Consider the following 57,671-nt stretch of genomic DNA (forward strand, 5'->3'; position numbering starts at 1 on the left):
ACCACCAAACCCACGGGTGAAGGCACGGGTTTGGGGTTGAGTTTGGCGTACGATATTGTGACGAAGGGGCATGGGGGAATGATTGAGGTAGAGAGTATGGAGGGGGAGGGGACGACTTTTATAATGCGATTGCCTAATCTATAAACGATTGATATTCAAAGAAAATCTACCCATATCTCGTATGAAAAACACTACATCTCTGCTTGTTATCAGTATCCTGAAGGTGTCTTGTATTAGCTTATTAATCTTATCTCAGTACGCGTGTCGTCAATCCGAAAACAAAGGCAATGAGTCTCATCAATTGTTAGTCGTGGAGGCGAAGGGTTATAAAACCCCAGCTGACAGTCTAGCGCCACCCAAAGTAATCCCCGTGACGGCAGCTGACTTTAAAATTACAACTGTGGGGGCTCTAAAATCAATTCCAGCTAATACCAATATTTATGCAGCAATTGCGAAAAAGCCCTTCAACCTGACCGCCCCCACCATTTGTACACCTGGAAAAGATTCATTCTCGTTACCTATTATTTCTGAGGCGATTGATACCCAAATTACAGTAGGGCCGAGAGAAGTGGTAGTAGCCAAAGATATGGCCATCAAAGACCCAAATCCTGCTAATTTTAGCTACTACACCAAACTGCAAGGGTTGCGGCACCCCTCCGTATATACTTTGATTCAAGACAAGGCTGGTAATATTTGGATAGGTATGAGGGGAGGCGGTTTGAGCAGGTTTGACGGACAAAACTTTACCCATTTTTCCAATATTCCCGCCACCAACGGCCACCGAGTCATGACTTTGATTGAAGATAGCTCGGGCAATATGTGGTTTGGGTCAGAAAAAGAGGGCTTGTTTAAGTACGATGGTCAAAATTTTAGGTACATCGTAGATAAGAAAAATACGCCAATGGGGCACGTCCGAACCATGTTGCAAGACCGAAAAGGAACGATTTGGTTTGGTACCACCAAAGGGGGGATAGGTCGGTACGACGGCAAAAATTTTGCGATGTACTCTACCAAACAGGGGCTTTCAGGCAACACGGTCAGGCATCTTATTGAAGACCGCCACGGAAACCTCTGGATAGCTACTGAAAAGGGTGTTGATAAATTTGACGGACAAAGTTTCTCCCATTATGCTTATCAAAACGGTCTACCTGCCCAAGGTATTCGGTGTTTGTTGGAAGATAAAGCTGGTAACATCTGGATGGGAACCGATAGCACGGGCCTGATAAAATACGATGGAAAACAGTTTTTCAATTTTACCCAAAAAGAAGGATTAAGTCATAATACGATTAGCACCTTGCTAGAAGACCGGACTGGCAACGTCTGGTTAGGTACCGAAGGCGCGGGAGTCGTCAAGTACGACGGGAAACAGTTTACGCACTATGGCCCGAAAGAAGGATTTCCTGATAGAGAAGTATTATGTATGCTGGAAGACCGTTCGGGCAACATCTGGTTTGGGAATTATGGTAGTTTGACCAAACTTAGCGGGATTCCTTTTAATCACTTTACGGACAAGGAGGGCTTGTTATTCAACCGAAACTGGAGCATTTTGGAGGATAAAAAAGGGAATATGTGGTTTGGCTCGCAAGCGGGTCTGTGCAAATATGATGGTAAACATTTTACACATTATACTTCCATAAAAGGCTTACCCTCACCACAAACGGTGCGCTCCATTGCCGAAGACCGCCAGGGAAATATATGGCTAGGTTTGGGCGATGGAGGCGGGGGCTTCGCAAAATTTGACGGCAAGAAGTTTTACTACTATAAAGACCCAAACAGCGAAAGAGGAAACGCCATACAGGATATAATGGAAGATAGGCACGGCAATCTGTGGATGGCTAATTATGGGTCGGGTGTTTATAAATATGATGGTAAGAGCATTACTGTTTTTACCACCAAACAGGGACTTCCTTCCAACATTACTAATAGCCTCACCGAAGACCGACACGGCAACATCTGGATTGGGACAAGTGACGCTGGAATCGCTAAATACGACGGCAAACAATTTACCTGTTATACCACCAAAGACGGATTGCCGCACAACAGTGTTTGGGCAAGCCACGAAGACAAAGCGGGCAATATATGGTTTGGTACTTCAGAAGGCGCTGCCCGATACGATGGGAAATATTTTACGGCTTTTACCCACAAAGAAGGACTTTCGGAAATATACCCGCTCACACTTACCGAAGACCACGAAGGCAATATGTGGTTTGTGACTCGTAACGGTCTTAATAAATTACCCAAAGAAAAAGCCCTAAAATCGTACTTAAAAACAACACCCAATGCATTGGGCATTGATGAAAACCTAAACTTATTTAAAAGCTTTGGGTATGGTGATGGTTTTTTGGGGATGGGAGGTCAAAGTGGAAATACCATTATTGCCGACCGAGCAGGCAACATTTGGGCTTGCTCAAATGACAGAGTTACGGTGTATTATACAAGCAGAGAGGTGAAAAAAAATGCCCCTCCCAAAACTCGGCTCACTGGTATTTCGCTGTATAATGAGCCCGTAGATTGGAACACACTTATCAACAATCCAGATACTAGCATAGTGCTGGGAAATGGTGTACAAGTGGGTGATATTCGGGTAGATAGTACCATTAAATGGCAAGCATTGCCAGGAGGTCTAAGCCTGCCTTATGATAACAACTACCTGACTTTTCATTTTATCGGTATCACGATGCATCAGTCAGATAAAGTAAAATACCGATACTTCTTGGAAGGTAACGACCGGAGCTGGAGTAGTCTTTCCAGTAGCAACCGAGCTTCGTACAGTAACCTTTCGCCGGGTAGGTACACCTTCAAAGCAAAAGCACTCAGCAGCGTTGGCGAGTGGAGCAACGAGTATCAGTACACTTTCTCGATTCGGCCTCCGTGGTGGGCTACTTGGTGGGCTTATTTGATTTACGCTTTACTGTTTTTAAGTGGATTGAGAGCTTATATTGTGTTCCGTTCACGGCAGTTAGTGAAAAAAAACCAAATGTTGGAACACAAGGTAAATATTCGTACCCGTGAATTAGAAGACTCTCTCAATAAACTCAAATCTACCCAAGCTCAACTGATTCAATCGGAAAAAATGGCCAGCCTCGGCGAGCTTACGGCAGGTATTGCCCACGAGATTCAGAATCCATTGAACTTTGTCAATAACTTCTCGGAAATGAGCGTTGAGCTTGCCCAAGAATTGAAAGAAGAAGTAGAAAAGCCAGAAATAGATAAAGACGCTATCTTGGATTTAGTGACAGATTTAAGCCAAAACCAGCAAAAAATCAGCCACCACGGCAAACGTGCAAGCAGTATTGTGAAAGGAATGCTAGAACACTCAAGAGCAGGTATGAGCATAAAAGAGCTTACCGATATCAATAAACTGGCAGATGAGTCTTTGCGGCTTTCTTATCATGGATTAAGAGCTAAAGATAGTAGATTTAATGCTGATTATGAGTTGATTATAGATGAAAGTTTGCCAAAAATCGAGGTTGTTCCACAGGAAATCGGGCGGGTGTTGTTGAATTTGATAAACAACGCTTTTTATGCCGTCAAAGTTGGTAACGCAGACGCGTCTGTGGTTCAAAACCGCCGATTGGTCAGCAATGGCGGCGCAGTCGCTGCCGACGTTAATTACTCGCCCAAAGTTGTTGTCAGCACCCAAGCTGTTGACAATCAAGTTGTCATCCAAGTAAAAGACAATGGCATAGGAATGCCTGAAGCCACCAAAGCCAAAATCTTCCAGCCTTTCTTCACCACCAAACCCACGGGTGAAGGCACGGGTTTGGGGTTGAGTTTGGCGTACGATATTGTGACGAAGGGGCATGGGGGAACGATTGAGGTAGAGAGTGTAGAGGGGGAGGGGACGACGTTTATCGTGAAGTTACCAATAGTTTAAAATAATACATTTCTGTTATATTTGGTTGATTTTTTAACCTTTTAACCTCTCTTACCTAATGAAAAGCGCTCTTGCCTTCACCCTTCTTTTGTTATTTGTCGGTGTTTTTGCAACGGCCCAAGTGCCTATCGATACCGCTCCCAAGACAAGCTCTGGTATTGATATTCTGTCGGTTGGTATTGGCTTAGTGATTGGTGTTATCATTGGTTACTTACTTGGCTCGCGCAAGAAAAAATAATAAATTAGATGTGATTCATGCTCACCAACAGCGGTACAATACGCCCTCGTTGCTGATTTTTCAAGAAAAAGCCCATTTTCTTTTCTTTGTAATTGACTTGCTGGTAAGGCAATAGCGCATCACCAAAAGCTTCAATGACACGGTCGGGAAATGGGCCTTTTGCTTCGTTGATTTTCTTTACGTAGCCATCAATGTCAATGGCTTTGTCCGAAAACAAAAATAACCAATACTCAGTCCCTTTGGGGTCGATGAGGGTCAGAAGTTCGTCGCTGGGTAAGTCCAACTTGGTATTGGTTCCGATGAGGGGGCTAAAATTATTGTTGGGAAATAGTTTGGTGGTGATGTTTTCGGTGGCATTGGCGGCTATCATATAGACGTAAGTCTGCTTTGATACGTTGGCACTAAATTTATAAGGTGTACCCGTCCGCTGCGGTTTTTTGAAGGTGTAGGCTGTGAGTTTGGCGTTGGCATTAGCGCGCACTACTTCTTCTTGGGTGCCCGTTACAAAGGTCCCCACCGAAATTGTCAAATCGACTGAAAGTGCATTTTGTGCGACATTGAGTGGTTCTATGTAAGCCTGATAGCCATACTTTACATACTTTTTGTAGTCGGCGTAGGTCATCCAGAAGTAGCCGCTCTCGCCCCAAGAGTCGCCCCAACTATTGACCAATCTGAATGCACCACCGAATTTTTTGTCGTCGTAGCCTATCACACACAGGGCGTGGCCGTAGCTCAGGGTGGTAGAAGCATTAGTGGCAGGTTTCCACTGACTGATTTGGGCCTGGGCTGTTGAAGACCCAAAAAATGCCATCCCGCGCGAGAAAAAGGTATTTCTGAGCGATAAGTCGTTGAAGGAAGAGGTAGTTTGGATGCCTACTACAACAGGGGAAAGCTCCGAAAGGGCTTTCTTAGTGGTAACCACTACGTTTTCTTCGCGGTCGGTGATGCCAAATAGTTTGACATAATCCAAAATTTTAGAATCGTTTTTGAGCGCTATCGGCTTGTTGGGGGCACAATAAGGATAGGGTTGTTCAGAAAGTTTGGGTAAACCGTTTTGTTTGAGATATTCCAACGCCTCGGCAATGTCGGCTCCCAGCATACAGGTATTGTCAGTAAGCGATTTGATGCTGTTGTAGAGAAAAGACGGCGAAAACCGTAGTTTATCAATCTCAATTTTTTTAGTCAATCTTCTACGTTGGGCCTCCAGCATAGTGCGCATGTAATATCCTACCGACACCCCCACGCAGGTGCCCAATTCGCCCTGGTCCATCACCGATGGGGCATAAACAGATAGGTCTATTCTGGTAGGTAAGCTACGTACCGCCTGTGCAGAGCGTTTTTGAGGCATTCCCTGATAGGTATTGTCGTTGAACATCATACCCTGCGCAAACACCCCAACAGGCCACCTGAAGAGGAAAAAAATGAGCAATACTTTTTTCATAAATTTAGCTTATCTAGGCCGGTTAATTTCTCCCCAAAACTCGACAATAGCCACCTGTTCGACGAGTGGCCACTTCGCCCTTGGATTGGAGGCATTGACTTCCATTTTTTCAATAAACAAATATTCTTTGTCAAGAATCATCATCTCGTACTTGGGATTTCTTTTGGCTAAGTGTATGTCGTCTAAGTATTGTTTCAGTGGATAGGTCTTTTCTTCGGGGATTGCGGTGTTTAGATAATAGCTACTCAAAGATACGGTAGCAGTTGGGGCAAAATAGGACATAATTTTCCGTCTGATTTGGGCGCGTTGTACTGAGTCTCTGTTTTGGCTCAATCCATTGAGTAATCCATTTAGCACGGTGGTTTGGGACACCAAAGAGTCGGGTATGGGGCCGATGATTACGTTGGCGGCGGCACCTTTGCACGATTTAATCTCCAAAACGGGCGTTTGGCTTATTCCCATATCGTAGAAATACTGACCCATAAACATTGAAGTAAGACTCTGCAGTTGTTGGAAAGATGTTCTTTTTAGCGCGGACGAGTCGGAGGGAGTGAGCATTGCTTCAAAAGCGCGATGAAATGAACTTGTAAACAGCGACGGTCCATCTGAAGTAATCCATGAAGATTCGTAAGGGAGCGAACTACCCATCTTGATAATGCCGCAGTTTTCTAAAAATAGTTTTCTGATAACAGGTCTCCTCAAATCAATCCTCAGCCCCATCGAGGCCCTTATTTTTTCTTTTTGTTTGATACTTTGCTCGCTACATTCTGCCAAAATCAAGCCCAGACGTAGCTTTTTTGCCCTTTGTTTGGCAATGAGCCAACGTTCCACTTCCCCTACTGAAAGCCCTATTTTGGGAGTATCGCGCAGTTTCCAGTTGGCAAAAAGGCTTTTGTCTTCAGGCTGTCCTATGCCAAAACCGGCAAAATACACTACTACAATGTCTTTTGAGTTGGTTTTGAGGTTGACAATGGCTTTTTTGACCGCCGTCGCCGTAAATTTCGCCCCCGACAAGTAGGTGGTTTGCATGGGGTAATTCAAGCCCCATTTTACCGTTTCCATTATCTGCATCATTAGTTCTTCGTTGCGTAGATTGAGCAGGCCGAAGTTGATATCCTCTTTTTCGATGACAAATACCACGTGGAGTTTTTGGCCATACACCCAGGCGTTCATCAGTAATCCCGTAAGAATCAAGCAAAGGTTTTTCATGTTGGGTTTTTGGGAAAGTTAGTGGTTTTCAGCAAATCAGGCAAGTTTTTTGAGCAAAATACGGACGCATTTATACCTTTGTTGAACAACTCTATTATATGAAAAACTTAACTTACATCATCTCTCTGTGGTTGTCTTACTTTGGTGCCGTTGGTCAGAATAATAGCCTTACCGATAGTCTCAAAAATATGCTCACTCAGCCCATGGCAGATACCAGTAAAGTGCTAATCCTCGACCAACTGGGGCGCAGCCTGATGTACTCGCAGCCCGTAGAGGCCATGAAATACGCACAAGAAGGACTAAAACTGGCCAGTCAGAGTAATTATAACAAGGGTAAAGCACGAGTTTTGAATCGAATCGGCTCAATTTTACGCATTTCGGGCAACTACACCAAGTCACTGGAATCGCACTTGGCTTCTATCAAAGTGGCGCAAGAAAGTCAAGACAGAGATGCGTTAGCCCGAACCTACAATAACATCGGTATTTTGTATTCAGAACAGAAAAATCATGTTCAAGCCATTGAATACTACCAAAAAACCAGAAAACTTGCCGAAGAACTGAAAGACGATAATCTCAAAAATATCGCTTTGGCCAATATTGGCATGGACTACTCTTTCTTGAATCAATTGGATTCCGCGCTATTTTACACCCAAATAGCCTACCAAATGTCTAAAGAAGGCAAGGGCGGCGATCTCAACGTAAACTTGGTCAACCTGGGTAATATCTACAAGCGCATGGGCAAAGACGAAATAGCGCTGCGCTATTACAAAAACAGCATTCCGAAGTCTATCACCGCTGAAAATCACCGGGCGTTGAGCCAAACTTACTTAGACATTGCCGAAATTTTTAGAAAACTCAACCGTAGCGATTCGACCATTTTTTATGCCCAAAATGCCTTACAATTAGCTCAAGATGCCAATATTATTCCAACGGTGGTGAACGCCAGTTACTTGTTATCGTCAGTCTATGAGTCTATCAACAAAGCCCGCGCTTTCGACTACCTCAAAATGGCGTGGGTGGCTAAAGATAGTATTCTGAGCATCGACAAAGTGAAAAACTTTCAGAAGGTAGAATTTAACGAACAGCTCAGACAACAGGAAATCAAACAAGCCGAACAAGCCTATCAAAACCGCGTCAAAGTATATGTAATGGCGAGCGTATTAGTAGTGTTTTTTGTAGTGTTGCTGCTTTTGTATCGCAACATCCGACTCAAACAAAAAGCGAATGCCTTGCTCCAACACCAGCGCGACGAAATAAACCTCCAACGCAACAAAGCCGAAGAAGCTCTTACCCAACTCCGCTCCACTCAATCCCAACTCATCCAAAAAGAAAAGCTCGCTAGCCTTGGAGAGCTCACGGCAGGCATCGCCCACGAGATTCAAAACCCATTGAATTTCGTTAATAACTTCTCGGAATTGAGCGTTGATTTGGTTTCAGAGTTATTGGAAGAACGGAAAAAGGTATACGGAGAACGGGATGAAGAGCTGGAAAAAGATTTATTGAATGACCTCGCTCAAAATCAAGAGAAAATCAACCACCACGGCAAACGGGCATCAAGTATTGTGAAAGGGATGTTGGAGCATTCCCGCCAATCAACGGGAGCGCGCGAATTGACCGACATTAATCAACTCGCCGATGAATATTTAAGATTGAGTTACCATGGTTTGCGGGCAAAAGATAAAGACGGTTTGGAGAGCCGATTTAATGCTGATTATGAGTTGATTGTAGATGAAAAATTGCCAAAAGTTGAAGTTGTTCCGCAAGAAATTGGGCGGGTGCTGTTGAATCTTATCAATAATGCCTTTTATGCCGTAAACCAACGAGTCAAACATGGAGAGCTCAATTACCAACCGAAAGTAACAATTTTGACTCAAGTTACTGATAATCAGATTGTTATCAAAGTTAAAGACAACGGTATAGGGATGCCAGAAGCTACCAAGTCCAAAATCTTTCAACCCTTTTTTACGACCAAACCCACGGGCGAAGGCACGGGCTTGGGGCTGAGTTTGGCGTATGATATTGTGACGAAAGGCCACGGCGGAACGATTGAATGTGAGAGTGTAGAGGGCGAGGGGACGACGTTTAGGGTGGAATTGCCTATCAAGCAACAATAATCACGAGCGATAACATGATAAAACGCATTCTTCGGGCCATACTTTTCAACCTTGTTTGTTTTTCGGGGTTTGGGCAGGATACTACGGTAGTTTTGTCCAAAAAAATGTTTGCACCAGACGAGCGACTGGTTATTTCTTCCATGCACGGCTGGGTATTTAATTCAGGAAATAATGCCGATTGGTCAAAAAAGGACCTCAATACTTCCGATTGGCAACATTTTCGCCCAGCAGATATACCTGCCCGCTACGCCGATTCATCAGGGTTGATGGAGGGTTGGTTTCGGCTCAGAGTGAAGTTGGATTCAACTTTCTATCATTTTCCCCTCAGCTTGTCTAAAGAAACATGGGCGGCAATGGATGTGTATTTGGATGGACAATTGATTCATTCTTACGGTAATACAGGGCGCGATGGGAAGCCGTTTGAAGAGCATAATCCGTATTATGTACTGCCGGTGCCAGTACAATTACAACCTCAGCAAGCGCATTTAATTGCGATTCATATCGTGGACGAAACTTCGCAATTACAACCCCTGATGTTGCCCTCATTGCCTCGCTCGGGACAGATGCTCTCGCTTACGGGTGCTGAATACACAACCCTGATGCATCAACGGGCCGAGAATAATGCCGTCTACACCGCCACTTGGTTGTTTGTCTCTTTATTGATTGCATTGCTGCTTTGGCTGTTGTCTTTTCTGAATCTGTACGAGAAGAAAATCATTCACTTGATTGCCATTGTTCAATCCCTGATTTCTGTTGAAATGCTGGCGCGTTTTTTACTTAATTTTAGCCTTTCTCACCAAGAATTATTGGTTAATGCGCTGGTATTGAGCCTGACGGCCTGGACAAGCAACGGTTTTGCGATTGTTGCCCTGTCGATGGCTTTACGCATTAAAATCTCCCGAGGATGGTCTGTCGTCATCATTGGAATACACGCTCTGGGAGGTTTCCTAAATGTATATGTGTTTGACGGAACGTTGATTGATTATTATTTGCCGATACAGTTTTGTATTTTCATAGCGCTCATTATACTCGGGCGAGACAACATCAAAGGCGCTTCTCGGGCTCTTATTATTGGGGTAATAGTGGCAAGTTGTTTTGCGATATTAATGGCATTTTTTGATTATAACGACACCCCGTACAACTATAATCTGTTGCTGACGGGCGTTCGTATTTCTTTCCCGATTTCTTTGGTGGTGTATGTGTCGCTGTTGATGAAGGAATTGTTGATTGACATACAACAGCAGGCCAACAAACTCGTCAAAGTCAGTGAAGAGAAAAAACAACTGCTCGCCAACCAAAATATACTGCTCGAACAACAGGTACAACAACGCACGGCCGAGCTGAGAGCCTCGCAGGAAGACCTCGAAAAAACCTTAAATCACCTTAAAAATACCCAAGAAGAACTCATCAGGCAGGAAAAGTTGGCTTCGGTTGGACAACTCACGAAGGGTATCGTTGACCGTATTCTGAATCCGCTCAACTATATCAACAATTTCTCAGAATCCTCAAGCCTTTTGGTGGATGAACTCAACGAAATGCTTGAAAAGCACAAAGACGCCGTACCAGAAAGTATAAAAGAAGAGTTTTTGAGTGTCGTAGACCTTATTAAAAGCAGTGTGATAAAAATTTACGAGCATGGCACTACCACAACGAGAATTGTAAAAGACATGCAAAAGCTATTGAAAGAAAAATCAAAAGACTTTTTGCAAACTGACCTCAATGTGTTTGTCGAAAATGAAGCCAAATGTGTTTATGATGAAATAAAAGTAAATTATCCCGATTTTAGGGTGGAACTAATCCTGGACTTGGCAAAACAACCCCTCGAAACCAAGATTCTGCCGCCCGAATTTGGGGAAGTGATTGTGGCACTGATTGATAATTCATTTTATGCCCTTGCCGACAGAAGCGTGACTGATAAAGCCTTTAGTCCCCAGATCAAAATATCGACGGAATTGGTGAATGATGACATTATTTTAAAAGTTAAAGACAATGGAACGGGTGTTTCACCGCGTGATTTGGAAAGGCTTTGTAATCCTTTTTTTACCACCAAACCTACCTCAAAAGGCACAGGTTTGGGCCTGTTTATGAGCAAAGACATCATAGAAATACACAAGGGCGAAATTAAAATTGATTCAGAAGAGGGAAAATTCACGGAAGTAATAATGGTCTTGCCAACGCTGAATAAGATTTCATCGAGTATCTAAAATGCCCCAGAAAAAAGTAAGTAAAATGAGATAAAGTTTGCCAGTGAAAAGAACGAAATTAGGCCTGTGGTTAGGTAACCAATCGACTCTTAAACCCTAAACAAAATATCAAAATGAACCGAATTTATCCTCTTTTCTTTTCGGCTTTTCTCCTTTTGAATGGCCTGACTATCAACGCCCAAGATGCACGTAATAAAATGATTGCGCGGGGCGCTCAACTCGAATTGAAGACCGCCACTTACAAAGCGCCCCCTGGCGATGCGCTTTCACATCATACGTCGGGCTACGCTAAAATCATGTGTTCTGCGGTGTTTATTACGGGGCTGAAACCCGAATTTGCCGCCGAAAATGTGGGGTATTTTACAAGTCCCTACGCTGAACGGGCCAAAGTAGGCAAGCCCGTCGTTGATTATGATAAAAAATCAGTTTCGATTACTTTGCCCAACGGGGTTACCCGAACCGCTATTTACACGGGCGACCAGGGTTGCATAACCTTGCCCGAAGGGAGTAATTCTCTGAAATACAGCCCTGTAAAAGTAGTACGTAATCTACCAAATGCCACTACGACTCCGTGGCCCATGGGGGATGTGTTGCCCACTGACCCAATGCCTTCGGAAATTGATAGGGCCAAAGTGGAACAAGCCGTCAAGGTGGCTTTTGAACCCGCCGTGGCCCAAACGGCGGCTTTCGTCGTCACTTACAAGGGACGCATCATCGCTGAACGTTATGGCGAAGGCATTACCAAAGATACCCCGTTGGAAAGCTGGTCGATGGGTAAAAGCCTTTCCGCAACAATTATGGGCATTTTAGTTGGTAAAGGGGTTTATAAATTAGACCAACCCGCGCCTATTCCGCAATGGCAGGGCAAAGGCGACGAAAGAGCTAAAATCCGAATCATGGACATTATGCACATGTCCAGTGGATTGTACTGCCGTGCGCCACAAGATCCCGACTACAATCCAGCATTGGGTTATCCCGACCATTTGTACTTGTACACTGGAGCCGTCAATTCGTTTGAATACGCGGCCAATTTGCCTCAACAATGGCTACCCAATACCGTAGGCCGCTACCGTAACTCTGACCCCGTCCTGACCAACTACTTGAATCGATTGGGAATAGAAAAAATGGGCGAAGTGTATCATACCTTTCCGCAACGGGCTTTGTTTGACAAAATCGGAGTACGGACGATGGTCATGGAAACTGACCCTTACGGTAACTTCTTAACCCAAGGTTATGAGTTTGCATCCGGACGAGATTGGGCGAGGCTAGGAAATTTGTATTTGCAGGACGGTGTTTGGAACGGTGAACGCATCTTGCCCGAAGGTTTTACAAAGTTTGTCAGTACCCTCGCCGAACCTTGGGTAGCCGACGGGCGGCCGATTTATGGTGGCCTGTTTTGGATAAATGGTGATGGCGGTTTTCCAATTCCCAAAGATGCCTATATGATGTTGGGGGCTGGTGGTCAATCGGTTACGATTGTTCCCTCGCACGACTTGGTGGTTGTTCGGCTGGGGCATTACAAAGGCTCGCAGGCAGGAGGCGTAGCCTTGAACAAGGCATATTCATTACTGATGGAAGCTGTACCTGAGAAAAAGAAATGAACCAAGAAAACGAACTGGAAATGGATAAAATTGATATTTCACAAATCGTTAATCTGTTTGATTTCGAAAAATTGGCAGTGAGTAAAATGGCCAATATGGCCTATGAATACGTAGCAAGCGGCGCCGCCGACGAGTTTACGGTCAGATGGAACAGACAGGCATTGGATGCGATAAAACTCAATCCAACGGTACTTGTTGATGTCAGTCAAATAGATACCAGTACTTCACTTTTAGGGCTTGATTTGCCACATCCAATACTGATTGCCCCTACTGCTTATCACAAAATCATGCATCCCGAAGGGGAGCTGGCGACCGCCCGGGGTGCTGGGGCAGCGGAGGCCATTTACGTGGTCAGTTCATTTACCACTACTCCTTTGGAAGAAATAGCAAAAGTGGCGACTCAACCGCTGTGGCTTCAGTTGTACGTCAGAGACGACCGACACTTTACCAAAGACCTTGTTCAAGAAGCTGAATATCAAGGGTGTAGAGCGCTTTGTATTACGGTAGACACGCCCGTGGCGGGTGCTCGTAATCGTCAGCAAAGAGTCAATTTTGCCCTGCCTCATGGTATACATACGCCCCACATGCAAGATGCTTTTGCCCTCACAAAATCCCTTACGTGGAAAGACATTGAATGGCTGAAATCCTTCGCCAAAATCCCCGTGTTGCTCAAAGGGATTTTAAATCCCGAAGACGCCAAAAAAGCGGTTCAGTCGGGAGTATCGGGTATTATCGTCTCTAACCACAGCGGACGAAATCTGGACACCGTGCCCGCCACCATCGAAGCGCTTCCGCGCATTGCCGAAAAAGTAAACAAAAGAATTCCGATATTGATGGATGGCGGCATACGGCGCGGAACCGATGTACTGAAAGCCATTGCTTTGGGCGCAAATGCGGTATTGGTGGGCAAACCTATCTGTTTCGGGCTGGCCTGCGGCGGGGCCGAAGGCGTAACGAAGGTATTGGAAATACTCCGAAATGAATTTGAACTTGCGATGGCACTCACGGGTAAAACCACGATTGCCGAGATTGATTCTTCGGTGATATGGAAATAGCTGATGAGGTAAGTCGCTGTTTATTTATGACTTTTCGTGACTAGTTAAACCCATCTATTGTAAAATTGACAAGATAATAACCACTAAAAACCAACTATGAAAAATCGAAAATCTACTTTGCGTCTCCTGGGGCTTTTTATCTGCTTCACGATCATTTTTAGTGCTGTTTATGCCCAAGAGGAAGACGCGGGCAGGAGTGGAAAAGTAGAGGCCGCTTATCTAAAAGAAGCAGAGCAACTGACCAAAAACAAGCAAATTCAAAAAGCTTTTCAGTCCATTTTGACACAAAACAAACGCAATCGGGACGAGCTCATTATGTTGACGGAGATTCCCGCCCCGCCGTTTTTAGAAACCAAACGCGGCCTTCGTTTCGCTTCAATGCTCAAAGAAGCGGGCGCAGACTCGGTTTGGACGGATAAAGTGGGCAACGTAATTGCGCTGCGCAAAGGCAAAAAACGCAATCGTACCGTCGCTCTTGACGCCCACTTAGACACGGTATTCCCGCTTGAAACCGACGTAAAAGTAAAAATCAAAGGTGATACCCTCTTTGCCCCTGGCATAGGCGACAATACCCAAGGGTTGGTCTTGGTGGTGTCGGTTTTGAGAGCACTGGAAGAAGCTAAAATAGAGACCGAAGCGGATGTATTGTTCATAGGCTCTGTGGGCGAAGAAGGATTGGGTGATTTGAGAGGTGTAAAATACCTATTCACCGACCAAAGCCTGCGCATTGATTCGTGGATTGCCGTGGACGGCGGAGAGCTTGGGCGGATGAGCAACATGGGATTAGGTTCCTACCGTTATCGGGTTACGTTCAAAGGCCCCGGTGGCCACTCGTGGGGGGCATTTGGTTTGGCCAATCCCCAACATGCCTTGGGTTCAGCCATCCATTATTTTTCAAAAGTCGCCGACAAATTTACCCGAACGGGCGCCCGTACCAGCTATAATGTAGGCAGAATCGGCGGCGGTACGTCGGTCAATTCCATTGCTTTTGAGTCTTGGATGGAAGTGGATATGCGCTCCGAAATTCCCGAAAACCTCAATTTAGTGGACTCGCTTTTAAAAGCATCGGTACAGCAGGCCCTTCAAGAACACAATGCCATGAAACGCATGGGGCCAGCGCTCACGGTCGAAATCAAAAAAATCGGCGACCGTCCTTCGGGCGAGCTTCCCGAGAATTTACCCCTCGTTCAGCGCGCTATGGCCGCCATCACTACTTTCGGAGTGATCCCAAAAATAGGTCGTGGTTCGACCAATTCAAATACGCCTATTTCAAAGGGAATCCCTGCTGTTACCCTAGGACGAGGGGGTAAATCAAGCAATGCGCATGCCCTCAACGAATGGTGGTACGATGACGAAGCCTACAAATCCATTCAGGCGGCATTGCTGACGTTGGTTTCTGAAGCAGGAATGGTCAATCCTTAATTAAAAACTGTATGAAAAACTACCTCCTTATCAGTTTAATACTCTTTTTCAGTCAAACAAAGGCCCAATTTTTCAAGAAAGACAATGGCTTGGCGCATACGTTTTCGATTGTAGCTCGTGACGAAAAAACGGGAGAAATCGCGGTCGGTGTTCAAAGCCATTGGTTCAGCGTGGGTACCTCTGTTTCGTGGGCCGAAGCGGGAGTTGGGGCCGTGGCGACCCAATCATTTACCAACAAATCGTTCGGAATCAGGGGTTTGACATTGCTAAAAGAAGGCAAAACAGCCCAACAGGCGTTGGATATTCTGCTGTCTGATGACCCAGGCAAGGAAGTGCGGCAAGTCGGGATTGTGGACGCAAAAGGAAACGTTGCCAATTTTACGGGCAAAAATTGCGTGGATTTTGCGGGCGATTTAAAAGGCAAAAACTACGCCATACAATCCAACATGATGCTGACCAAAGAGGTGCCTGAGGCTATGGCAAAATCGTTTGAAGCCAATGCCCAACTGCCTTTGGCCGAGCGGGTGCTGGAAGCCTTGAAGGCGGCCCAAAAAGTCGGAGGTGATATTCGAGGAAAGCAATCGGCGGCTATTTTGGTGGTGAAAGGCGAAGCAACGGGCAAACCCTGGGATGATAACCATCTGGTGGATTTGCGAGTCGACGACCACGCTGACCCGTTGGCCGAAATGGAACGATTATTAAAAACCCATCGAGCCTACGAGCACATGAACAACGGCGATTTGGCCATTGAAAACAACAACATGACCTTGGCCATGCAGGAATACGGAGCGGCCATGAAAATGTTCCCCAAAAATCTGGAAATGCAGTATTGGACGGCCATCACCTTGGCCAACGGCGGCAATGTACAAAAAGCCGCTTTGATGTTGCAAGCCATCTACGCCAAAGAACCTAACTGGCGAAAAATGACCCGAAGGTTGCCCAAGGTAGGATTGCTGACGGTCGGGGAAAAAGAGTTAATGCTGTTGCTGAAATAGCAGTGCCTGTCTCACTGAAATAACATAAAAGTAAACAGACCCCAATATGAAAAATAAACTGCTACTGACTATTACGGCATTTCTATGGTTGAAATTGGCTTATTCGCAATCCTCTCAACTCCCCGACTTCTTAAAAAAAGACAGTATTCAGTCCTCATTGGACGGAAACGTGCAGGTATTTTATTACGGCAAATCTACCTCATCAGAGCTTCAACCTTTGATTGTAGCTTTACACTCGTGGAGTGGTACGGCAGATTCTCAAAAAGAGATATTGGTGGAACAAACCCAAGCCAAAGGCTGGAATTACATTTTCCCGGATTTCAGAGGAGTCAACAACCATCCCAAAGCCTGTTGCAGTGAATTTGTGATTGCCGACATTGACGAAGCCATTGATTGGGCCCTGAAAAATATGAACGTAGATAAAAAGAAGATTTACGTAGTAGGCAATAGTGGTGGTGGATATGCTACAATGGCTATGTACATGAAATCGCGGCATACTATCGCTTCATTTTCAGCTTGGTCGTCTATTTCAGACTTAGCAACTTGGTATGGCGAGTCGGTAGAACGAAAAAACAGGTATGGCCCCGAAATCATCAAATGCACGGGCGCAGGGGAGGTATTCGATGCCGAAAAAGCCAAAGAACGTTCACCTTTATTTTGGAAAACACCCCTTAAAAAACGCAAAAATAGTCGACTGCAAATCTATGCTGGCATTCACGATGGCTACACGGGCTCAGTACCCATTTCTCATTCCATCAATTTCTACAACAAACTCCTTGCTGACGCTCATGAAAAAGACAAAGCTCGCTATGTGTCGGAAGAAGATGCCGCTACGATGCTTAAAACGCAGACATTCCCAACGCAAAACTCGCCAAGAACGATAGAGAATCGAGCTATTTTGTACCAAAAAACATCCAAAAAAATCACACTGACCATTTTCGAAGGAACGCACGAGATTTTGAAGAGTGCGGCTTTGGATGCGATTGATGCGCGCTAATGTCCGTTGTTTTCTTAAGAAGGATTATTCCTTGCTTACTGCCGTTGTTTTTGGCGGAGAGCTAAGTTTGGCATAAAATAGCAGGTCTAAATACCCTGCATGATCTTGCAAGAAAAAATTGGTTGATGTACAAAAAAATGGCCTTAGCCATAATTTTGACTGAATCTAAAAAAAGAATGTAGGTTAAGTTTCATCACTTCAAGTAATCTGCAAATCAGCCCTTGCGTTTGCTTAAAGCTTAAGCCCAGTACTGCTTTGATTGACAAGGTACATTGCAAGTATCAGAATAGCAAGACACTCTTCAGGGAGCCGTGGGTCATCGTAATCCCACTTAGCGAAAGTTTATTCGATGTTCTCAGGGCTTAATTAAGCATCATAATCAGATTCGTTGCCACAACATAATCCAAGATATACTCGGTCTGGCAGCAGATTTGGCGGCTATTAAGGCTGATTTACAATAGTTAATTTTCAATCGGCTCTCTACAGCGCTTCATTGTTCCAAAGCTACTCTACTTTGCTTTTTATCATTCATTTAGGACCCCTTACCTAAGTTTTGGGGAAAATAATTAGGTGAAACATTAAGAATGGAGTAGAATTATTTTCAAAAACACGTATTTCTACGTAGTGACTCGTTTTTATATTTTGAGTCCTAATAATTGGAGCAATAAAATAATCAGGTATGTCAAGTAAGGCGTTAGGTAGACGCCTATTCTTTGAGCGTAGCTTCGCATTAATCTAGGAGAAAGTATGAACTATACGCCAAAGCCGCATGAACTACTAAAACCATAGCCTTTTTCTATTTTTATTCAAGAAAATAGATGTCAGTTTTGGTCTATTTATGTGTTTTTTTTAGTATATATTTTGAGGTTAATATCGCTTTGTTTGTGTTGTACAACGAAGTTTTAGAATGATAGCGTGTTCATAATAGCACTTTTTAAGGACTATTTGTGGAATTTACTCGCCTGATTTGTGCGATAAATTACAAAATCAGAGTATTTACCTATATTGTATATTTATTCTATTTTGATTTGAGGGTATGATTGGTAGGGATATAAATATGTTTCTTATCTGCTTGGTATATTTGTTTAAATGGCAATCAATGCCTGAGCTGAAAAATAAAATCTGCATACCGTTGGATAAGTTTTTTTGTTTTTTTTTATTAAAATGCTCAATTTTAACCCATAAGCTGTCAATAGTGATGATTAATTGACATACTGTTTTTGCAAGTTCACCTAATTGTGAGTGAGTTACCAAATTGTTTCCTACAAGGAATACCGTAATTGCCAGCATTGTGAATTTGTGTATTTTGGTATACTAGTTATAGACGGCATGGCCGTACCCTACTTAATGAGAAAAAATATAATTTTACCTTTTAGGTTAATATTCGATGTGATTTCGGATATTTTAGCCGCATTTTTAGAAAAAAAAATGAGTTGGGCTAAACCGCGAGGAATTTCCTCTCCTGCGGTTTTCCAGCCCTCGGCTTCTCCCTTCGTTTTTGTAGGTGTAATCAGTAAAAAGATATCCTGTTTTTAGTAATCACCAACCAACGTATACATACCTATGCCGTGGTTTGTACTTTATACTAAGTCAAGAAGTGAGAAATTGGTAGCCATTGCCCTGCAAAAAAAGGGTATTGAAGTCTACTGCCCACTCATGAAGAGACAAAAGAAATGGTCTGATCGGGTAAAGATTGTGGAGGAGCCGTTGTTTAAATCCTACTGTTTTGTGAACCTGAGAGAAGAAGAAAGAAGCTTAGTTTTTGGGGTTTCGGGAGTGGTGAGGTATTTGTTTTGGTTGAAAAAACCCGCCATTGTCAAGCAAGCCGAGATTGACATAATTAAAGATATGCTTAATGATTTTGACCACGGTAGTATCGAGGTTGTGAGCTTAGCCGTGGCAGACCGCATAAGGATAGATTCTGGGGCATTCATTGATCATGAAGCCGAGGTAGTTTCAACCCAAGGTCGAAAAATTATTGCCAAAATAGACTCTCTGGGTATCTGTATCGCCATCGACAAGAGCAAGAATAAAATTAAGAAAATTCAGGCAATTGCCTAGCTACGTTTCCTCTCATATGGAAGGGGAAAAGAGTAGTTAATGACATACATTGTACATACACGATTTTTATCCCTAACGGTGCGTGTATTGCATTTCAATAAAACCTAGATCCTATACCAAAAATGGGATTGAAAGGGCGAAGCCGTAAAAAAACCTTTAGTTTAAAATTAGCATTTTGTTTTTACTATATATTTGATAATCTTCCTGATATGCAGTAAAAAACCCTTAATAGTACATTTATGATACGTTATATTCAGACTCAACCTCTTCTTCTACTTTTGGGCATCGCCGTGATTTTCCAGCTGTCGTCTTGCACAACGGTTCAGAAAATTACCCCTCCCAATTTGGAATATTTTCAAACAGAAAATGCCTCCTTCCCAGCTTATTTGGAGACGAACCTGCCGCAGGTTGCCAAGATTCAAAAAGATGATATTTTAGCCGTTATTGTCAGTAGTCTCAATAAAGAGTCGAATGAAATACTCAATTTTACTAATATCAACACCCTGCCCGTATCGGTATTCTCAGGAAACGTGGGGGGCGGTTCGCAGCCCTTGGGCTATCCCGTAGATTCATCAGGGACAGTCGTGATTCCTTTGATTGGTAAAATAATGCTCGGTGGTTTGACGCTGCAAAAAGCAGAAGACAAAATTCGGCAAGAGCTAGAAAAAAGCATTAAAGATCCAGTGGTCAATGTGCGTTTTATGAACCATAAATTCTCCATTTTAGGAGAGGTAGGTGCGGTAGGTACGTACAATTTGTTGGATGAAAGAACGACCATTCTGGAGGCTATTGCTTTGGCAGGCGATTTGACTATTTATGGTAAGCGCGACAGCGTGACGGTGATTCGCTACGTGAACGGAAAACGCGAAATCGGTAAAGTGAATCTTCGCAACCGAACGGTGTTTACGTCGCCTTATTTCTATGTTCAAAATGGGGATTTGATTTACGTCGAACCCACCAAAGACAAGTTTATTCCGTTGCCTCCACAGCCCCAGGCGCCACCGCCAAGCGTGTTTCTCCAACGAGCGCCCATTTACCTGAGTTTGGTCTCTACGGTAGTCATTTTGTTCAGCCTTTTTGCCCGTTAAGCCCAAACTGATTTCAGCTTTATATTAGAACAAAAAACTAGCATCTGAAACGATTTTTCCTCTTTAAAAGCCGCCTATCATGAACAATGACAATACAATTAACGAAGAGCAAGATGAAGACTTGGACATTCTTGGTGTCATATTCAAATACTTACGCTATTGGTACTGGTTTGTACTTACTGGAGCCATTGGAATGGGATGGGCTTATCAATACCTCCGACAATATACGCCAGTCTATGAGGTAAAAGCGTCGTTGTTGATTAAAGACGACCGCTCAAAACGATTTAGTAATGATATTAAAGACGAGTTTTCTCTCAATGACCCCAAGGTAATTGATAACGAAATCGAAGTGCTGAAATCAAGACCGTTGATGGGAAAGGTAATTGATGCCCTCAACCTAACGGTTTCGTACTGGAAAGAAGGCTCGGCCCGTGATGAGGAGCTACATACCAAAAGCCCCATCAAAGTAAATGCCAAGGATTTGACGGACTACGCCTACGGAAACCCGCTGTACATCAAGCCGTTTGATGATAATAAGTATCAGGTAGTAAGTGCCGACCAAAATATTTTGGGAACGTTTGATTATAGTCAGTTGGTAAAAACCCAACACGGCACTTTTAGGGTATTTAAGAGAGATAGTGTTAGTATAGTAGACAGTACGCCCATCAAAGTGCTTTTTCAATCCAGAGAGGGTCTAATTGGCGGCTTGGCTGGGAGCCTTCAGATAGCCCCCCTCAAAGAATATTATTCGACCATCATTTCTATTGGATTGCAAACGACGGTACCCGACAAAGGAAAAGATATTCTTAACAAACTCTTGGAAGAATACGCTTTTGGGACCCTAGAAGACAAAAACCGGGAGGCAACCAACACCCTACGTTTCATTGAGGAACGCCTAAAATTGGTAACCTCCGAACTCGGAGATGTGGAGCAAAATGTAGAACAGTACCGTCGTAGCCAGGGTATTACAGACCTCAGCTCGGAAGCAAGCCTCTTTTTGGGAAAAGTAGAGGAAAACGACGCCAAAATCAATGAATTGGATATTCGAGAGAACGTACTCAACGAGGTAGAACGATACCTCAATAGCACCCAGGTAGGAAACATCGCCCCCGCCACCATGATGGTAAATGACCCCGTGCTGAATTCTTATATCGACCAATTTGTGCAGTTGGAAGCTGAGAGAAGCAAGCTCGCCCAAACCGTTCAGCCTGGAAACCCTTATTTGGAAACAATAAACAACCAAATGAAAAATGTTAAACAGGCTATCCGTGAAAACCTCAACAACCAAAAGGCAAACATACAGGTGAGCCGGAGAAGTTTGGAGGCACTCAATAACCGTCTTTCGGGCTCCATTTCTACCATTCCGCGCAAAGAAAGAGAGTATGTGGGTATCAAACGACAGGCGGGAATAAAAGAGAATCTGTACCTATTGTTGTTACAAAAAAGAGAAGAAACGGCGCTTTCTTATGCCTCGACCGTGACCGACAGCCGGGTGATTGAAGCGCCCTTCCTCACGGGGCAGATTCGGCCAAACAATAAAAATATTTACATGATGGCTATTTTATTGGCGTTGGTTATTCCTGCTACCATCATAGCCACCAAAGAGCTACTTACGAATACCGTTCAGACGAAGAAGGAAATAGAAAGAAAAACGGGCTTGAAAGTGTTTGGTGAAATTGCAATCAAACCAAAGGAGGATAAAGGCGAAATCATTGATACAGGTAGCCGCAGTTTCATCAGTGAACAGATCAGGATGATTCGCTCCAACATGAAATACATCCTCTCTAACGATATACACGAGGGCATTGCCAATGTGATTCTTTTTACGTCATCGACGGGTGGAGAGGGTAAAACCTTCGTGGCGACCAATATCGCGGCGTCGTTGGCGCTGCTTGACAAAAGAGTGGTTATTCTTGGATTAGACTTGCGCAAGCCCACCATTCATTCGTATTTAGGCGTTGCCAATAAAAAAGGGATTTCTAATTATTTGATTGGAAAAGCAAAGGCCGAAGATATCGTTGTAAGTACTTCTATCAACAATGTTTATTTGGCACCCAGTGGGCCTATGCCTCCCAATCCCTCTGAGTTGATTGCGAACGGACGCATCAAGGACTTAATTGAAGAACTTAAATACTCCTTTGATTACATCATTATGGATACTCCGCCCCTTGGTTTGGTGACTGATGCTACCCTTTTGGCTTCTTATGCAGAAGCGACGTTTTACCTGATACGTCACAACAAGACTCCTAAAATGTTTTTATCAACCATAAAGGAGTTGGACCGAAAGAAAACTTTCAGATCATTCAATCTGATTTTTAACGCTGTCAACATCAAAAAATCGGCAGATTATGGCTATGGCTACGGCTACGGTACCCAATATGGCGGCTATTACGGAGAAGAAAAAAGTTCGAAAGGCTGGTTTGACAAATTAATGGCTAAAAAATAATATCCTGTCACTCAATATTTATTTTTTGTTTTGGAGGCAAGAGTAGACTTCTGATTCCGTTGCTAAGTGCGCTTAATAAGTTTTAGTATATCAACACTTTACCCTATTTTAACACTTTACCTAACACCGGTTTTTACCGCTGATACCGATGACCCATCGGCAACTTAACTTCATTGGAACAAACGTTCCAATCTCAGGAATATCAAAAGATATTTTGGAGATGCCCGTGCCCAGTTCGGTGTGTAAAAACGCCGTAAATCAGGCCATACCCGCTTATTTGTTGAAGTTTGGCTCCCCTAGTTCTTGGAGTCAAGTTGAGGCAGACGTTGTTTTGATGCGTAATTTTTCGCTTAAGAGCCCCAATTTATATCTGGATGAGTTGATGCTCCAAAGATATAATCCAAATGTTGTGTTGGAAAAAATCAGAGGGGCACTTGGCGTTAATGGGTGTTTTGCCCTTAAAATTGTTACGGCAGAAAATATTAAATGTGAAATTCAGAAGGACATTTCCCCTTTCTTTCTTCGTCTTTATTATCCAGTGCACTTTTTGTTTAGGAGGGTTTTGCCCAAACTAGCTGGATTTCATACGTTTTACCGGAAGCTCCAAATCCCCGTTGATATGTCGAAGGCAGAAATAATGGGGCGCCTAATCTATAATGGCTTTCAAATAGTAGATGTAGTAGACGATTGTAAGGAGACACTAATCATTGCTAAGATTAATCGTAAGAGTAACCCAAGTTTGACCAATCCAGAGGCGAGTGAAGGCGTGGTATTTAAGATGAATAGAATAGGTAAAGGGGGGAAAATGATGACCGTTTATAAATTTCGCTCCATGCACCCTTACGCTGAATACGTGCAGGAATACTTGCACAGTACGCAAGGATTGGATGCTGGTGGGAAATTTAAAAATGATTTTCGGGTAAGTACGGGAGGTCGGCTCATTCGGAAATACTGGATTGATGAATTGCCGATGCTATACAACCTACTTCGGGGTGATCTTAAATTGATTGGCGTCCGGCCCATCAGTGAGCATTACTTTGGGCTATACCCCGAGAAATTACAAGCTCTTCGTAAAAAACATACTCCGGGATTGCTGCCACCTTATTATGCAGATTTACCCGAAACGTTTGAAGAAATTGTACAGTCTGAACTAACTTATTTGGAGGCTTACGAAAAGGCACCTTTCAAAACGGATGTAAACTATCTGTGGAAAATTTTGAAAAACATTGTGATTAATAAAGCCCGTAGTAAATAACGGATGCGAAAAAGATGACAGGAGTAGAAGCCCCAAATAAAAAAGTCGCGGAGGTGATTCAGATGGTTGATTTGAAGGGGCAGTACGCCAAAATCAAACCTTCAATTGATGCAGCCATTCAGAACTGTTTGGATAATGCCACTTTTATCAAAGGCCCACAGGTTGCACAGTTTGAGGCTCAATTGGCCGATTACCTTGGCGCAAATCATGTAGTTTCGTGTGGCAACGGCACCGATGCCCTCCAAATAGCGATGATGGCATTTGGACTCAAACCGGGTGATGAAGTGATTGTGCCAGCGTTTACTTACGTAGCCACAGCCGAGGCCATTGGATTGCTAGGGCTTACCCCCGTGATGGTAGACGTAGACCCCTTGACATTCAACCTCAATCGAGAGCTTGTAGAGGCCGCCATTACGCCCAAAACTAAGCTGGTGGTGCCCGTACATTTATTTGGTCAATGCGCCGACATGGAAGGAATACTGGACGTATGTGCGGCCCATCAAATAGCCGTTATTGAAGATGCCGCACAAGCCATTGGAGCCACGTATCGGTTTGTCGACGGTACCACAAAGAAGGCAGGAACGCTCGGAGATATTGGGACAACCTCATTTTTTCCCTCCAAAAACCTTGGTTGTTACGGCGATGGCGGTGCTGTATATACGCAAAGTCCGGAGTTGGCAAGGAAGGCAAGAATGATTGCTAATCACGGACAGGAGAAAAAATATATCCATGAAATGATTGGTATCAATTCAAGATTGGACTCTCTACAAGCGGCGATTTTGACCGAAAAGCTGCGGTATTTAGATGAATATACCCACGCGCGCCAAAAAGCCGCCAGCATGTACGATGCAGCATTGGCGGAGGTAGCGGCGGTTGAAATCCCGTTTCGAGCCGATTTTTCCACCCACGTCTTTCATCAATATACTTTGAAAGTGCCCGCACAAGACCGGGAGGGGTTGCAGGAATACCTGCGGCAAAGAAAAATTCCGAGTATGATTTATTACCCAGTACCGCTCAATCAACAGAAAGCATACCAACACTTAGGAAGAGTGATGGGCAATCTGGCCGTAACTCAAGAGTTGTGTAAGCAGGTCATTTCTTTACCGATGCACACCGAAATGACCGAGGCGCACATTGCTTATATTTCGGAAGCCATTGCCACTTATTTTTCCTGAGATTTTACGTATGGAGCCCGTTTTTATACACCCTACCGCCGTCGTAGACGAAGGTTGCGAAATAAGCGAAGGAACCAAAATATGGCATTTTTGCCACATTATGCCCGATTGTAAAATAGGACAAAACTGTAACATTGGTCAAAACGTCGTGATTTCGCCTGGGGTTATCTTGGGAAATAATGTGAAAGTCCAAAACAACGTCTCGATTTATACGGGCGTCACCTGCGAGGATGATGTTTTTCTAGGGCCTTCGATGGTATTTACCAACGTATCCAATCCCCGAAGTGCCATCAACCGTCGTGGACAGTATGAAAAAACGCACGTAGGCAAGGGGGCCAGTATCGGAGCCAATGCCACCATAGTATGCGGACACGACATCGGAGAATATGCGTTTATCGGAGCTGGTGCCGTAGTGACCAAAAATGTTCCTCCGTACGCGCTCGTGCTCGGAAATCCCGCCCGGCAAGTGGGCTGGATAAGTGAATATGGCCACCGTTTGAGTTTTGATAATCATGGCTTTGCGACTTGTCCAGAGAGCGGGACGGTGTACAACCTCCACCAAAATATTGTATCCGCTATTCGTTAATTTCAATACCCTACTTCATGAACACATTTGCAATTATTGGTGCGGCAGGCTTTATAGCACCCCGTCACATGAAAGCCATCAGAGATACCGAAAACGTGCTGTTGACGGCATTTGATAAGTCAGATTCGGTAGGTGTAATGGACAGTTATTTTCCCGAAGCTAATTTTTTTACTGAATTTGAACGCTTTGACCGGCACGTTGATAAGCTGCGCCGCGAGGGAAACCCCGTCGATTACGTGAGTATTTGTAGTCCTAATTACCTTCACGATGCCCACATCCGTTTTGGGTTGCGGAGTCATGCCCACGTGATTTGCGAAAAGCCGCTCGTGCTCAATCCTTGGAACATTGACGCATTGAGCGAAATTGAGAGCGAAACGGGGAAAAGGGTTTATAACATCCTGCAACTCAGACTACACCCAAGCCTCATGGCCCTCAAAAAAAAGGTAGAAGAAGGCCCAGCCGATAAAATTTATGATATCGATTTGTCTTACATCACGTCAAGAGGCAAGTGGTACAATATCAGTTGGAAGGGTGATGTAAGTAAATCAGGCGGAATAGCCACCAATATCGGCATTCATTTTTTTGACGCGCTTACGTGGATTTTTGGCGCGGTAAAGCGGAATATCGTGCATTTGCACGAAGCAAATTCGGCGGCGGGCTATTTAGACTTGAAACGCGCGCGCGTACGCTGGTTTTTAAGTACCGACTTCAACACCTTGCCCGAAGAAGCAAAATTGCGCAACAAAAGAACCTACCGCTCTCTGCAAATGGAAGGCGAAGAAATTGAATTCAGCGACGGATTTACTGACCTCCATACCCAAAGTTATCAACATATTTTGGACGGAAACGGGTTTGGTTTGTCCGAAGCTTACCCTTCAATTGAAATGGCGCATAATATCAGAATAGCTCCTATTGTTGGCTTAACGGGTGATTATCACCCTTTTGCCAAACGGACCTTAGAGAAGGTTTAATAGAGGAGGTGATTGAAAAGTAGCAATTAAATAAGAAAAATGCAGGTTGCCGACACAAAAAAATACGCGAACGCCATTGTCCCGAAAGATGCATTGTTTGACCTTCGTTTGAAGGAAATATGGCAGTACCGTGATTTATTGTTGCTGTTTGTAAAGCGAGATTTCGTGGCCAAATACAAACAGACAATTTTAGGGCCCATCTGGTTTTTTATTCAGCCCATATTTCAAACCGCCATTTTAGCCCTTGTTTTTGCAGGCATGGCCAGTCTCTCCACCGACGGCGTTCCGCCTATCCTGTTTTATCTAGCAGGCATTACCTGCTGGAATTACTTTGCCAACTGCCTGCGTACTACTTCTAACACCTTCACGGCCAATGCGTCCCTGTTTGGTAAGGTGTATTTTCCGCGGGCGGTCACGCCGTTGTCTATTATCATCAGCAACCTGATTCAGTTCGGGATCGGACTGGTGTTGTTTTTGTTGTTGTATCTCTATTTTGTAGTAACGGGTGCGACTTTATCACTCAATGCGACAATGCTGTTCTTGCCCGTGCTCATTGTGTTGATGGGGCTGATGGGGCTGGGGTTGGGAATGTTGGTATCGGCCATGACCACCAAGTACCGAGATTTGCAGTACTTAGTGGATTTTGGGGTGCAATTGTTGATGTACGCCACGCCCGTGATATTGCCGCTTTCGGCCGTACCCGACAAGTACCGCCCTTTGATGCTGGCCAATCCCATGACGGGCATTATTGAAACTTTCAAGTACAGTTTTTTTTCAACAGGAACGTTTTCTTGGGAGCTTTTGGGTTACTCGGCTGGATTTACTTTTGTGGTATTTCTGTTGGGACTGGTGGTATTTAATTATACCGAGAAAAACTTTATGGATACGGTCTGATAAGTAGCTGAAGAAAAGAAAAAGTATTGAACTATAACATAACGACAGGAATAGCAGTCTGAATGAAACCCATTATTAAAGTAGAAAATCTCTCTAAACAATACCGCCTTGGCACCATCGGGACGGGCACGCTCAGCAACGACCTAAAACGCTGGTGGCATAAAGTGAGAGGGAAAGAAGACCCTTTTTTGACCGTAGGCGAAAGCAATGACCGAACTTCAAAAGGCAGCAGTGACTACGTATGGGCGTTGAAAGATATTAACTTTGAAGTAATGCCTGGAGAGATTTTGGGCATTATTGGCAAAAACGGTGCGGGGAAATCAACGCTCTTAAAAATACTCTCAAAAGTAACTGGACCCACCACGGGCCGTATTCTGTACGACGGGCACATTGGCAGTTTGTTGGAAGTGGGTACGGGCTTTCACCCTGAACTGACTGGGCGCGAAAATATCTACCTTAATGGGGCTATTTTGGGAATGACAAGACACGAAATACGGGCCAAACTCGACGAAATAATCGACTTCTCGGGCTGTGAGCGTTACATTGATACACCCGTAAAGCGCTATTCAAGCGGGATGACCGTACGTTTGGGCTTTGCGGTAGCCGCGCACCTAGAACCAGAAATTCTGGTGGTAGATGAAGTATTGGCCGTGGGAGATGCCGAATTCCAGAAAAAAGCCATTGGCAAAATGCAAGATGTTAGCCGCAATCACGGCCGGACGGTGCTGTTTGTGAGTCATAATATGGGAGCGGTGAAGAATTTGTGTGATAGATTGGCCGTATTGGAAATAGGAAGGGTTGATTTTGTAGGTCCTGTACAAGAAGGAATTGACAGATATTTAGTGAACGAACAGCGCAATAGGGGATATTTTTGGGAAAGGGATACTAAAGAAACGATTGATGAGAAAACTAAATTACAAATTCTTGAAATAAAGCAGACTTATCAGAGTAATATACTAAGCTTAGTGATAACTTATCGGAGTCTACAAAACCACAGAAATGCTTTTATTGCCATTGATATTTTAAACCAGCAGGGAATTGCAATTATGCAGGCATTGCCTACGGTTGAAAAATTTATTCCTTACTCAAAGGATGAGAAAGAAATTACGATACAAATATCACTTCCAAAATTAATTCCAGGGGAGTATTACACCACAGTTTGGATTGGAAATCACAATACTGAGACATTAGAACAAGTAAATTTTTCAACTTCTTTTGTTATATCGGATTCTCCAACTCAAGGAAGAGTATTTCCTCATAGCACAGATCATGGCTTTATTGTTCCAGACTCCGTTTTTCAAATTTAAGGAAATTTCTATACAATTATAAATTGAGGACAACAGGATAATATGAGTGTTATAGAAAAAGTACGTCGATTAAGTATAAAATTAATTAAGCAAATTTTGTTCAAAATAGAATCGAGGCCAATTTTTTCGGAAGAGTTGGAAATTAAAAATTATGGATTTGAGGTTGAAAATTCTGATAATCATAAACAAGTAAACTTGTATGGATTTCCTGTAAAATTAAGAAATCAATCTAGTGATTTTTTAGTATTTCAACAAGTTTTTATTAAAGGTGAATATAGAAAAGTTATTGAAATTATTAATGAAAATAAAATTTCAATCAATACTGTCATGGATTTAGGTGCAAATATTGGATTAACAACATTGTTTTTATTTCAATATTTCCCAAAAGCAAATTTTATTTGTGTAGAGCCAGATGAAGAAAATTACAAGCTTTTGAGATTTAATTTATTACCTCTTAAAAATACCCAAGTTTATAAAAATGCAGTTTGGTCCGAATATAAAGAAATTCATTTAAATCGTAATTTTAGAGATCAAAAAGATTGGTCTATTTCTGTTTCTGAAAACAATCAAGAGTCATATTCCAAAGTACAGACAGTTACAATTAATGATTTAGTGAAAGGAAATAACATTGATATAATAGATTTGCTGAAAATTGATATTGAAGGCTCAGAAAAGGAGTTGTTTAAAGACGTAGTAAGTGCCTCTTTTCTTGACTTTACAAGGGTTCTGGCTATTGAAATCCATGATGAATTTGATGTCAGATATAAAATTATATCTGAATTGTTGAATCGAAAATTCATTTTGATAAATGAAACGGAAACATTAATTGCAATAAATACAGCTCTTATTTGATTTTAAATAAGTAATTTTTAGGTTAGTATATGTTTTTTTCCATTATTACCTGTGCTCATAATCCCGATTTGTCAATTTTTGAACGATTAGTGAAAGCAGTGGATTCGCTAAAACTTACAAATGAGCTTGATTTTGAATGGATTATAGTAGATAATAACAGTAGTGTTGCTATTGAAAATATTACATTTATTCAGAAATTTCTTTCAGATAATGGTAGATTAAAAGTCATAAAAGAATTTAAACCAGGTCTGACAAATGCAAGGATAACGGGAGTTAACAATTCAAAAGGTGACTGGATTATATTCTTTGATGATGATAATGAACCTAAAGCAGATTATTTGCTAAATTCATTTCTACTATGCAAAAGCTTTCCTAATGTTAGATGCTGGGGGCCGGGAATTGTTTCTGTGGAGTTTACAGAAGGAGAAACCGAAGGTTGGTTATTAGATAAAAAATTTATCTTTCAGGAAAAATTTGTAGCAGGTAATTTGTATTCCAATGCTAATCATTGGGTGGATGTTTATCCCGCTGGGACAGGGTTAGTTATTAAAAGAGAAATGTTGGAAAATTATATTCTAAAAATAAACAGCGGAGATTATACATTAACAGATAGGTTAGGAGATGAGCTATCTAGTGGTGGAGATACGCAAATTGTTTTTAATGTTGTAAAGAATGGTTTTTGTGCTGGTGTGTCAGAAAGTCTAGTTATAAATCATTTAATTAATAAAAAAAAGCGTTCCTTTCACTACTTGAAAAGGCTTTTTTATTTAACAAATTCTAGTTACTTAAAGGCACATAATGAAGTATTTGTAGATTCACCTTTTCCATTAGTTTATAAAAATAATCTGCAAATTATTAAGAAAATTATCAAATGGGTATTGCTAAATAGAAAGAACTTGTTTGATAGATATTGTTTGCTTATTTTTTTTAGAGAAATGGGAGATATAAATAGACCTTACCTATATTCAAATAAACTTTCAAAGCCCTTAACTTTGAAAGTTTTAGAGTACATAATAAAGTCCTGAATAGATTTATTCATAACATGTATCCCATCCCTATTCTTTTTATTATTTTTAATAAAATAGACGAAACAAAGAGAGTTTTTGAAGTTATTAGACAACAAAGACCTGCTCATTTTTTTATTGCTGCCGATGGGCCAAGACCCAGCAAGGAAGGAGAAAAAGAAAAGTGTGACTATATCAAAACTTGGGTTGTAAATAATATAGATTGGCCCTGTGAAGTGAAAACTTTATTTCGGGAGCAAAATGTTGGCTGTGGTAAAGGCCCATCGGGAGCTATTTCATGGTTTTTTGAACACGTACAGGAGGGGATTATTTTAGAAGATGATTGCCTGCCCAATCATACCTTTTTTGGCTTTTGTGCTGATTTACTGGATAAGTATCGTGATGATGATCGTATCTCAATTGTTTCAGGGAATAATTTTCAGTTACAACAACCCATGCCTTTAACTTCGGATTATTACTTTTCGGTGTTTCCTAGTTCAAACGGATGGGCTACTTGGAAAAGGTCGTGGCAGTGCTTTGATTATTATATTATTGACTGGGTTAAATTGGAGAAAAAAGATTTTCTAAAATTCCTATTTGAGGATAAAGAGCACCAACAATGGTGGAAGCAAAAATTGGATTGGATACATCGGCACAAACCCAATGATATGTGGGATTTTCAGTTCCACTTTCTTTGTATGGCGCGACGACAGCTTGCTGTAATGCCAAAAGCAAATCTGGTTAAAAATATTGGATATGGACCTGATGCTACGCATTCGCAGGACCCTAATAACTATTTCGCCAATATGCCTACTTATGAGTTAAACTTTCCTTTGATACACCCCGAGCGTATTGAAAGAAATTATGAAGCAGATGTGTTCATACAAGACATGCTTTTTGGCAGAGCAGAAGTGGTTAGTAATTTCAAGAAAATGAAGCGGTTGATCAAACGCATCATTAAGTATACGCCTCGATGACGCTGCTATCGGTCATTACGATCAACTTGAATAACGGTGCAGGGCTTAAAAAAACGATTGAAAGTGTGGTCAGTCAGACCTTTCAGTCGTTTGAGTTTATTATCATTGATGGTGGATCAAAGGATGGCAGCATTAGTGTGATTGAGGAGTACTCTAAGTACCTCACTTATTGGATTTCAGAACCTGATCATGGTATTTACCACGCCATGAATAAAGGCATCAAGGTCGCCAAGGGGAACTATTGCTTATTCCTAAACTCAGGTGATTGGTTGGTTAATCATACCGTGTTAGCTCATGTTTTTTCCGAAACCCCTACGGCAGATATTATCGCGGGGGATGTATATTATTATGATAATCAGCGAAATACGATACAGTGGCATGTTGTATCGCCCGATGAATTGAGTGCCAAAACACTTTTCCAAGGTAGCTTGCCTCATCAGTCTACGTTCATTCGACGAGCTTTGTTTGAAAGTATAGGCTATTATAACGAGCGTCTGCGTATTGCGTCTGATTGGCTCTTTTTTGTGGAGGCGTTGCTGGAAAAAGGTTGTAGTTATAAACATTACAGTGGGGTGGTGTCTTATTTTAATATGGATGGAATAAGCTGTAATCCTGCCACGGATTCTCTGCCTAAAAGAGAGCAACTGAGCGTGCTTCAACAAAAGTATCCTTTGTTTTTGGCTGATTATGACCGCTTAGCTCAGTTGGAAGAACAGTCAAATCGGTGGGCGGCAAGCCGGGAATATCTTGTTTTTACTTATTTTCAAAAGATAGGATTGATTCAGGCGGGGGTGCTATTCTTGAGGTTAGTCCGCTTTTTGAAGCGTAAGGTGTTCTTTAACAGCTAATTATGAAATCATTTCTAAAAAAAATAGCTCAAAAATACGGGTACGATATTCTACACTTGCCTACTGACCCGTTGGTAAGGCAGCGACTAGATTTACTAAAGCAGTACGATATAAACTTGATTTTTGATATTGGTGCCAATGTAGGTCAGTATGCCCAAAAGATGAGGGAGATGGGGTATCAAGGCGAAATTGTTTCCTTTGAACCTCTACCTGCGGAATTTCAGCAACTCAAAAAAAAAGCGGAAGGTGATTTTCGGTGGAAAGCCGCGGAATTTGCGCTTGGTAATTTCAACGGGACGGCCGAAATCAACCTTGCCCAAAACTCATATAGCAGTTCAATTCTGGATATTTTGCCCGTGCACGTAGAAAGCGCGCCCGACTCTGTTTATGTGGGGACCCAAACTGTAACGGTCCGTCGGTTGGATGATGTGATAGAGCAATATTATCTCCCAGGCCAAAATATACTTGTTAAAATAGATACGCAAGGATTTGAAAGACAGGTGTTTGAGGGTAGTATGGCTTCGCTTTCCAAAATTAAGGGTTTCCAGATGGAATTGTCAATCGTGCCGCTGTACGAAGGCGAAACCCTGATGCAGGAAATGGTAGACTTGTTGAGAGGTCATGGATTTAAACTTAAACTTATAGAAGGCGGACACCGAAACTACGAGACGGGCGAGTTGCTTCAGGTAGAAGGGTATTTTTTTAAATGAAAATTTAATAAGATGAGTAAATATTTGTCCATTATTAAGTCTTTTAATTTAAAGTTATTAAGACAAAATTTAGTAAACCTTTTTGTGTTTAATTATCGTTTGGAATTTAGTAAACTACATGAAGATGTATTTATTCTCTCCAACAAACTAAGAAATACACGACTAGAACTACTTTATTTTAAAGTTTTGGACTATTATTCAAAAAATCCAAATCCATCACTTGAGAATGAGTTAAATTATTTAAAAGATCTAGGATACATTAGTGCATTTCCTTATAAAAGACTCAAATCGGTAGGAAATATTATTTGCAAATACGACCAAAATAAGAAAATGCCTTATGTATTACATACAAATAGTAAAAAACTATATTTTCCAGAAACTTGGACGATTGAAAGTATGAAGTCTCAATATCTGAATTTGGTAGAAACAGAGAATATTTTAGGGGGAAATTATCTCGAAAAAGCACCACATCAGTATCAGACTGAATATTTTTATGCAAAAAGTACGGATATTGTTCTTGATATTGGTGCTGCTGAAGGGTTGTTTTCTTTAGAAATGGTAGATAAAGTAAAAAAAATATATATATACGAAGCCGATGATTTATGGGTAAAAGCCCTAAAAGCTACTTTTGAGCCTTACCAAGATAAAGTAGTAATTGTAAATAAATATGTCTCAGATAAAGATTCAAAAAATGAAATAACATTAACTAACAGTCTTAAAAATGAGTCTTTGGAAGGTGTTTTTGTTAAAATGGATATTGAAGGAGATGAAATTAAAGTTATAAGTGGTAATAAAAGTATATTCGATAAATTAATTGACATTAGAATAGCATGCTGCACTTATCACAAAAAAGATGATGCACAAAATATAAAAAGCTTACTGGATTTTATGGGTTATTCAACAGAATTTTCTGATGGTTATGTTTTATTCTTTTGGGATGAAAATATTCAAGCACCATATTTTAGGCAGGGAATGATTCGAGCAAAAAAAGTTATCTAAATGGTAGTATTGCGAAATAGTAGTGGCCAATTAGGTAATAAATTGCTATTCAGTTCTCATATACTCGCTTATTGTCTTAGCAATAAGGAGACCTTTATAGACTTAATATTGTCCAGTGATGCAAAATATTTTTCGATACTTAATGGTATCAAAAACAAGGCGTTTCTAATTGAAAGTAAGGCATTTCGCTTTTTAATCAATATAATACTTCTGGTAATAAATAAATTAATGTGGAGTATTTTTAAGGTTCAATTAGTTGACAAACACAAAATTGGCTGGATACATACCGAAACTAAAAGTATTAATCGAATAAGTAGAGCTTTGGTTTTAGAAGGGGAAGGTTTTAGAAGTTCAGGAGATATTAAAATTCATACAGACACTATTAAATCCATTTTTACTCCTAAGAATAAGTTTTTAAAGCAAATTAAAACTGAAGCAATAAAATACCGTGGAGAAGGTTATACGCTGGTAGGTATTCATTTGAGACGGGGAGATTATAAGGATTGGATGGATGGAAAGTACTACTTTAATGACAGCGTATATAAAGCAGTGATTCAACAGGTTGAAAATTTAAAAATAGCAAAAAATATAAGATATATTTTGTTTTCAAATGAACCCATTCAAACTGAAAATTTTCAAGAAAAAAATATTTTTGTTAGTACTAATACAATGATTGTTGATATGTATTTATTGGCGGAATGTGATTATATTATTGGACCTCCGAGTACGTTTTCTGGCTGGGCTTCCTTTTATGGGAGTGTACCATTATATACCTTAGAATCCGATGTTTTTAAAATAACAAAGGAGCAATTTAATGTATTTCAACTTTAAGTTTATTTAAGTCATGAAACATAAAGTTGCTGTTGTAATACCAATTTATCGACTGATGCCGAATGAATTAGAGCTGAAGTCCTTGAATCAATGTTTAAATGTTCTAAAATCATACCCAATCATTTTTTTTTGCGCTAACTCTTTCGATTCATCAAACTACGAAAATATAGTAAAATCATATAGTATTACTTTTGAAAAGAAATGTTTTGATGATAAATATTTTAAAGACAAAAAAGGTTATAACTCCCTATGTTTAAATAAGTATTTTTACCAGTCGTTCGATAGTTTTGATTTTATGCTAATCTATCAACTAGATGCTTGGGTTTTTCGGGATGAATTAAACTATTGGTGTAGCCTTGGATATGATTATATTGGAGCCCCATTTCCAGAAGATTTTGATGCAAAGCAAAATGAAGTTGTTTTTTCGGTAGTTGGAAATGGAGGATTCTCTTTAAGGAAAATTAGCACCATTGTCAATATTCTAAGTGGAAATAAACGTTTAAAAAATTGGCAACAATTAATAAGTCCTAAAAGTAAAAGGGCTAAGATGAATCCACTACTTTATCCATATTTGTTTATAAGATATCTTGGATATCGTAATACTATTAATCACTTAAAAAAAGATATATGGGAAGATCATTTTTTTTCAGAAGTTTATAAACTTACATCCTACATCAATATCGCCCCTCCAGAATTAGCACTCGCATTTTCATTTGAATATAGACCAAGTGCTGCATTCGAGATAAATAATCAACTTCTTCCTTTTGGATGTCATGCTTGGCACTGGATAGAATATGATGAATTTTGGAGGAAATTTATTTAAAATATCTACTATAAAATAAATGAAATTATCAATTATAACCATTAATTTGAATAATGCCGAAGGTCTAAGACAAACCATTGAAAGCGTAATACCTCAACTAAATGATCAATGTGAATACATAATAATTGATGGTGATTCAACAGATGGTAGTTTAGAAATTATTAATGAGTTCGATGAAAAGATTGCCTATTGGATTTCAGAGCCCAATCGAGGAATATATGGAGATATGAACAAAGGAATATTAAAGGCAAAAGGCGAATACTGTTTGTTTCTAAATTCAGGAGATTGGCTAAATAAGAATATAATTGAAAGAACCATCAGAGAGTGTACTGGAGAAGATATAATTTGTTTTAATACCTACTTAAGTTACAATAATACCAAATTTGAAGCATTGAAGTATTCCTCTAGTGTAACCATGAGAAGTTTTTTTAACAGGACAATTGGACACCAATCTACTTTAATAAAAACGGGGCTGTTTTCCAGATTTGGAATGTATAATGAAAATAATAAAATCCATTCCGATTATGAGTTTTGGATAAAATCCTTAATCATTGGAAATTGCTCGTATAAATATGTTGATGAATTTCTATCCTACTACGATACGGACGGTATAAGTTCTAAGCCAAATGAACATACCCTGAAAGAGATGAAATCAATACTTACTCGACATCTACCTACTCGGGTGCTTGCTGACTACGAGGATTGGTTTCATAAAGAAAGAGAAATGGAGACATTGATGTGGTACAAGCGCCAAGGCATTCTGTATGGTTTTCTTGTATTTATCTACAAAGTGGTTAAAAATTGTAGAAAACTATCCAAAATGAAGTATTAACAGATGTTTGAGACGCCCATTTTACTGATTATTTTCAATCGGCCCAATGCTGCTCAGCTAGTATTTGAGCAAATAAAGAAAGTCAAACCCAAGTACCTATTCGTAGCAGCTGACGGACCAAGGCCCGATAGAACTGATGACGTTCAAAAATGTAATGCTACGCGGGAAATCATCAAGCAAATAGATTGGAGATGTGATTTACAAACCCTATTCCGTGAAGAAAATAGAGGCTGTGGGTACGGCCCTGCTGAAGCAATTACGTGGTTTTTTGAGCACGTAGAGCAGGGGATTATCCTAGAGGATGACTGTTTGGCTGATACTAGTTTCTTCCATTTCTGTGAAGTATTACTTGAAAAATATAAAGATAATGAAAAGCTCTTTATGATAAGTGGAACTAATCCACTGACTAATTGGAGAAATGAGAAGTACTCTTATATATTTTCCAAAAATGGTTTTAATTGGGGGTGGGCTACTTGGCAAAGAGCATGGAAACATTTTGATTACAATGCAACTCAATGGGGGACTGATGATGGAAAAAAGAGAGTAAAGATGTTCTTAAAAAACGATACTTATTATAATCACTTTTCAAGTGAGTTTGATAATTATTTTAAAGATATACGAAGAGACGTCTGGGACTTTCAATGGCTATTTTGCCGTTTCTATCATGGTGGTTACAGTATTGTGCCTACCAAAAACCTAATTTCAAATGTTGGTTTTAATGAGAACGCAACCCACACTTTTTATGACAATGATCTGCTCTCCAATTTGCCAGCAGGAAAAGTAGATTTTCCGCTGATTAATCCTAAATTTAGAATCAACAATTTTTTCGATTGGGTAGTTTTTGAAAGATTTATCAATCCTAAAAAAAGAACATTAGTAAAAAGGGTAGCCCTTAAACTAATAAAAATCCTTTCTAAGTGAAAATATTATCATTAAGTCATAGCGATGTAAACGGAGGAGCTGCAAGAGCAGCATATAGAATTTTTGAAGCACTTAACGAATCTGGAGTCGATATTAAAATGTTAGTTAAACATAAAGGCTCTTCCAACAATAACGTCTTAGAGATAAGTGAATTTTCAAAGAATATTATTGCCGATAAGATTGATATTTGGAAAACAAAAATTGAAAATAAATACTATAAGAATAAACTTAAAAATTATAATCTCAATGGAGATACCTTTATCTCGAATCTAAGTTCAATTTCTCTGAAAAAAGCCCTAAGTAGTATTGATTTTGATATAATACACCTGCATTGGGTTTCTCACCAGTTTCTTAATGTACATGACCTAATAAATATCAATACGCCCATAGTTTGGACATTACACGATTGCTTTCCTTTTACGGGTATTTGTCATTATTTTGATAAATGTGATAAGTATACCAAATCATGCGGATCCTGCCCCGTGTTAAATTCAAATAATGAGAAAGATTTATCACGAGACATTTGGAATAAAAAAGCAAAACTTTATAAAAAGCTTAACATTAATGTTGTAACTCCGAGCAAATGGTTAGGTAATTGCGCATCCCAAAGTTCATTGTTTTGTAGATTTCCTGTATCTGTTATTCCTTACCCTATTGATATAGAAATATTTAAACCAACCAATAAAAACCCTGCTAGAATTAGTCTGGGATTAAATGCCAATAAGAAATATGTTTTATTTGGTGCAATGAATGCCTTAGTTGATTCTAGAAAAGGATTTCATTATTTTAAATCAGCGTTCGAATATTTTTCTTCCACTGACACTGATAATACAGAGATATTGATACTAGGTTCGCAAGAAAATGATTATGATTCCATAAATGGATACAAAGTTAGATTTATGGGGCATGTTGATGATGAAATAAAATTAATAAATTTGTTGAATGCGGCAGATGTGGTAGTTGTTCCTTCAATATCCGAGAATCTTTCCTTAGTTATTATGGAATCATTGTCATGTGGAATACCTGTCGTCGCATTTGATATAGGTGGAAATGCTGATATGATTGATCACAAGAGTAATGGTTATCTAGCCTCTCCCTATTCAGTTGAAGATTTATCAAATGGCATCTATTGGTGTTTAGAACATACAATAAGTAATCAATTATCCGACTATTCAAGAAAAAAAGTAGTAGACAACTTTTCTAAAAACACAATCGCTAACAAATATCAAACATTATACAATAGTTTATAAAGTTTCAATATGGCTTGTTGTATTTCTCTATATATATAGAATGGCTTTGTTGCATGGCTCTCTTTTCAAAGGAATTAATGCTAAAAGACCAGTAAGAAGTGAGTTTTTACATGCCAAACAGCCAATTCTAAACAGACTCTCCCTTACAAAAGCTGTACAAAACACATTTAACATTGTATTTTATTGATATAAAATAACCATGCAACAAAGTCATATAGAATTAAAAAGTAAAACTTTGTTATATGTAATGGTACTATTAGCTGGTACACCCTAAAATGATATAGTTACTTCCAAAACTATTGACTATTGTGGCGTTCATAAATCAAAAATTATTTTGCCTCAAAAGTGATGGCCAATATCAATCATGCCCAAACTTTCCATCATTACCATTAATTACAACAACGTTGAAGGGCTGAAAAAAACCATCGAAAGCGTGGTTAACCAAACCTCCCAAGATGTTGAATATTTGGTCATTGATGGCGGTTCAACCGATGGGAGTGTGGAGACAATCAAGAAATATGCTGATAGAATTAACCATTGGGTAAGCGAGCCCGACGGAGGGATTTATCAGGCCATGAACAAAGGGATTTTGAAAGCAACGGGTGAGTATTGCCAATTCCTAAACTCTGGAGACTATCTGATGACACTGGACGTGACCGCGAAAATGCTCGACAAAATGCCCGAGTGCAGTATTTTGTACGGCAATAAAATTCGAGAAGTCAACGGTAAGACGCAGGTAGAGCGCAGTTATGCGGGTCGACAAGTGACGCTGTTGGATATGTATTTATCCACTTTTTTTCACGCGCCCGCTTACATCAAAAGGTCGCTGTTTGATACCTACGGGTTGTACGATGAATCGCTCAAAATCGTGTCGGACTGGAAATTTTACCTCATAGCCATTGGATTAAACAACGAAAAAGTCGTGTACAAAGACATTGATTTGGTGTGGTTTGACCCCAACGGAATCAGCAGTACCCATAAAGCATTGGATAAACAAGAACGAACAGCGGTGTTGGAGCAGGTGCTACCGCCAAACATTCGGTTGGACTATGAAGAGTTTGCGCGTGACGGTCAAATCATGCGTCGGCTAAAAAAAAGTAAATGGGCTTGGTTTATGGTCCTTAATCTCTACCGACTCTTTTTTAGAGTTGATAAGTATTTGTAAAACAATTGATTATGAAGCAATTTCTTTCTGGAATCCTTGATAAGTTAGGGTTTATGGTCGTTACCAAACGAAAAATAAAGACTTATCAGTTGGCAAAACTAGAACAAGAATACCCGATGTTGGAAGACAAAGGCGTATTCATAAAAGCGCGCGCCAACGGAGGAATAAAGGAAAAACTGGTGGCACAAGGCAAAACCCGCTGGCTTGAAATCGGCTGCGGGGGTACATTCGATGACTATTTTGTGTACATCGACCTGTTTCCAGAAACCTTGGTCAATCAAAAAGGGAAGTACTATAGACTGGATATGGTGAATGCCACCGATGAGAGTCTTCAAAAACTTGGCAAATTTGACTTGATACGGATGCAGCACGTGTTTGAGCATTTTACGCCCGAAGCAGGAAGGACCGTATTGGAGAATTGCGCCAAGCTTCTCAACCAAGACGGGTACATCCTTATCTCTACCCCTGATCTAAGAAAGTACATCGGATTTTATTTGTCGGGTCAAATCAGAAATAATTTTGATTGGGCTTTAAACAGAATCCCGAGAGATAGTCCCAACAGCTTTTATTTTTCCGTTTTTTCGCATAGCCTGCCCTTTGAAAAACACGAATGGTGCTATGACGCCGAGGGGTTACTTTATCAACTGGAGACGGTCGGAAAATTTAAAAACGCCCGAGAAATTACGCTTGAAGATGAAATGGCCAATGTTCCTTTTACCCACAATCGGCCCAACGAAGATGTTTGTGTGCTGGCTCAATTGAAGTAGGTTAACCATGAAAGTGTATCTTGACCCTTGGACCGATGTAGATTATACCGCGTTTTATATTCAAGGTCTGTACGAAATGTATGGCAGCAAAAATGTTCAGTTTTCCAGTCGTTATTTTAATGGGAAAAAACCTAATCTGGCTTTAAAGTTTGTGGTAGAAAACGGAGCAAAAATTAGTAGGTACGTGATTGATTGGAGTGACGCAACCACCGTGGAGCGGGAAGATTATGAGTGGTGCGACGTTTACGGCAAAATCAATTACAACGAAAAAGCAACGCCCGAAGAGTTAAGAGGGAAAATCATCAGCATGGCTCCAGGGTTTGGTATCAAAATATGGAGTTTATCTAAGAGCGTGTTTCTGGCGGGTTCAAACTGTCTTAGAGCAACCCCTCCATTGAATCAAACCAAGCGGTTTTTGTCAAAGTACATAAAGCACAACCGGCATCTTCCGATAGAAAGTTATCGTCCGAGACCATCAAAGAGCGATTATGTTTTCTCCGTAAGTGCCTTGTGGAACAGTGATGAGTGGATTCGCAATGATGAAACCGTCAATTTATACCGCGCTCGTTTTTTTGAGGTCTGTAAATCAATCAAAAACCTGCATTTTGAAGGTGGGTTTGTGTATAGCCAAATCAAAAATAGGAATCCTCGTTTTCAACATTTGATGTTGGAGACGGATTGGATTTTGAAAGAAGAATACATCGCTAAAATCAAGGACTCAACAATTGTTTTTAATACGCCTGCTTGGGCGATGTGCCACGGGTGGAAGCTGGGAGAATATTTGGCCTTGGGCAAAGCCATTATTTCAACGCCCTTGATAAATGATTTACCCGCTCCGCTTGAACATGGGAAGCACATTCATTACGTATCTGGCCAAGAAGATGAGATAAAAAAAGCCGTTGAACTTTTGCTTAATGATAAACAATACAGGCAGCATTTAGAAAAGGGTGCGTATGAGTATTATGCAAAGTATGCATCGCCTAGTCAATCGGTAAAACTTCTGGTTGGAGAGGTTTGTGAATGATGACGTCCAGCTTTGAAGCTATACTTTTGGTATGTCAGCTACAATCTGTCCAAATGCAAAGAATAATAAATAATGGAATAAAAAAAGTATGATACCTGAAAATTTAGAGTTCAGAATATTAAAAAAAATAAGATTGCTGAATTTATTCAATGTATCTAAAAAAATCTTGTATGGACGCCATAAAATTAATATCCCTATTGTGGGAGGACTTGGATACCCCAATCTTTACTTAAAACCCAATTGGCTTTATTTACTCGTTAATGAGTTGTTTGTTTCAGATGGACTAACCTTTGTTGATGTAGGGGCAAATATTGGCCAAACGCTCTTATCTGTCAAGACCGCTGAAAAACAAATAAATTACATAGGCTTTGAACCCGCCGTTTCATGCTGTTATTATTTAAAAGAATTAATAAGGGCTAATGATTTTCAAAACTGCCACATTTATAATTTTGCACTTTCAAATAAATTAGAGCAGATATTCTTGGAAAGAAACAATGATGCTGACCCTACAGCGTCGATTGTAGAAGAGCTTCGACCTCAATTTTTTAGTCTGAAAGACGCTGTTATATCACTCAATTTGGATGTTTTGGCATTGGATGCGTCAATTAATTGTGTAAAGATTGATATTGAGGGGGCCGAATTAGAGGCTCTAAAGGGTATGGAAAAACTAATTCGCAAGAATCGTCCTTTTATTGTCTGCGAAATTTTGGATAGTTTTAGTGATGAAGTCTTTGAATTTACCCAAAAGAGAGCTTCTGAGGTATGTTCTTTCCTTAAAGCACTCGATTATTCAATTATTCAAATCGTACAGGATGAGACGACAGAACGGATTATTTCGTTTCATCAAATTGATACCATCAATTTGATACAATGGAATAAAAAAAGCCTACAACTCAATGATTATATTTTTTTTTCATCGACAAAGACAGAAATGATAGTAGATATTTTAGCTAAAATGAGTAGCAGAGCTACATGATTTTACTCTTTTTGCTATTGGTCTGATAGCCATGAAAAAAGAAACATGAAACTTCAATATAGTACCATTAATATCCAAAATATACGCCCTATATTTGAGTTTTAAAATAGCAAGTATGCAGTTACGGTTTCCTATAAAAAATATTAAAATACAGCTAAAAAGCGTAAAAAAAGACATTGCAGAACCCAATCATTGTTATCCTTCGGTATGTCTTAATCAGCATGAATTTTTGCTTGATTTGGATGGGATTGCCTGCTTTTATGCCTGCAATGGGAACTATATAGAACTAATGCCTTATCCTAATGTTACTCAAAATGCATTGGAATTGTACCTAAATGGATCTGTGTATGGTGCTATATTGCATCAGCGGAAAAACTTGCCCATGCATGGCAGTTGCTTTAGTTTTCAAGAGGTAGGGGTAATGATTTGTGGAGAATCAGGCGTTGGAAAGTCATCACTCACAGCCTCATTTTGTCTGAATGGTGCGGATTTTTTAACTGACGACATTACTCCTATTTTTATAAAAGAGGGGAAACCATTTATATGGGCTATTTCAGACCGTATAAAATTGTGGAGCGATAGCTTACAACAGCTCAATCAGAATGAGGAGGAGTTGGTCCGGATTGTGCCTGAGCGGGAAAAATTTTATTTCCCAATGGAGTCAGATAAAGGGGAAGAAGTTGCGTTAGATCATGTTTTTGTACTCCAAATCTATGATAAATCGACCGTGAAAATTCAGGAACTGAAAGGTGTAGAAAAATTTACGGCGCTGCGTAATGAAATATATCGTAAAGAATTCCTTCAAGGAATGCCCGAAAGTGAGGCTGTATACCTTACACAACTGATTGCAATAAGCCAGACGGTGAAGATAACGAAAGTGTATCGACCCGCTGATATTTCCATTGAGCAGTTGCGACTTGAACTCGAAAAATGTATTTTAACATTCCTAACTAAACAGAGTGCCGCAGAAGCAGTAGTATGAAACAAGTTATAAAATTCAGCAAATTGTCAATACAGGAAAAATTGCTTTTTATGGAAGCACTGTTATTTTCGTATGCGGCTAAAGTTTTGCTTTTGGTTTTCCCGTTTAAATACTGCTTGAAGTTTGTCTCTAACGACAACTGTAAACATACCCAACCAGATGTGCGAGAACTGAAACAAATAAAAAAAGCCGTTTATCGTATCAATGCACTGGCATTTTGGGACAATAAATGTTTGGTGATGAGCTTTGCGTCGCGGTGGATGCTGCAACGCCGTCGCATTCCCTCCCAAATTTCGCTGGGAGTAGCCTTTGACGAAAAAAATAACCTAATGGCCCACGCTTGGCTCAAGACCTGCGAATATGAAATCGTAGATAAGGGAGGAAATTACCGCGAATTGTATCAATTTTAAATGACTTTTTTTATATTTACCAACCAAAACACAAAAAACGATGGAAACGCAAAACAACAACAAGAAGAGCTGGGCAAAGCCAACTGTTTTATCTTTAGATATCAATAAAGAAACTTATTCTGCAGACGGTAAAGGAGACCGTGAGGTAGGACAAGGTGATGCCGCAAATCAAACAAAATCCATCCCATCTTAAATAATGCTGTACGGGGAGTTTTCTCTTGTACCTTATCTACAGAAAAGTACATCTATTGGTTGTCTCCAAAAAACAATAGAATGGAAGGGTAGCGTTCATCATCAGGTAACGTACGAAAATTTTTCGGGCGGTTTTTTTTTGCATCCTGATTTGCCTTTTAAGTTTGAAGAGAGCCTGCACATTGATACCAATCAAAAGTTGTTGGTATTGATGTCTGGCTCGATTTATAATCACCTTGAACTAGGAGCTGGGTCGGAGGTTATGTCGTTACCTGCCCTCGTTGCTCGCGCATTTTTGCGTAACGGCCCCGATTTCGTCAAAACATTGAATGGAGATTTTAGCATAGCTATTTACCAGCCAGAAGATAATACGCTGTTCCTTTTTCGAGACCATCTGGGTATCAATCCATTGGCATATACCTTGCAGGGTGATTCTCTCTTCTTCTCTTTCGATATTATTAGTTTATGTCGGACTTTTCATGATGAAGGCAAGAGAATGAATATGGAGCCCATTATCTCTATATATAAGCCCGTAAATATGACCTTAACGCCTAACGAAAAGGTGCAAAAACTAAAGGCTGGTCATTTTCTACAATTCAATGCCGATGGGGTTAAAATCCAAAAGTACTGGAATCCTGAACGAATCAAAACGGATAATAAACTCTCCCAATCCCAAATGTTGGCGGAGATTAAAACACTTCTTCACGACGCTGTGCATATTCGTTCTGATCAGCGTTTCAAGGCTGGTGCGCACTTAAGTGGTGGCTTTGACTCAAGCACCGTGGCCGTGCTCGCTCGAAAAGAGTATGCAAATCAAGCGCAGTTTTATGGCTACTCTTGGTCTCCTGACAATAGTATGCCTGAAAAGAATGAACTCGATGAAAGAGAATTGGTGAAACAAACCTGTCAAATGGCGGGAATTGAACCAGTTTTTACGCATGTTGAAGTAGAAGATTTTATAGATTTGACCCAAAATTCTTTGAAAAATTTTATGTATTTTTTTGAAGAAAAAGCGTTAAATCTGGCTAATCAACATAAAACCAATCTTTTGTTTAGCGGATGGGGAGGGGATGAATTTATCAGTTTTGGCAGTTTGGGCGTAGACTCAGACCTCATTTTCAACTTTCAATGGCGGACTTTTCTTAAGAAAAATCCACTGAATAACCCAAAAAAAATCATCACCTATCTTTTATACCGAGTTTTGTTTCCCGCCATTGAATTTGTCCCTTTTAGAGTAAGAAAAAGCTATATTGATGCACTACGTTTTTTTAAAAAGGAGCATCGGGGGTTTCATCAAGAAACCTATAAAAGATATAATTATTATCGCTCGCGTCGAGGTTATCAAGTGAGTATGTTATATACTTATCATCTCTCTGAGCGTACTGAACAATGGGCGGTAATGGGGTATAGAAATGGGGTAGTGTATCGGTATCCTTTGTTGGATAGACGGATTGTTGAGTATATGTTGAAAGTCCCCTCCAAGGCATTGGTGAAGGATAGCAAATATACCCGCATTATTCTTCGAGAAATCACCGAAGGGTTGTTGCCTGAAGAAGTAAGATGGAGAATTGGGAAAGCTGACCCTGCTTTTTTTTCTCTTGTAAAGAAGCAGTCTAAAGAAAGAGGTTTACTCTTTATAAATGAGGTAGAAGAATTTAAAAAGAACCCAAATTTGTATTTTGTTGATTTTAATTTACTTGAAGAAGAAATAAAAAAATTTAGAGAAAATCCTAGATACCCCGATGTGTCAAAATTATGTGGAGACATTGTCGCTTTTAAGATGTTCCATGAATTTACGAAAAGTTATCAGGAGAAAATAGAAGATTCAGTACTGGCATCTTAAAACTTAGCGCTATGGCCTCCAATTTAATTGAAAACCCCGTATCGGAGCAGCAAATCTGTATTAAGTGCGGTCTTTGCTGTGACGGAACGCTTTTTGAACATGCGGCATTGCAAGCTGGTGAACACGGAAGTTTACCAGAGAAGATTGTGGATAATTATCGTAAATTAAAAGATGAAGAAGTTTTTCTGCTCCCGTGTCATTATTTTGATGGGAAATGTACCATTTATGACCAAAAGAAAGCCGTGGTTTGTTCGGCTTTTCGGTGTCAGTTGTTAAAGGATTTTTCTATGGGGCAAATTTCAAAAGATAATGCAGATAAAATAGTGTCTGATGCCCTGAAATTTAGGGATGAAATTCTTGAACTATATAAGTGTATTTTTGAGGTTGATACGAAGCTAAGTTTTCGAGAATTATTGAATGAGATGGGTAAAATGACCGCGCCACCCATCGAGAAAACCAAGGAGTTGGCGTTGTTGAAAGCAAAATGCAATATTTACGAAACTTTACTAATCAAGAACTTTAAGTCAATCAAAACTTTCGAGTCTATGATTGACAGTACAGTAGAATAAAATTAATTACCTCAAGAATGGCACTATTTATACGAAACAATGAAACTATCTCAGGCCAATTGAATGATGACTTGGTGATGGTAGATATTGAAAAAGGAAGTTATTTTTCGCTCAATTCGGTAGCGACCCGGATTTGGGAGTTGCTGGAAAACCCGTTAAGCTCCGAAAGCCTTTATGAGGTCCTCATGGCAGAATACGAAGTAAGCCCCGAGCAATGCCGTACCGAAGTGAATGAGTATCTTGAAAAAATGAAAGAACTGGGGTTGATTCAAGTAGTTGCCTGATTCTCAAGCCAAATAAGTGTTTTCGGTTGTTATTCCGCTCTACAACAAAGCCAACTACGTGGAGAAATCCGTAAGGTCGGTGCTGAGCCAAACCTTCCGAGATTTTGAATTGATTGTGGTGGATGATGGCTCAACCGACGGTGGCTTGGCCCGCCTTCAAGCTTTGGAGGATGATAGGCTGCGGCTCTTACCGCAGGCAAATGCGGGAGTTTCCGTGGCCAGAAATAACGGTGTTAAAACGGCTCAATACGATTACATTGCTTTTTTGGACGCGGATGATTGGTGGGATGAGCATTTTCTGGAACGGATGGCAAAGCTAATCACCGATTATCCCCAAGCGGCACTCTACGCCATCAATTACTACAGCGTAAAAAATGGGTTAAATCGTCCAGCAGTTATTGGCGTTCCAGATAATTTTCAAAGTGGTTACATTGATTATTTTGACGTATATGCCAAAACGTTCTGGGCGCCTGTCAACTGCTCGTACGCGGTAATAAAAAAAACGATTTTCGTTGAAGAAAAAGGCTTTCAGCCTTCCCTGAGAATGGGTGAGGATTTGGATTTGTGGCTTCGGGTGGCGTTAAAGCACAAAGTGGGCTATCTGAATCAGTTTTTGGCGTATTCAAACCAAGATGCTGAAACTTCCCAACGGGCATTAGGGGCAGAAAAACACTGGACAAAGGAAGAGCACGTGATTTTTAATCTGGATTACCTCAACGAATATGAAAATCAATTGCCCAAGCTAAAGTACCTACTAGATGGCTTGCGACTCAGGTCGCTGATTCCTTTTTATCTGCAAAACGCTTACTCCAAAGAAATCAGGGAAATCGTCAAAACAATTGACTTTTCCCGTCATCCGTCTGTGTATCGATTTGTCTATACTTGGCCCAAAGTGGTGGTTTGGGGCTATTTTTCAGGAAAGAAATACGGGTCATTTGTTAAACAGATACTTATTCGTGCGGCAAATAAAGGGCGGAATTAATCCACTATGATTCCAAAAATAATTCATTATTGCTGGTTTGGGCGCGGTAAAATGCCAGAAATGGCTATTCGTTGCATCGAATCATGGAAAATATACTTGCCTGACTACGAACTAAGACTCTGGAACGAAGATACGTTTGATATAAACAGTGTAGTCTATGTAAAAGAGGCCTATGAAGCTCGAAAATTTGCCTTCGTGACAGATTATGTCCGACTTCACGCGCTTTATCATTGTGGCGGAATTTACATGGATACTGATGTGGAAGTGCTCAAAAGTTTGGATGATTTGTTGGTTTATCCAGCTTTCTCGGGGTTTGAAAGTGAAATTGAGATCCCGACTGGAATCATGGCTAGCGAACAAAATGGTGCATGGGCCCGCGAAATGTTAGCCTATTATGAGGGAAGGCATTTTCACAAAAAGGATGGAACGTTGGATATGACCACCAACGTTGAAATTATTTCGGAGATCATGTCGGCCAATGGGTTTGTCTTAAAGAATAGTTATCAGGTTTACAAAGAATGTGTACATATATTTCCGAAAGATTATTTTTGTCCTAAATCTCGGAGTGGTTTGATTACCATTACAAAAAATACCTATTGTATTCACCATTTTGAGGGTTCTTGGCAGCCCATGAAGTACAAAATTAAGAAATACTTTTTTCAAAAGATTGTAGGCCCCATAATGACGGATAAGCTGATACGAATGAAACGTTTTTTGATGGGCGCACGGCCGAATAAGTTCTTATAATCTACTTGAAGCTATGCTGAATTATTTACCGAAATACTACATGAGTCAGGCCATAGGCTTGTTTCTGGTGATTTTTGCTGCTATTTCTGTGCTTTTTATCTCCAATATTTTGCCTTTGTTATGGGTGTTTCCAGTCCTTTTTGAAGTCGTTGCGTTTTTTTATTTCTCGGCGGTTTATACTCGTAAGTGGGCTAATGTATCAAACGTATTATACCAAAAAATGCTTTTTTTGATGGCATTTGCCATTCGGGTGGCTTTTGTGTTTATCAGTTATTTCTTTTTTGACTACATGACGGGGCAGCCCTTTGAATTTGAAGCGGGCGATGCCGTTGGGTATCACGGTGAAGGAATATGGGTGTCGGGTCTGTTGAAAGATGGCAAATTTGGTTTGTATTTGGAGTATATCGGCAAAAATTACTCGGATATGGGCTATCCGCTGTATCTGGGGATTCTGTATTCGATTGTAGGAGACGGGGTCTTGATTCCACGTATTATCAAAGCGCTGTTAGGAGCTTTTACCTGCGTGTTGGTTTACCGAATTGCCAGTCGAAATTTTGGGGAAGGAGCTGGGCGGATTGCGGGTATTCTTGCAATGTTGGTTCCCAATCTGATTTATTATTGTGGATTGCATCTGAAGGAAACCGAGATGGTGTTTTTGGCGGTAATGTTTATCAATTTGGCCGATACGCTTCTAAGGGCTCAACGACTCAATTTTAAAAATGTGTTGCTGCTTTGTTTGGTGGGTGCGTCGTTGTTTTTCTTTCGTACGGTGTTGGCGGTCTGCTTATGGGCATCATTGTTTGTGGCGGTTTTTTTCATTTCCAGCCGTATTTCAGGAACGGGTAAAAAAGTTGGAATTGTGGTATTGGTACTGGTGGCGGGGGGCCTGATTTTTTTTAGTAGCTTGGGAGATAACGTGCAGGAATACTTGGAAGGGGGGGATAAGAATTTGACGAAACAAATGTACAATTATGCTAACCGGGCTGGTGGGAAAAGTAACAAATTGGCCCAATACGGCTCCAAGAGCGTTTTTCTTCCTCTTATGCTTTTGGCTCCTTTTCCTACCTTGGTCGATACGCAGCAGCCCAACGCCATGATGCTGGGTGGGGCGTTTTTTACGCGAAATGTGTACGCTTTTTTTGTGTTTGTGACCCTTTTTGTGATGTATAAGCGGAAGTTATGGCGGAACCATGCGTTACTGCTTTCCATTGTGTTTTCGTATTTATTTGTGTTGGCTTCGAGCGGTTTTGCGCTGTCGGAGCGTTTTCACTTACCCGTGGTGCCTTTTTTGTTGATTTTGGCGTCGTTTGGCATTACCCAAATGAACAGCTCAAACAAAAAGTATTACTTCCCTTATTTGCTGTTTATTGCAGTTTTGGTCATTGGTTGGAATTGGTTTAAGCTGGCAGGAAGGGCCTAAGGGTCATTATGAAAGTGTTGATTGTGTGCAGTGGCAATGCGCCAAATTTTGATTTTCAAAAACATCAGGCCTTTATTTATGACCAAGTAGAAGCTGTCAAAAGAGCCGATCCCTCCATTGAGTTCGATTATTTTTTTATAACTGACAAAGGGCTGAAAGGCTATTTAAAGAGCCTAAAAGAGCTCAAAAAAAAACTTAAAACCGAGCGATATCATTGTATTCACGCCCACGTTGCGGCGTCGGCATTGATGGCTAATTTACAAAGAAAGGTTCCCGTAGTGGCTACTTTTCACGGGTCAGATATTAACGATATTTGGCTGAGATTCCTCTCTTTATGCGTGGAGTTATTGAGCAAGAAAACAATTTATGTAAGCAAACAATTGCTTCAGAAAGCATTTTTTTACTTTAATCACAAAGCGCAAGTAATTCCTTGCGGGGTAGATTTTGGCTTCTTTTTTCCAAGGTCAAAAGAAGTATCCAAAGCTCAAATGGGGTTTTCACCTGAAAAAAAATACATTTTATTCTCATCTTCTTTCGACAATATCGTCAAGAATTATCCTTTGGCCGCCGCCGCGTTGAACCTTATAAATAACCCAAACTTCCAGTTATTGGAGTTGAAAGGTTATCGTCGGGAGGAGGTCGCGGTATTGTTGACAGCCGTAGATGCTGCCTTGATGACCTCACACACGGAAGGGTCACCGCAATTTATAAAAGAGGCAATTGCCTGCGGTTGTCCTGTGGTATCTACCGATGTAGGAGATGTGAAATCTGTGATTGGAAACATCGAAGGCTGTTTTATCACGTCGCGGCAGCCCGAAGATGTAGCCTCAAAAATTCGCCAAGCCCTCAATTGTGTAACGCCGATTAACGGTCGAGAACGGATTCAAAGATTTGATAACGAGTCGATTGCGAAAAAATTGATTTCTCTATACCAAAGTATATCCTAACCCATGCAACCCGAAATAGTAATCATTGATTATGGAATGGGAAACTTACGCTCGGTACTCAAAAAAGTGGAACGTTTGCATAAAAGCGTTCAGGTCTCAGCGGATTTAAAAGTCATTGAGAATGCCCAAAAACTTATTCTCCCCGGGGTTGGGCATTTTGCCAGCGGCATCAAAAAGTTGAAAGAATCGGGTATTTGGGAGGTGTTGAATCAAAAGGTACTGGAGGTGCAAACGCCCATTTTGGGGATATGTTTGGGTATGCAGCTCATGGCAAAATGTAGTGAAGAAGGAAACGCCGAAGGACTGGGATGGCTTGATGCTGAGGTGGTACGTTTTAAGGTCAATGATACCCGTACTTACAAAGTGCCCCACATGGGTTGGAATACGGTGGAGATACAAAAGGAATCGCCCCTCTTTGCGGGAGTGAGCCAAGAGGCGATGTATTATTTCGTACATTCCTATTATATGAAATGTCATGACGCAAAAGATACGCTAGGAAGCACTAATTATGCATTGTCGTTTACATCAGCCATCCAGAAAAACAACATTTACGGGACGCAGTTTCACCCCGAAAAAAGCCATGAGTGGGGCGACCGTCTCATTCAAAATTTTATCGCTTTACCCGCCTAACCACGGATGTTTAGACCCCGCGTGATTCCCGTCCTTTTATTGAAAGACAAGGGATTGGTAAAATCAGAAAAATTTAAAAATCACCGGTATGTAGGTGACCCAATCAACGCTGTTAAGATTTTTAATGACTTAAAAGCCGATGAGCTCGTTTTTTTGGATATATTGGCTAGTGCCGAAAAACGTTCTATCTCGCCTGAGTTTGTCCGCAGGGTAGGAGATGAAGCCAATATGCCATTTGCGGTGGGCGGCGGAATTCGTTCCATCAAAGAAATCAAGGCCCTCGTCAATGCTGGGGCCGAAAAAGTGGTCATCAATACCTACGCCGTCGAAAACCCTGCTTTCATCAAAGAAGCCTCCGAAGAATTTGGGAGTTCAACCATCGTGGTTTCTGTCGACGTCAATCAAAGGTTTTTGCGAAAACAACAGGTTTACACGGCCGCAGGAACCAAGTCGACGGGCTTGAGCCCAGTGGAGTGGGTGCAAAAAATGCAGGATTGTGGAGCAGGAGAAATCATCATTAACTCTATTGAGCACGATGGTACTATGCAGGGGTATGATTGGAAGCTAGTCAAGGAAGTAGCCGAAGCCGTCGAAATTCCAGTGGTAGCTCTAGGGGGAGCTGGAAGCTTGAATGACTTCACCCGTGCTGTTCGTGAATCGTATGCCTCGGCAGTGGCGGCAGGGTCATTGTTTGTGTTTCATGGTCCTCGAAAGGCCGTTTTGGTCAATTATCCACAAAATAAAGAACTTGTACATTTATTTAGTTAATCCATGAAAATCTGTTCGAAAGGAGTTTGGGATGACAGTTTGCCAGGAATTACGTTTGACGAAAACGGGGTTTCTAACTTTGGGAAATTGCAAGAAAAAATGATGCAGGAGTATCCCCGAGGCGAGCAGGGTATAAAAGACTGGGAACAGCTGGTGCAGGATATGAAAACTGCGGGACGGGGAAAAAAATATGATTGCATTGTGGGGGTGAGCGGCGGAGTTGACAGTTCTTATCTGCTGCATATTGCAAGTCGCTACGGCTTGCGGCCGTTGGCTGTCAATCTGGACAATGGCTTCAACAGTGAGGTTGCCGTGCAGAATATTTTCAAAGTTACAACCAAACTGAAGATTGATTTAGAAACTTATGTGGTTGATTATGAGGAGATGAAAGACCTTTTGCGGGCATATATGAAGGCAGCGATTCCGTGGATTGACGCTCCTACCGACTTGGCTATCAAAGCAACGATGTACAAAATCGCGAACCAGGAAGGGATAAAATATATCCTTCGCGGCAATGATTTTAGATCGGAAGGCAAGCAGCCCAAAGAATGGACCTATGCCGACGCCAAACAATTGCTCTTTATTCATAAAAAATTTGGGTCAGGGGTTCGGCTTAAAACCTATCCTTTGCTGACACTGTCCAAAATGATTTATTCGGGCCTGCTCAAAGGCATTAGGGATATTAGGCCTTATTATTTTTTGGATTACCAAAAACAAGAAGCCAAAAAAATGCTGATGGATGAGTACGACTGGAAGGACTACGGCGGTCATCACCACGAAAATCTGTTTACAAAGTTTGCCATGGCGTATTGGTTGCCCGAAAAATTCGGCATCGACAAACGTAAAATCAACCTGTCGGCGCAGGTGCTGAGTGGGGCTTTATCGCGGGCGGAAGCAATGATTCGTCTGAGTCAGCCTTTTGCCCCCAAAGAAGAGCTGGAAAATACCCGCGAATATGTAATGAAAAAACTGGAACTTAGCCCAGATGAGTTTGCAACTATCTGGAAGTCAGAAAATAAAAATGCATTTGATTATCCATCTAATTACAGTCTGATGTTTCGGTTGGTCGATACTTTCAGTCCCCTTTTGAAAAAATTTTATTCCTTCAAACCCATGTCCATCACCGCGCGTGAAGTGATTGACGGGACCGCCGAGCCCGTTCGTTGATTTAAATCAAATTAGTGACGTAAAGTTGAAATGTTTGTCAAAATAATTTTGCAAGCATCAACTATACTGAATGAATAGCCTTTTCTACTTTGGGCATCCTGCACAATATCTTTTTGTTAGGGAGACTCTCAAACGATTGACGTATGCAAATCGTCATCGAATAAGAATTTTGATTAAGACCAAAGATGTATTGGAGGATTTGTTGCGCAACGATGGCATGGAATACACCAATATATTGCCGCAGATACGCGGTAATTCCCGGGCTTCGATTATCTTGAGTCTTTTTAAAAGGACTTTTTCAATGCTACCGATTGTGTTGAAATTTAAACCTGATTTGTTGATTGGTACGGATGCCACAATTGCGCAGTTGGGTAAATTGCTGAACATCAATAGGATTACAATTACGGAAGATGATTATGAAGCAATAAAAAATCTGGGAGATTTAGCCTATCCGTTTACTCAAACGATTCTGTGCCCAAATGTATGTGATGTGGGCAAGTGGGGCACTAAAAAAGTGGGATACGATGGTTACATGAAACTTGGATACTTGCATCCTGCGGTATTCACTGTCAATAACGATGTGTTGAAAAAGTATGGTTTTGTCAAAAAATACATTTTGGTTCGTTTGTCTCAATTAAATGCACACCATGACTTTGGGATAAAAGGTCTTAACGAGACCCTGCTTGATATGATAATTGAAATGGCTTATAGTGCCGGTTGTCAGGTGTTTATTTCTTCTGAAGGCGGCATTGATGATAAATATGAAAAGTATCAATTATGTATCAATCCCAACGATATGCATCATGTTTTAGCAAACGCTCAAGTACTGATTTGCGATAGCCAAAGCATGACCATGGAAGCGGCTATGTTGGGGGTCCCTTCGTTAAGGTATAGTAGTTTTGTGGGCAAAATCTCGGTTTTGGAAGAACTTGAACACACTTATCAGCTTACCGTTGGCATTGCTCAAGGCGATGATACGCAGCTAATGAAACACTTGTATATCATGCTTAGCGACAAGGATATAAAAGAAAAGTACCAAGCAAAAAGGGCAAAAATGTTGACTGATAAAATTAACGTTACGGCGTTTATGGTTTGGTTTATTGAGAATTATCCCCATAGTAAAAACCAATTGAAAGAAGACCCCGCGATTCAAAATCAATTCAAAAAGCAGAAAGTATAAGCAAAAAATCGAAGGTGAGAAGTTCATATTACAGCCTTAAAAACCCCGAAAAAAGCCAACTTGAGCCGATTGAAAAATTTGTAAAGTCGCACCCAAACGCTAACTATTTTCAATCGATTCTGTTTTTTTTTACCTGTAGATATTCAAAGTCAGTTACTCCAGTGTATTATGTGGCCTATGATGAAAATTATGCTGTGACGGGGGTAATGCTGGCTTTTAGGCAAGCGCAGTACCAGATATTTCCGCTCAATTTTTTATCGGCTCGGAGCATTATTTGGGGTGGGCCATTGGTGCAACACAACGACTTGGAGGTATACAAGGGACTTTATCAAATATACCAGAAAGAGCAATCTTTTGCCATTTATACCCAAGTTCGCAACCTTTCGGACCAAAGCGCCTTCCTTACGGTGATGCGTGACTCGAACTTTACCTACGAAGAGCATTTAAACATCATCGTTGACCTAGAGAAAACGGAAGAGCAACTGTGGGCCGAGGTTCATTCCAAACGAAGAAATGAAATCAGACGGGCGCAAAAAGAAGGCACAACGGTGGAGTTGAGCAACACCCCAGATACAATCGCTAAGTGCTATTTGATTTTGAAAACAGTATACCAACGCGCCAAACTACCGCTGCCCAGCATAGACCATTTTGAGGCGCTATTTCAGAACAGCACCCAAGAAGAAGGGCTGCGGATTTTTGTTGCTAAGTATGAAGACAAGATAATCGGTTGTATGCTTTGTTTGGCGTATGGCACTACCCTGCTTGATTATTACGCGGGTGCTTACCAAGAAAATTATGACAAATACCCCAACGACTTACTGCCGTGGGAGGTTTTTAGATGGGCCAAACAGAATGGGTTTACGCGGTTTGATTTCGGCGGGGCTGGCAAACCTGGAGTGCCGTATGGGGTAAGGGAATACAAAAAAAAATTTGGGGGTGAGATGGTGAATTACGGACGTTTTGAAAAAGCCCATTTTCCGATGCTTTACGGGTTGGTGATTAGAGTGTTCAATCTTTGGAGGGTTTTGAAAAAGTGATTATCCCCCGTTTTAAGTATGCTTATTCTCTGAAAGACGTTTTTGGGGGGCTAAAAAACGTATTCAGGGACGGAAAAGTGACCGTTCCACTCTTTCAAACCTTATTTCCAGAGGCCCAAATACAGCTGACCGAGAGCGCAGCAAGTGGTATAAAATATGCATTAGAGGGTTTTGGCCTAAAAAAAAATGCCCGTATTGGGGTGCAGCCGTATACCTGCTCTTCGGTGTTGGGGGCAATTGCAGCGGCAGGATTCACCCCTTTTTTTATTGATATTAATCAAAACCTAAAGCTCAATATCGAGGCTTTGAAGTCCAAAGTTACCGACATTGACGTGCTGATTGTTACCCACACGTTTGGTTTTCCCGCCGACATCGCTGAAATCAAAGCCATTGCCCCCCATCTCCCTGTCATTGAAGATTGTGCCCACGCTCTTTTTAGTCAGTATGAACACCGTTTCGTAGGTACTTTTTTTGATGCCGCCGTTTTTTCATTCGGAAACGGTAAATTTCCGTCGCTTGGAGGCGGAGGAATGTTGGTGATTAACAACACAGACCTGAACGAGCAAATAAAAGAACGACTTTCGACATTGCCTAAACCATCTTTATGGCAAGAGCTAGCACAAATTGTTAAATCGTACGCTAAAGCAGTGATGTATGCGCCGCTGCCGCAGTGGATAATGAATAAAATATTGAGTGAACCTTACCTCAATAATCGAAATAAGACGATAATTAGCCGTGGGAATCAGGAGTTCAATATCTTTAAAAGCATCGAGTGGAGTTTGCCAGCCAAATTGGAAGAAGCCCAAAAAAATGCCGTTGTTCAGAACGAAAACGGCGCCTATTTAGCCCAAATGCTCAGGGGGAAATATGAATTCCTGACGCCGTACCAAAATAAAGTTAATTACTTTTCTTTTGTACTAATCGAAGAAGAACGAGACCGTTTAAGTCGTTACCTGAAGGAGAGGGGTATTATCAGTGGCAAACATTTTCAACACGCGTTGGCTTGGGCGATTGCTTACGGTTATGTACCTGGCAGCTGCCCTGTATTTGAAAAACAGGTCAATCAGGTTTTGACGATTCCGTGTAATTATGGCTTGAATAAGCATGATTTAGACCGAATAACCCATTGTTTGTTAGAATTTCGAAAATTAAACTCTCAATGAAAACCATTCTTGTTGATATAAACCATCCCGCTCACGTGCATCTCTTTAAGTATTTTATACAGGAGATGAAAGCACAAGGGTATCGGGTGATAGTGACGGCTAAAGAAGTAAAAGTCATCATTCGCCTGTTGGAAGCGTATAAGATAGAATACATAAAAGTTGGACAAAAAAAAGATTCTCTCGCGCTGAAATACATCTATGAGTTCTTTCATTTGCTAAAAGTACTAGGGATTGTGTGGAAGTATCGAGTCGACTATGGCATCGGAATTTCGATGGTATTACCCATCCTTACAAAAATAACGCGGATGAAAGTGATTGCCTTGGACGATGACGACCTGACCGTAACACCGACATTTGCCAAAGCCATATCTTTTGCCTCAACTATTCTCAATCCAAGTGCGTTATCGTTTGAAGACCGAGGCCCCAACCGAATAT

The 57,671-nt window shown here is 41.0% G+C and carries 53 protein-coding genes (1 of these 53 running past the window's edge); 51 read left to right on the forward strand and 2 right to left on the reverse strand.

The genetic code is table 11. The features are described 5' to 3' along the window. The 3 genes from GVN20_RS26460 to GVN20_RS26470 all read left to right on the forward strand — a co-directional run. The coding region (locus tag GVN20_RS26460) for an ATP-binding protein (protein WP_255455471.1) at nucleotides 1–144 on the forward strand (144 nt) is incomplete at its 5' end. A 37-nt stretch (nucleotides 145–181) separates the two neighbouring features. Beyond that, the gene (locus GVN20_RS30060) at nucleotides 182–3,877 is read left to right on the forward strand and encodes a two-component regulator propeller domain-containing protein (RefSeq protein ID WP_166561235.1); all 3,696 of its coding nucleotides are present in this window, start codon (nucleotides 182–184) and stop codon (nucleotides 3,875–3,877) included. A 58-nt stretch (nucleotides 3,878–3,935) separates the two neighbouring features. Further along, entirely contained in the window at nucleotides 3,936–4,115 is a 180-nt protein-coding gene (locus GVN20_RS26470) for a hypothetical protein (RefSeq protein WP_166561236.1), read from the forward strand. Between the two features lie 4 nt (nucleotides 4,116–4,119). Here the strand turns inward: GVN20_RS26470 and GVN20_RS26475 are convergent, their stop codons facing one another. Together GVN20_RS26475 and GVN20_RS26480 are read right to left on the reverse strand one after the other, a co-directional pair. Next, nucleotides 4,120–5,556 (reverse strand): C1 family peptidase, encoded by a 1,437-nt coding sequence (locus GVN20_RS26475; protein ID WP_166561237.1) that lies wholly within the window; start codon nucleotides 5,554–5,556, stop codon nucleotides 4,120–4,122. Nucleotides 5,557–5,565: 9 nt separating this feature from the next. Next, nucleotides 5,566–6,765, reverse strand: a complete 1,200-nt coding sequence (locus GVN20_RS26480) for a hypothetical protein (protein WP_166561238.1) — start codon at nucleotides 6,763–6,765, stop codon at nucleotides 5,566–5,568. Between the two features lie 98 nt (nucleotides 6,766–6,863). Here GVN20_RS26480 and GVN20_RS26485 point away from each other — a divergent pair, with 98 nt between their 5' ends. The 48 genes from GVN20_RS26485 to GVN20_RS26720 all read left to right on the forward strand — a co-directional run. Further along, nucleotides 6,864–8,879: a tetratricopeptide repeat protein gene (locus GVN20_RS26485; protein WP_166561239.1), complete on the forward strand. Its 2,016-nt coding sequence runs from the start codon at nucleotides 6,864–6,866 to the stop codon at nucleotides 8,877–8,879. A 14-nt stretch (nucleotides 8,880–8,893) separates the two neighbouring features. After that, nucleotides 8,894–11,083 carry a sensor histidine kinase gene (locus GVN20_RS26490; RefSeq protein ID WP_166561240.1) on the forward strand — a complete coding sequence of 730 codons (2,190 nt, stop codon included), beginning with the start codon at nucleotides 8,894–8,896 and terminating at the stop codon, nucleotides 11,081–11,083. A gap of 113 nt (nucleotides 11,084–11,196) precedes the next feature. Next, nucleotides 11,197–12,684 (forward strand): serine hydrolase, encoded by a 1,488-nt coding sequence (locus GVN20_RS26495; RefSeq protein WP_166561241.1) that lies wholly within the window; start codon nucleotides 11,197–11,199, stop codon nucleotides 12,682–12,684. Further along, nucleotides 12,681–13,739: an alpha-hydroxy acid oxidase gene (locus tag GVN20_RS26500; protein ID WP_166561242.1), complete on the forward strand. Its 1,059-nt coding sequence runs from the start codon at nucleotides 12,681–12,683 to the stop codon at nucleotides 13,737–13,739. The genes GVN20_RS26495 and GVN20_RS26500 overlap by 4 nt, the downstream gene beginning before the upstream one ends. Nucleotides 13,740–13,835: 96 nt before the next feature. Further along, entirely contained in the window at nucleotides 13,836–15,161 is a 1,326-nt protein-coding gene (locus tag GVN20_RS26505) for a M20/M25/M40 family metallo-hydrolase (protein WP_166561243.1), read from the forward strand. An 11-nt stretch (nucleotides 15,162–15,172) separates the two neighbouring features. Further along, on the forward strand, nucleotides 15,173–16,156 hold the full coding sequence (locus tag GVN20_RS26510) for a DUF1028 domain-containing protein (RefSeq protein ID WP_166561244.1): 984 nt from the start codon (nucleotides 15,173–15,175) through the stop codon (nucleotides 16,154–16,156). Nucleotides 16,157–16,202: 46 nt separating this feature from the next. Further along, nucleotides 16,203–17,153, forward strand: coding sequence for a S9 family peptidase (locus tag GVN20_RS26515; protein ID WP_166561245.1), 951 nt, complete (start codon nucleotides 16,203–16,205; stop codon nucleotides 17,151–17,153). A gap of 1,563 nt (nucleotides 17,154–18,716) precedes the next feature. Continuing rightward, entirely contained in the window at nucleotides 18,717–19,214 is a 498-nt protein-coding gene (locus tag GVN20_RS26520) for a UpxY family transcription antiterminator (RefSeq protein ID WP_166561246.1), read from the forward strand. 239 nt (nucleotides 19,215–19,453) lie between these two features. After that, nucleotides 19,454–20,302, forward strand: coding sequence for a polysaccharide biosynthesis/export family protein (locus GVN20_RS26525; RefSeq protein ID WP_166561247.1), 849 nt, complete (start codon nucleotides 19,454–19,456; stop codon nucleotides 20,300–20,302). A 79-nt stretch (nucleotides 20,303–20,381) separates the two neighbouring features. Further along, nucleotides 20,382–22,748 carry a polysaccharide biosynthesis tyrosine autokinase gene (locus GVN20_RS26530; protein ID WP_166561248.1) on the forward strand — a complete coding sequence of 789 codons (2,367 nt, stop codon included), beginning with the start codon at nucleotides 20,382–20,384 and terminating at the stop codon, nucleotides 22,746–22,748. Between the two features lie 148 nt (nucleotides 22,749–22,896). Then, a complete protein-coding gene (locus GVN20_RS26535) occupies nucleotides 22,897–24,003 on the forward strand; it encodes a sugar transferase (RefSeq protein ID WP_166561249.1) in 1,107 nt (368 codons plus the stop codon). Nucleotides 24,004–24,017: 14 nt separating this feature from the next. Continuing rightward, the gene (locus GVN20_RS26540) at nucleotides 24,018–25,178 is read left to right on the forward strand and encodes a DegT/DnrJ/EryC1/StrS aminotransferase family protein (protein ID WP_229599192.1); all 1,161 of its coding nucleotides are present in this window, start codon (nucleotides 24,018–24,020) and stop codon (nucleotides 25,176–25,178) included. 10 nt (nucleotides 25,179–25,188) lie between these two features. Continuing rightward, the gene (locus tag GVN20_RS26545) at nucleotides 25,189–25,764 is read left to right on the forward strand and encodes an acyltransferase (protein WP_166561250.1); all 576 of its coding nucleotides are present in this window, start codon (nucleotides 25,189–25,191) and stop codon (nucleotides 25,762–25,764) included. Between the two features lie 17 nt (nucleotides 25,765–25,781). Then, nucleotides 25,782–26,735, forward strand: a complete 954-nt coding sequence (locus GVN20_RS26550) for a Gfo/Idh/MocA family protein (protein ID WP_166561251.1) — start codon at nucleotides 25,782–25,784, stop codon at nucleotides 26,733–26,735. 39 nt (nucleotides 26,736–26,774) lie between these two features. Beyond that, nucleotides 26,775–27,629, forward strand: a complete 855-nt coding sequence (locus tag GVN20_RS26555; protein WP_166561252.1) for an ABC transporter permease — start codon at nucleotides 26,775–26,777, stop codon at nucleotides 27,627–27,629. Between the two features lie 62 nt (nucleotides 27,630–27,691). Continuing rightward, the gene (locus GVN20_RS29825) at nucleotides 27,692–28,936 is read left to right on the forward strand and encodes an ABC transporter ATP-binding protein (RefSeq protein ID WP_166561253.1); all 1,245 of its coding nucleotides are present in this window, start codon (nucleotides 27,692–27,694) and stop codon (nucleotides 28,934–28,936) included. A 42-nt stretch (nucleotides 28,937–28,978) separates the two neighbouring features. Continuing rightward, nucleotides 28,979–29,788, forward strand: a complete 810-nt coding sequence (locus tag GVN20_RS26565) for an FkbM family methyltransferase (protein WP_166561254.1) — start codon at nucleotides 28,979–28,981, stop codon at nucleotides 29,786–29,788. A gap of 29 nt (nucleotides 29,789–29,817) precedes the next feature. Continuing rightward, complete coding sequence (locus GVN20_RS26570; protein ID WP_166561255.1) at nucleotides 29,818–30,813, forward strand: glycosyltransferase family 2 protein; 996 nt, start codon at nucleotides 29,818–29,820, stop codon at nucleotides 30,811–30,813. Nucleotides 30,814–30,830: 17 nt separating this feature from the next. Continuing rightward, complete coding sequence (locus GVN20_RS26575) at nucleotides 30,831–31,769, forward strand: nucleotide-diphospho-sugar transferase (RefSeq protein ID WP_166561256.1); 939 nt, start codon at nucleotides 30,831–30,833, stop codon at nucleotides 31,767–31,769. Beyond that, nucleotides 31,766–32,617 (forward strand): glycosyltransferase family 2 protein, encoded by an 852-nt coding sequence (locus tag GVN20_RS26580; RefSeq protein WP_166561257.1) that lies wholly within the window; start codon nucleotides 31,766–31,768, stop codon nucleotides 32,615–32,617. Before GVN20_RS26575 ends, GVN20_RS26580 begins: the two co-directional genes overlap by 4 nt. Before the next feature lie 2 nt (nucleotides 32,618–32,619). Beyond that, nucleotides 32,620–33,327 (forward strand): FkbM family methyltransferase, encoded by a 708-nt coding sequence (locus GVN20_RS26585; RefSeq protein WP_166561258.1) that lies wholly within the window; start codon nucleotides 32,620–32,622, stop codon nucleotides 33,325–33,327. A 12-nt stretch (nucleotides 33,328–33,339) separates the two neighbouring features. After that, nucleotides 33,340–34,326: a hypothetical protein gene (locus GVN20_RS26590; protein ID WP_166561259.1), complete on the forward strand. Its 987-nt coding sequence runs from the start codon at nucleotides 33,340–33,342 to the stop codon at nucleotides 34,324–34,326. Continuing rightward, nucleotides 34,327–35,157, forward strand: coding sequence for an alpha-1,2-fucosyltransferase (locus GVN20_RS26595; protein ID WP_166561260.1), 831 nt, complete (start codon nucleotides 34,327–34,329; stop codon nucleotides 35,155–35,157). 13 nt (nucleotides 35,158–35,170) lie between these two features. Beyond that, nucleotides 35,171–35,980, forward strand: a complete 810-nt coding sequence (locus GVN20_RS26600) for a DUF5672 family protein (protein ID WP_166561261.1) — start codon at nucleotides 35,171–35,173, stop codon at nucleotides 35,978–35,980. Between the two features lie 19 nt (nucleotides 35,981–35,999). Beyond that, nucleotides 36,000–36,812 carry a glycosyltransferase family 2 protein gene (locus GVN20_RS26605; RefSeq protein WP_255455469.1) on the forward strand — a complete coding sequence of 271 codons (813 nt, stop codon included), beginning with the start codon at nucleotides 36,000–36,002 and terminating at the stop codon, nucleotides 36,810–36,812. A gap of 3 nt (nucleotides 36,813–36,815) precedes the next feature. Next, nucleotides 36,816–37,733 (forward strand): hypothetical protein, encoded by a 918-nt coding sequence (locus tag GVN20_RS26610; protein ID WP_166561263.1) that lies wholly within the window; start codon nucleotides 36,816–36,818, stop codon nucleotides 37,731–37,733. Beyond that, entirely contained in the window at nucleotides 37,730–38,983 is a 1,254-nt protein-coding gene (locus GVN20_RS30065; protein ID WP_166561264.1) for a glycosyltransferase, read from the forward strand. The genes GVN20_RS26610 and GVN20_RS30065 overlap by 4 nt, the downstream gene beginning before the upstream one ends. Before the next feature lie 364 nt (nucleotides 38,984–39,347). Next, nucleotides 39,348–40,148, forward strand: coding sequence for a glycosyltransferase family 2 protein (locus tag GVN20_RS26620; protein WP_166561265.1), 801 nt, complete (start codon nucleotides 39,348–39,350; stop codon nucleotides 40,146–40,148). Nucleotides 40,149–40,159: 11 nt separating this feature from the next. After that, a complete protein-coding gene (locus GVN20_RS26625; RefSeq protein ID WP_166561266.1) occupies nucleotides 40,160–40,915 on the forward strand; it encodes a methyltransferase domain-containing protein in 756 nt (251 codons plus the stop codon). A 7-nt stretch (nucleotides 40,916–40,922) separates the two neighbouring features. Continuing rightward, nucleotides 40,923–41,939 carry a glycosyltransferase gene (locus tag GVN20_RS26630; RefSeq protein ID WP_166561267.1) on the forward strand — a complete coding sequence of 339 codons (1,017 nt, stop codon included), beginning with the start codon at nucleotides 40,923–40,925 and terminating at the stop codon, nucleotides 41,937–41,939. 88 nt (nucleotides 41,940–42,027) lie between these two features. Continuing rightward, nucleotides 42,028–42,915 carry an FkbM family methyltransferase gene (locus GVN20_RS26635; RefSeq protein ID WP_166561268.1) on the forward strand — a complete coding sequence of 296 codons (888 nt, stop codon included), beginning with the start codon at nucleotides 42,028–42,030 and terminating at the stop codon, nucleotides 42,913–42,915. A gap of 115 nt (nucleotides 42,916–43,030) precedes the next feature. Continuing rightward, nucleotides 43,031–43,897 carry a hypothetical protein gene (locus GVN20_RS26640; protein ID WP_166561269.1) on the forward strand — a complete coding sequence of 289 codons (867 nt, stop codon included), beginning with the start codon at nucleotides 43,031–43,033 and terminating at the stop codon, nucleotides 43,895–43,897. A 50-nt stretch (nucleotides 43,898–43,947) separates the two neighbouring features. Beyond that, the gene (locus GVN20_RS26645) at nucleotides 43,948–44,307 is read left to right on the forward strand and encodes a lasso peptide biosynthesis B2 protein (RefSeq protein WP_166561270.1); all 360 of its coding nucleotides are present in this window, start codon (nucleotides 43,948–43,950) and stop codon (nucleotides 44,305–44,307) included. Nucleotides 44,308–44,347: 40 nt separating this feature from the next. Further along, nucleotides 44,348–44,500, forward strand: a complete 153-nt coding sequence (locus GVN20_RS26650) for a hypothetical protein (protein WP_166561271.1) — start codon at nucleotides 44,348–44,350, stop codon at nucleotides 44,498–44,500. A gap of 3 nt (nucleotides 44,501–44,503) precedes the next feature. Further along, complete coding sequence (locus GVN20_RS26655; RefSeq protein WP_166561272.1) at nucleotides 44,504–46,342, forward strand: asparagine synthase-related protein; 1,839 nt, start codon at nucleotides 44,504–44,506, stop codon at nucleotides 46,340–46,342. Nucleotides 46,343–46,353: 11 nt separating this feature from the next. Beyond that, nucleotides 46,354–46,911, forward strand: coding sequence for a hypothetical protein (locus tag GVN20_RS26660; RefSeq protein ID WP_166561273.1), 558 nt, complete (start codon nucleotides 46,354–46,356; stop codon nucleotides 46,909–46,911). A gap of 17 nt (nucleotides 46,912–46,928) precedes the next feature. Then, nucleotides 46,929–47,195 carry a PqqD family protein gene (locus GVN20_RS26665; protein WP_166561274.1) on the forward strand — a complete coding sequence of 89 codons (267 nt, stop codon included), beginning with the start codon at nucleotides 46,929–46,931 and terminating at the stop codon, nucleotides 47,193–47,195. Between the two features lie 16 nt (nucleotides 47,196–47,211). Beyond that, on the forward strand, nucleotides 47,212–48,177 hold the full coding sequence (locus tag GVN20_RS26670; protein ID WP_166561275.1) for a glycosyltransferase family 2 protein: 966 nt from the start codon (nucleotides 47,212–47,214) through the stop codon (nucleotides 48,175–48,177). Between the two features lie 6 nt (nucleotides 48,178–48,183). Next, nucleotides 48,184–48,924 (forward strand): glycosyltransferase family 32 protein, encoded by a 741-nt coding sequence (locus GVN20_RS26675; protein WP_166561276.1) that lies wholly within the window; start codon nucleotides 48,184–48,186, stop codon nucleotides 48,922–48,924. A 13-nt stretch (nucleotides 48,925–48,937) separates the two neighbouring features. After that, on the forward strand, nucleotides 48,938–50,344 hold the full coding sequence (locus tag GVN20_RS26680; protein WP_166561277.1) for a glycosyltransferase family 39 protein: 1,407 nt from the start codon (nucleotides 48,938–48,940) through the stop codon (nucleotides 50,342–50,344). Nucleotides 50,345–50,352: 8 nt separating this feature from the next. Further along, nucleotides 50,353–51,291 (forward strand): glycosyltransferase family 4 protein, encoded by a 939-nt coding sequence (locus GVN20_RS26685; protein WP_166561278.1) that lies wholly within the window; start codon nucleotides 50,353–50,355, stop codon nucleotides 51,289–51,291. A gap of 3 nt (nucleotides 51,292–51,294) precedes the next feature. After that, on the forward strand, nucleotides 51,295–51,921 hold the full coding sequence (hisH, locus tag GVN20_RS26690) for an imidazole glycerol phosphate synthase subunit HisH (protein ID WP_166561279.1): 627 nt from the start codon (nucleotides 51,295–51,297) through the stop codon (nucleotides 51,919–51,921). Nucleotides 51,922–51,927: 6 nt separating this feature from the next. After that, nucleotides 51,928–52,689 carry an AglZ/HisF2 family acetamidino modification protein gene (locus tag GVN20_RS26695; RefSeq protein WP_166561280.1) on the forward strand — a complete coding sequence of 254 codons (762 nt, stop codon included), beginning with the start codon at nucleotides 51,928–51,930 and terminating at the stop codon, nucleotides 52,687–52,689. 3 nt (nucleotides 52,690–52,692) lie between these two features. After that, complete coding sequence (locus GVN20_RS26700; RefSeq protein ID WP_166561281.1) at nucleotides 52,693–53,856, forward strand: N-acetyl sugar amidotransferase; 1,164 nt, start codon at nucleotides 52,693–52,695, stop codon at nucleotides 53,854–53,856. Nucleotides 53,857–54,025: 169 nt separating this feature from the next. Further along, nucleotides 54,026–55,036, forward strand: coding sequence for a DUF354 domain-containing protein (locus tag GVN20_RS26705; protein ID WP_206023380.1), 1,011 nt, complete (start codon nucleotides 54,026–54,028; stop codon nucleotides 55,034–55,036). A gap of 14 nt (nucleotides 55,037–55,050) precedes the next feature. Then, nucleotides 55,051–56,073, forward strand: coding sequence for a lipid II:glycine glycyltransferase FemX (locus GVN20_RS30070; protein WP_166561283.1), 1,023 nt, complete (start codon nucleotides 55,051–55,053; stop codon nucleotides 56,071–56,073). Then, nucleotides 56,070–57,236 (forward strand): DegT/DnrJ/EryC1/StrS family aminotransferase, encoded by a 1,167-nt coding sequence (locus GVN20_RS26715; protein ID WP_166561284.1) that lies wholly within the window; start codon nucleotides 56,070–56,072, stop codon nucleotides 57,234–57,236. Before GVN20_RS30070 ends, GVN20_RS26715 begins: the two co-directional genes overlap by 4 nt. Further along, on the forward strand, nucleotides 57,233–57,671 hold the start of the coding sequence (locus GVN20_RS26720) for a DUF354 domain-containing protein (RefSeq protein WP_166561285.1). Its footprint extends 656 nt past the window's final position; only the first 439 of its 1,095 coding nucleotides appear in the window; the start codon lies at nucleotides 57,233–57,235; its stop codon lies beyond the right edge, outside the window. The genes GVN20_RS26715 and GVN20_RS26720 overlap by 4 nt, the downstream gene beginning before the upstream one ends.

Origin of the sequence: Runella sp. CRIBMP, assembly GCF_009905605.1 — a bacterium.
Taxonomy (GTDB): Bacteria; Bacteroidota; Bacteroidia; order Cytophagales; family Spirosomataceae; genus Runella.

What these genes read in the sequence shown, in the direction of transcription:
- GVN20_RS26520 (WP_166561246.1), top strand. Translation starts at nt 18,717, where the DNA reads ATGCCGTGGTTTGTACTTTATACTAAGTCAAGAAGTGAGAAATTGGTA.
- GVN20_RS26675 (WP_166561276.1), top strand. Translation starts at nt 48,184, where the DNA reads ATGATTCCAAAAATAATTCATTATTGCTGGTTTGGGCGCGGTAAAATG.
- GVN20_RS26590 (WP_166561259.1), top strand. Translation starts at nt 33,340, where the DNA reads ATGAGTAAATATTTGTCCATTATTAAGTCTTTTAATTTAAAGTTATTA.
- GVN20_RS26685 (WP_166561278.1), top strand. Translation starts at nt 50,353, where the DNA reads ATGAAAGTGTTGATTGTGTGCAGTGGCAATGCGCCAAATTTTGATTTT.
- GVN20_RS26530 (WP_166561248.1), top strand. Translation starts at nt 20,382, where the DNA reads ATGAACAATGACAATACAATTAACGAAGAGCAAGATGAAGACTTGGAC.
- GVN20_RS26610 (WP_166561263.1), top strand. Translation starts at nt 36,816, where the DNA reads ATGTTTGAGACGCCCATTTTACTGATTATTTTCAATCGGCCCAATGCT.
- GVN20_RS26510 (WP_166561244.1), top strand. Translation starts at nt 15,173, where the DNA reads ATGAAAAACTACCTCCTTATCAGTTTAATACTCTTTTTCAGTCAAACA.
- GVN20_RS26625 (WP_166561266.1), top strand. Translation starts at nt 40,160, where the DNA reads ATGAAGCAATTTCTTTCTGGAATCCTTGATAAGTTAGGGTTTATGGTC.
- GVN20_RS26500 (WP_166561242.1), top strand. Translation starts at nt 12,681, where the DNA reads ATGAACCAAGAAAACGAACTGGAAATGGATAAAATTGATATTTCACAA.
- GVN20_RS26565 (WP_166561254.1), top strand. Translation starts at nt 28,979, where the DNA reads ATGAGTGTTATAGAAAAAGTACGTCGATTAAGTATAAAATTAATTAAG.
- GVN20_RS26620 (WP_166561265.1), top strand. Translation starts at nt 39,348, where the DNA reads ATGCCCAAACTTTCCATCATTACCATTAATTACAACAACGTTGAAGGG.
- hisH (WP_166561279.1), top strand. Translation starts at nt 51,295, where the DNA reads ATGCAACCCGAAATAGTAATCATTGATTATGGAATGGGAAACTTACGC.
- GVN20_RS26580 (WP_166561257.1), top strand. Translation starts at nt 31,766, where the DNA reads ATGACGCTGCTATCGGTCATTACGATCAACTTGAATAACGGTGCAGGG.
- GVN20_RS26665 (WP_166561274.1), top strand. Translation starts at nt 46,929, where the DNA reads ATGGCACTATTTATACGAAACAATGAAACTATCTCAGGCCAATTGAAT.
- GVN20_RS26595 (WP_166561260.1), top strand. Translation starts at nt 34,327, where the DNA reads ATGGTAGTATTGCGAAATAGTAGTGGCCAATTAGGTAATAAATTGCTA.
- GVN20_RS26635 (WP_166561268.1), top strand. Translation starts at nt 42,028, where the DNA reads ATGATACCTGAAAATTTAGAGTTCAGAATATTAAAAAAAATAAGATTG.
- GVN20_RS26540 (WP_229599192.1), top strand. Translation starts at nt 24,018, where the DNA reads ATGACAGGAGTAGAAGCCCCAAATAAAAAAGTCGCGGAGGTGATTCAG.
- GVN20_RS26505 (WP_166561243.1), top strand. Translation starts at nt 13,836, where the DNA reads ATGAAAAATCGAAAATCTACTTTGCGTCTCCTGGGGCTTTTTATCTGC.
- GVN20_RS26485 (WP_166561239.1), top strand. Translation starts at nt 6,864, where the DNA reads ATGAAAAACTTAACTTACATCATCTCTCTGTGGTTGTCTTACTTTGGT.
- GVN20_RS26550 (WP_166561251.1), top strand. Translation starts at nt 25,782, where the DNA reads ATGAACACATTTGCAATTATTGGTGCGGCAGGCTTTATAGCACCCCGT.
- GVN20_RS26575 (WP_166561256.1), top strand. Translation starts at nt 30,831, where the DNA reads ATGTATCCCATCCCTATTCTTTTTATTATTTTTAATAAAATAGACGAA.
- GVN20_RS26555 (WP_166561252.1), top strand. Translation starts at nt 26,775, where the DNA reads ATGCAGGTTGCCGACACAAAAAAATACGCGAACGCCATTGTCCCGAAA.
- GVN20_RS26545 (WP_166561250.1), top strand. Translation starts at nt 25,189, where the DNA reads ATGGAGCCCGTTTTTATACACCCTACCGCCGTCGTAGACGAAGGTTGC.
- GVN20_RS26640 (WP_166561269.1), top strand. Translation starts at nt 43,031, where the DNA reads ATGCAGTTACGGTTTCCTATAAAAAATATTAAAATACAGCTAAAAAGC.
- GVN20_RS26515 (WP_166561245.1), top strand. Translation starts at nt 16,203, where the DNA reads ATGAAAAATAAACTGCTACTGACTATTACGGCATTTCTATGGTTGAAA.
- GVN20_RS26655 (WP_166561272.1), top strand. Translation starts at nt 44,504, where the DNA reads ATGCTGTACGGGGAGTTTTCTCTTGTACCTTATCTACAGAAAAGTACA.
- GVN20_RS26525 (WP_166561247.1), top strand. Translation starts at nt 19,454, where the DNA reads ATGATACGTTATATTCAGACTCAACCTCTTCTTCTACTTTTGGGCATC.
- GVN20_RS26650 (WP_166561271.1), top strand. Translation starts at nt 44,348, where the DNA reads ATGGAAACGCAAAACAACAACAAGAAGAGCTGGGCAAAGCCAACTGTT.
- GVN20_RS26700 (WP_166561281.1), top strand. Translation starts at nt 52,693, where the DNA reads ATGAAAATCTGTTCGAAAGGAGTTTGGGATGACAGTTTGCCAGGAATT.
- GVN20_RS26470 (WP_166561236.1), top strand. Translation starts at nt 3,936, where the DNA reads ATGAAAAGCGCTCTTGCCTTCACCCTTCTTTTGTTATTTGTCGGTGTT.
- GVN20_RS29825 (WP_166561253.1), top strand. Translation starts at nt 27,692, where the DNA reads ATGAAACCCATTATTAAAGTAGAAAATCTCTCTAAACAATACCGCCTT.
- GVN20_RS26475 (WP_166561237.1), bottom strand. Translation starts at nt 5,556, where the DNA reads ATGAAAAAAGTATTGCTCATTTTTTTCCTCTTCAGGTGGCCTGTTGGG.
- GVN20_RS26480 (WP_166561238.1), bottom strand. Translation starts at nt 6,765, where the DNA reads ATGAAAAACCTTTGCTTGATTCTTACGGGATTACTGATGAACGCCTGG.
- GVN20_RS26570 (WP_166561255.1), top strand. Translation starts at nt 29,818, where the DNA reads ATGTTTTTTTCCATTATTACCTGTGCTCATAATCCCGATTTGTCAATT.
- GVN20_RS26605 (WP_255455469.1), top strand. Translation starts at nt 36,000, where the DNA reads ATGAAATTATCAATTATAACCATTAATTTGAATAATGCCGAAGGTCTA.
- GVN20_RS26490 (WP_166561240.1), top strand. Translation starts at nt 8,894, where the DNA reads ATGATAAAACGCATTCTTCGGGCCATACTTTTCAACCTTGTTTGTTTT.
- GVN20_RS26660 (WP_166561273.1), top strand. Translation starts at nt 46,354, where the DNA reads ATGGCCTCCAATTTAATTGAAAACCCCGTATCGGAGCAGCAAATCTGT.
- GVN20_RS26680 (WP_166561277.1), top strand. Translation starts at nt 48,938, where the DNA reads ATGCTGAATTATTTACCGAAATACTACATGAGTCAGGCCATAGGCTTG.
- GVN20_RS26630 (WP_166561267.1), top strand. Translation starts at nt 40,923, where the DNA reads ATGAAAGTGTATCTTGACCCTTGGACCGATGTAGATTATACCGCGTTT.
- GVN20_RS26495 (WP_166561241.1), top strand. Translation starts at nt 11,197, where the DNA reads ATGAACCGAATTTATCCTCTTTTCTTTTCGGCTTTTCTCCTTTTGAAT.
- GVN20_RS26585 (WP_166561258.1), top strand. Translation starts at nt 32,620, where the DNA reads ATGAAATCATTTCTAAAAAAAATAGCTCAAAAATACGGGTACGATATT.
- GVN20_RS30060 (WP_166561235.1), top strand. Translation starts at nt 182, where the DNA reads ATGAAAAACACTACATCTCTGCTTGTTATCAGTATCCTGAAGGTGTCT.
- GVN20_RS26645 (WP_166561270.1), top strand. Translation starts at nt 43,948, where the DNA reads ATGGAAGCACTGTTATTTTCGTATGCGGCTAAAGTTTTGCTTTTGGTT.
- GVN20_RS26535 (WP_166561249.1), top strand. Translation starts at nt 22,897, where the DNA reads ATGACCCATCGGCAACTTAACTTCATTGGAACAAACGTTCCAATCTCA.
- GVN20_RS26600 (WP_166561261.1), top strand. Translation starts at nt 35,171, where the DNA reads ATGAAACATAAAGTTGCTGTTGTAATACCAATTTATCGACTGATGCCG.
- GVN20_RS26695 (WP_166561280.1), top strand. Translation starts at nt 51,928, where the DNA reads ATGTTTAGACCCCGCGTGATTCCCGTCCTTTTATTGAAAGACAAGGGA.